The sequence below is a fragment of the Mesorhizobium sp. M0910 genome (genome assembly GCF_040319465.1).
Classification (GTDB): domain Bacteria; phylum Pseudomonadota; class Alphaproteobacteria; order Rhizobiales; family Rhizobiaceae; genus Mesorhizobium.
Window position 1 is genome coordinate 668,724 of sequence record NZ_JAMYNZ010000002.1, and the last position, 56,216, is coordinate 724,939.

The 56,216-nt window shown below is 63.4% G+C and carries 52 protein-coding genes and 2 pseudogenes (2 of these 54 cut by a window edge); 24 read left to right on the forward strand and 30 right to left on the reverse strand.

Annotated elements, in window-relative coordinates; translation table 11 throughout:
• Positions 1 to 251, forward strand: the end of a protein-coding gene (locus NKH78_RS07230; protein WP_352820173.1) for a TetR/AcrR family transcriptional regulator. 382 nt of this gene lie to the left of the window's left edge; only the last 251 of its 633 coding nucleotides appear in the window; its start codon lies beyond the left edge, outside the window; its stop codon occupies positions 249 to 251.
• Between the two features lie 131 nt (positions 252 to 382).
• Here the strand turns inward: NKH78_RS07230 and xylA are convergent, their stop codons facing one another.
• On the reverse strand, positions 383 to 1,708 hold the full coding sequence (xylA, locus tag NKH78_RS07235; protein ID WP_352820171.1) for a xylose isomerase: 1,326 nt from the start codon (positions 1,706 to 1,708) through the stop codon (positions 383 to 385).
• 110 nt (positions 1,709 to 1,818) lie between these two features.
• Here xylA and NKH78_RS07240 point away from each other — a divergent pair, with 110 nt between their 5' ends.
• Positions 1,819 to 2,181, forward strand: a complete 363-nt coding sequence (locus NKH78_RS07240; protein WP_352505928.1) for a nuclear transport factor 2 family protein — start codon at positions 1,819 to 1,821, stop codon at positions 2,179 to 2,181.
• A gap of 38 nt (positions 2,182 to 2,219) precedes the next feature.
• Here the strand turns inward: NKH78_RS07240 and xylB are convergent.
• Positions 2,220 to 3,673, reverse strand: a pseudogene (gene xylB, locus NKH78_RS07245) (xylulokinase).
• Between xylB and NKH78_RS07250 the strand changes: the two are divergent.
• Complete coding sequence (locus tag NKH78_RS07250) at positions 3,672 to 3,878, forward strand: hypothetical protein (RefSeq protein WP_352882446.1); 207 nt, start codon at positions 3,672 to 3,674, stop codon at positions 3,876 to 3,878. The pseudogene xylB and the gene NKH78_RS07250 overlap by 2 nt on opposite strands.
• On the opposite strand, the gene NKH78_RS07255 is transcribed toward NKH78_RS07250, so the two are convergent.
• On the reverse strand, positions 3,865 to 5,190 hold the full coding sequence (locus tag NKH78_RS07255; protein WP_352882449.1) for a tetratricopeptide repeat protein: 1,326 nt from the start codon (positions 5,188 to 5,190) through the stop codon (positions 3,865 to 3,867). The two genes, NKH78_RS07250 and NKH78_RS07255, sit on opposite strands and share 14 nt — an antisense overlap.
• A gap of 9 nt (positions 5,191 to 5,199) precedes the next feature.
• Entirely contained in the window at positions 5,200 to 5,823 is a 624-nt protein-coding gene (locus NKH78_RS07260; RefSeq protein ID WP_352736816.1) for a LysE family translocator, read from the reverse strand.
• A 188-nt stretch (positions 5,824 to 6,011) separates the two neighbouring features.
• On the opposite strand from NKH78_RS07260, the gene NKH78_RS07265 reads away from it, so the two are divergent.
• The 9 genes from NKH78_RS07265 to NKH78_RS07305 all read left to right on the forward strand — a co-directional run bounded on the left by NKH78_RS07265 (position 6,012) and on the right by NKH78_RS07305 (position 13,395).
• Positions 6,012 to 6,776 carry a L,D-transpeptidase gene (locus tag NKH78_RS07265; protein WP_352505924.1) on the forward strand — a complete coding sequence of 255 codons (765 nt, stop codon included), beginning with the start codon at positions 6,012 to 6,014 and terminating at the stop codon, positions 6,774 to 6,776.
• 95 nt (positions 6,777 to 6,871) lie between these two features.
• Positions 6,872 to 8,038, forward strand: coding sequence for a diphosphate--fructose-6-phosphate 1-phosphotransferase (locus NKH78_RS07270; protein WP_352777715.1), 1,167 nt, complete (start codon positions 6,872 to 6,874; stop codon positions 8,036 to 8,038).
• A gap of 16 nt (positions 8,039 to 8,054) precedes the next feature.
• The gene (locus NKH78_RS07275) at positions 8,055 to 8,780 is read left to right on the forward strand and encodes an MBL fold metallo-hydrolase (protein ID WP_352736820.1); all 726 of its coding nucleotides are present in this window, start codon (positions 8,055 to 8,057) and stop codon (positions 8,778 to 8,780) included.
• Positions 8,781 to 9,145: 365 nt separating this feature from the next.
• The gene (locus NKH78_RS07280; RefSeq protein WP_352736822.1) at positions 9,146 to 10,684 is read left to right on the forward strand and encodes a DegQ family serine endoprotease; all 1,539 of its coding nucleotides are present in this window, start codon (positions 9,146 to 9,148) and stop codon (positions 10,682 to 10,684) included.
• A 128-nt stretch (positions 10,685 to 10,812) separates the two neighbouring features.
• Positions 10,813 to 11,424, forward strand: coding sequence for a molybdopterin-dependent oxidoreductase (locus NKH78_RS07285; RefSeq protein ID WP_352480239.1), 612 nt, complete (start codon positions 10,813 to 10,815; stop codon positions 11,422 to 11,424).
• Complete coding sequence (locus NKH78_RS07290) at positions 11,421 to 12,167, forward strand: FAD-binding oxidoreductase (RefSeq protein WP_352882456.1); 747 nt, start codon at positions 11,421 to 11,423, stop codon at positions 12,165 to 12,167. Before NKH78_RS07285 ends, NKH78_RS07290 begins: the two co-directional genes overlap by 4 nt.
• 438 nt (positions 12,168 to 12,605) lie before the next feature.
• Complete coding sequence (locus NKH78_RS07295) at positions 12,606 to 12,809, forward strand: DUF680 domain-containing protein (RefSeq protein WP_352736826.1); 204 nt, start codon at positions 12,606 to 12,608, stop codon at positions 12,807 to 12,809.
• 71 nt (positions 12,810 to 12,880) lie between these two features.
• The gene (locus NKH78_RS07300; protein ID WP_352736828.1) at positions 12,881 to 13,087 is read left to right on the forward strand and encodes a DUF680 domain-containing protein; all 207 of its coding nucleotides are present in this window, start codon (positions 12,881 to 12,883) and stop codon (positions 13,085 to 13,087) included.
• A 68-nt stretch (positions 13,088 to 13,155) separates the two neighbouring features.
• Entirely contained in the window at positions 13,156 to 13,395 is a 240-nt protein-coding gene (locus NKH78_RS07305; protein WP_352736830.1) for a DUF680 domain-containing protein, read from the forward strand.
• A gap of 80 nt (positions 13,396 to 13,475) precedes the next feature.
• Here the strand turns inward: NKH78_RS07305 and NKH78_RS07310 are convergent, their stop codons facing one another.
• From NKH78_RS07310 to NKH78_RS07330, 5 genes are all read right to left on the reverse strand, one after another.
• Positions 13,476 to 14,588, reverse strand: a complete 1,113-nt coding sequence (locus NKH78_RS07310; protein WP_352736832.1) for an ABC transporter ATP-binding protein — start codon at positions 14,586 to 14,588, stop codon at positions 13,476 to 13,478.
• Between the two features lie 25 nt (positions 14,589 to 14,613).
• Complete coding sequence (bglA, locus tag NKH78_RS07315; protein WP_352736834.1) at positions 14,614 to 16,278, reverse strand: beta-galactosidase BglA; 1,665 nt, start codon at positions 16,276 to 16,278, stop codon at positions 14,614 to 14,616.
• A gap of 4 nt (positions 16,279 to 16,282) precedes the next feature.
• Positions 16,283 to 17,437: a carbohydrate ABC transporter permease gene (locus NKH78_RS07320; protein WP_352736836.1), complete on the reverse strand. Its 1,155-nt coding sequence runs from the start codon at positions 17,435 to 17,437 to the stop codon at positions 16,283 to 16,285.
• Between the two features lies 1 nt (position 17,438).
• A complete protein-coding gene (locus NKH78_RS07325) occupies positions 17,439 to 18,452 on the reverse strand; it encodes a carbohydrate ABC transporter permease (RefSeq protein WP_352505917.1) in 1,014 nt (337 codons plus the stop codon).
• 225 nt (positions 18,453 to 18,677) lie between these two features.
• Entirely contained in the window at positions 18,678 to 20,033 is a 1,356-nt protein-coding gene (locus NKH78_RS07330; protein WP_352686578.1) for an ABC transporter substrate-binding protein, read from the reverse strand.
• 353 nt (positions 20,034 to 20,386) lie between these two features.
• Between NKH78_RS07330 and NKH78_RS07335 the strand changes: the two genes are divergently transcribed.
• On the forward strand, positions 20,387 to 21,409 hold the full coding sequence (locus NKH78_RS07335) for a substrate-binding domain-containing protein (protein WP_031213013.1): 1,023 nt from the start codon (positions 20,387 to 20,389) through the stop codon (positions 21,407 to 21,409).
• 327 nt (positions 21,410 to 21,736) lie between these two features.
• Here NKH78_RS07335 and NKH78_RS07340 read toward each other — a convergent pair whose 3' ends face one another.
• From NKH78_RS07340 to puuE, 12 genes and pseudogenes are all read right to left on the reverse strand, one after another.
• Positions 21,737 to 22,405, reverse strand: coding sequence for an anti-sigma factor (locus NKH78_RS07340; protein ID WP_352686581.1), 669 nt, complete (start codon positions 22,403 to 22,405; stop codon positions 21,737 to 21,739).
• Positions 22,402 to 22,805, reverse strand: a pseudogene (locus NKH78_RS07345) (sigma-70 family RNA polymerase sigma factor). Before NKH78_RS07345 ends, NKH78_RS07340 begins: the two are co-directional and overlap by 4 nt.
• Before the next feature lie 133 nt (positions 22,806 to 22,938).
• Positions 22,939 to 23,778, reverse strand: a complete 840-nt coding sequence (locus NKH78_RS07350; protein WP_352686584.1) for an alkaline phosphatase family protein — start codon at positions 23,776 to 23,778, stop codon at positions 22,939 to 22,941.
• A gap of 93 nt (positions 23,779 to 23,871) precedes the next feature.
• Positions 23,872 to 25,557 (reverse strand): ABC transporter ATP-binding protein, encoded by a 1,686-nt coding sequence (locus NKH78_RS07355; protein ID WP_352736838.1) that lies wholly within the window; start codon positions 25,555 to 25,557, stop codon positions 23,872 to 23,874.
• Complete coding sequence (locus tag NKH78_RS07360; RefSeq protein ID WP_254816006.1) at positions 25,557 to 26,384, reverse strand: ABC transporter permease; 828 nt, start codon at positions 26,382 to 26,384, stop codon at positions 25,557 to 25,559. Before NKH78_RS07360 ends, NKH78_RS07355 begins: the two co-directional genes overlap by 1 nt.
• An 11-nt stretch (positions 26,385 to 26,395) precedes the next feature.
• Positions 26,396 to 27,355, reverse strand: a complete 960-nt coding sequence (locus tag NKH78_RS07365) for an ABC transporter permease (protein ID WP_352505913.1) — start codon at positions 27,353 to 27,355, stop codon at positions 26,396 to 26,398.
• A 16-nt stretch (positions 27,356 to 27,371) separates the two neighbouring features.
• A complete protein-coding gene (locus NKH78_RS07370) occupies positions 27,372 to 28,958 on the reverse strand; it encodes an ABC transporter substrate-binding protein (RefSeq protein WP_352882470.1) in 1,587 nt (528 codons plus the stop codon).
• Between the two features lie 155 nt (positions 28,959 to 29,113).
• On the reverse strand, positions 29,114 to 31,096 hold the full coding sequence (locus NKH78_RS07375) for a CocE/NonD family hydrolase (RefSeq protein ID WP_352686590.1): 1,983 nt from the start codon (positions 31,094 to 31,096) through the stop codon (positions 29,114 to 29,116).
• A gap of 69 nt (positions 31,097 to 31,165) precedes the next feature.
• Positions 31,166 to 31,759, reverse strand: a complete 594-nt coding sequence (locus tag NKH78_RS07380; RefSeq protein WP_352505911.1) for a nucleoside deaminase — start codon at positions 31,757 to 31,759, stop codon at positions 31,166 to 31,168.
• Positions 31,759 to 32,262 carry an ureidoglycolate lyase gene (locus NKH78_RS07385; RefSeq protein WP_352505910.1) on the reverse strand — a complete coding sequence of 168 codons (504 nt, stop codon included), beginning with the start codon at positions 32,260 to 32,262 and terminating at the stop codon, positions 31,759 to 31,761. Before NKH78_RS07385 ends, NKH78_RS07380 begins: the two co-directional genes overlap by 1 nt.
• The gene (locus tag NKH78_RS07390) at positions 32,259 to 33,107 is read right to left on the reverse strand and encodes a bifunctional allantoicase/(S)-ureidoglycine aminohydrolase (RefSeq protein ID WP_502896203.1); all 849 of its coding nucleotides are present in this window, start codon (positions 33,105 to 33,107) and stop codon (positions 32,259 to 32,261) included. Before NKH78_RS07390 ends, NKH78_RS07385 begins: the two co-directional genes overlap by 4 nt.
• A gap of 63 nt (positions 33,108 to 33,170) precedes the next feature.
• Entirely contained in the window at positions 33,171 to 34,604 is a 1,434-nt protein-coding gene (gene puuE / locus NKH78_RS07395) for an allantoinase PuuE (protein WP_352736840.1), read from the reverse strand.
• Positions 34,605 to 34,777: 173 nt separating this feature from the next.
• Here puuE and uraH point away from each other — a divergent pair, with 173 nt between their 5' ends.
• The 4 genes from uraH (at position 34,778) to xdhC (ending at position 40,029) form a co-directional block, all read left to right on the forward strand.
• Complete coding sequence (uraH, locus tag NKH78_RS07400) at positions 34,778 to 35,152, forward strand: hydroxyisourate hydrolase (protein WP_254816013.1); 375 nt, start codon at positions 34,778 to 34,780, stop codon at positions 35,150 to 35,152.
• A gap of 1 nt (position 35,153) precedes the next feature.
• Positions 35,154 to 36,635, forward strand: a complete 1,482-nt coding sequence (gene xdhA, locus NKH78_RS07405; protein WP_352736842.1) for a xanthine dehydrogenase small subunit — start codon at positions 35,154 to 35,156, stop codon at positions 36,633 to 36,635.
• Entirely contained in the window at positions 36,635 to 38,986 is a 2,352-nt protein-coding gene (gene xdhB / locus NKH78_RS07410) for a xanthine dehydrogenase molybdopterin binding subunit (protein ID WP_352736931.1), read from the forward strand. Before xdhA ends, xdhB begins: the two co-directional genes overlap by 1 nt.
• Before the next feature lie 62 nt (positions 38,987 to 39,048).
• Positions 39,049 to 40,029 carry a xanthine dehydrogenase accessory protein XdhC gene (xdhC, locus tag NKH78_RS07415; protein ID WP_352736932.1) on the forward strand — a complete coding sequence of 327 codons (981 nt, stop codon included), beginning with the start codon at positions 39,049 to 39,051 and terminating at the stop codon, positions 40,027 to 40,029.
• An 8-nt stretch (positions 40,030 to 40,037) separates the two neighbouring features.
• On the opposite strand, the gene dps is transcribed toward xdhC, so the two are convergent.
• From dps to NKH78_RS07435, 4 genes are all read right to left on the reverse strand, one after another.
• Complete coding sequence (gene dps, locus NKH78_RS07420) at positions 40,038 to 40,526, reverse strand: DNA starvation/stationary phase protection protein Dps (RefSeq protein WP_023676226.1); 489 nt, start codon at positions 40,524 to 40,526, stop codon at positions 40,038 to 40,040.
• Positions 40,527 to 40,673: 147 nt separating this feature from the next.
• Entirely contained in the window at positions 40,674 to 41,927 is a 1,254-nt protein-coding gene (locus tag NKH78_RS07425; RefSeq protein ID WP_352736844.1) for an LLM class flavin-dependent oxidoreductase, read from the reverse strand.
• Positions 41,924 to 42,937 carry an LLM class flavin-dependent oxidoreductase gene (locus tag NKH78_RS07430; protein ID WP_352736845.1) on the reverse strand — a complete coding sequence of 338 codons (1,014 nt, stop codon included), beginning with the start codon at positions 42,935 to 42,937 and terminating at the stop codon, positions 41,924 to 41,926. The genes NKH78_RS07425 and NKH78_RS07430 overlap by 4 nt, the downstream gene beginning before the upstream one ends.
• Before the next feature lie 75 nt (positions 42,938 to 43,012).
• Positions 43,013 to 43,933 (reverse strand): LysR family transcriptional regulator, encoded by a 921-nt coding sequence (locus NKH78_RS07435; RefSeq protein ID WP_352480068.1) that lies wholly within the window; start codon positions 43,931 to 43,933, stop codon positions 43,013 to 43,015.
• A 139-nt stretch (positions 43,934 to 44,072) separates the two neighbouring features.
• Between NKH78_RS07435 and NKH78_RS07440 the strand changes: the two genes are divergently transcribed.
• The 4 genes from NKH78_RS07440 to NKH78_RS07455 all read left to right on the forward strand — a co-directional run bounded on the left by NKH78_RS07440 (position 44,073) and on the right by NKH78_RS07455 (position 48,445).
• On the forward strand, positions 44,073 to 45,290 hold the full coding sequence (locus NKH78_RS07440) for a urate hydroxylase PuuD (RefSeq protein WP_352505900.1): 1,218 nt from the start codon (positions 44,073 to 44,075) through the stop codon (positions 45,288 to 45,290).
• A 1-nt stretch (position 45,291) separates the two neighbouring features.
• Complete coding sequence (gene guaD, locus NKH78_RS07445) at positions 45,292 to 46,605, forward strand: guanine deaminase (protein ID WP_352736846.1); 1,314 nt, start codon at positions 45,292 to 45,294, stop codon at positions 46,603 to 46,605.
• Between the two features lie 74 nt (positions 46,606 to 46,679).
• Entirely contained in the window at positions 46,680 to 47,183 is a 504-nt protein-coding gene (locus tag NKH78_RS07450) for a heme-degrading domain-containing protein (protein ID WP_352736848.1), read from the forward strand.
• A complete protein-coding gene (locus NKH78_RS07455; protein WP_352736850.1) occupies positions 47,180 to 48,445 on the forward strand; it encodes a glycerate kinase type-2 family protein in 1,266 nt (421 codons plus the stop codon). The genes NKH78_RS07450 and NKH78_RS07455 overlap by 4 nt, the downstream gene beginning before the upstream one ends.
• A gap of 1 nt (position 48,446) precedes the next feature.
• On the opposite strand, the gene NKH78_RS07460 is transcribed toward NKH78_RS07455, so the two are convergent.
• The 3 genes from NKH78_RS07460 to NKH78_RS07470 all read right to left on the reverse strand — a co-directional run bounded on the left by NKH78_RS07460 (position 48,447) and on the right by NKH78_RS07470 (position 52,074).
• Positions 48,447 to 49,169: a UdgX family uracil-DNA binding protein gene (locus NKH78_RS07460; protein WP_352736933.1), complete on the reverse strand. Its 723-nt coding sequence runs from the start codon at positions 49,167 to 49,169 to the stop codon at positions 48,447 to 48,449.
• An 86-nt stretch (positions 49,170 to 49,255) separates the two neighbouring features.
• On the reverse strand, positions 49,256 to 50,677 hold the full coding sequence (locus tag NKH78_RS07465) for a glutamine synthetase family protein (RefSeq protein ID WP_352736852.1): 1,422 nt from the start codon (positions 50,675 to 50,677) through the stop codon (positions 49,256 to 49,258).
• A 14-nt stretch (positions 50,678 to 50,691) separates the two neighbouring features.
• Positions 50,692 to 52,074: an aspartate aminotransferase family protein gene (locus NKH78_RS07470; protein WP_352882487.1), complete on the reverse strand. Its 1,383-nt coding sequence runs from the start codon at positions 52,072 to 52,074 to the stop codon at positions 50,692 to 50,694.
• Positions 52,075 to 52,232: 158 nt separating this feature from the next.
• On the opposite strand from NKH78_RS07470, the gene NKH78_RS07475 reads away from it, so the two are divergent.
• On the forward strand, positions 52,233 to 52,688 hold the full coding sequence (locus NKH78_RS07475; protein WP_352505894.1) for a hypothetical protein: 456 nt from the start codon (positions 52,233 to 52,235) through the stop codon (positions 52,686 to 52,688).
• A gap of 8 nt (positions 52,689 to 52,696) precedes the next feature.
• Here the strand turns inward: NKH78_RS07475 and NKH78_RS07480 are convergent, their stop codons facing one another.
• Both NKH78_RS07480 and NKH78_RS07485 read right to left on the reverse strand, forming a co-directional pair.
• Entirely contained in the window at positions 52,697 to 53,671 is a 975-nt protein-coding gene (locus tag NKH78_RS07480; protein ID WP_352882491.1) for a WD40 repeat domain-containing protein, read from the reverse strand.
• A 151-nt stretch (positions 53,672 to 53,822) separates the two neighbouring features.
• A complete protein-coding gene (locus NKH78_RS07485) occupies positions 53,823 to 54,890 on the reverse strand; it encodes a CobW family GTP-binding protein (protein ID WP_352740484.1) in 1,068 nt (355 codons plus the stop codon).
• Positions 54,891 to 55,089: 199 nt separating this feature from the next.
• Between NKH78_RS07485 and NKH78_RS07490 the strand changes: the two genes are divergently transcribed.
• Both NKH78_RS07490 and NKH78_RS07495 read left to right on the forward strand, forming a co-directional pair.
• On the forward strand, positions 55,090 to 55,812 hold the full coding sequence (locus NKH78_RS07490) for an intradiol ring-cleavage dioxygenase (RefSeq protein WP_352686615.1): 723 nt from the start codon (positions 55,090 to 55,092) through the stop codon (positions 55,810 to 55,812).
• A gap of 202 nt (positions 55,813 to 56,014) precedes the next feature.
• A protein-coding gene (locus NKH78_RS07495) for a MarR family winged helix-turn-helix transcriptional regulator (protein WP_352686618.1) crosses the window boundary here: on the forward strand, positions 56,015 to 56,216 show its beginning. It continues 281 nt past the right edge of the window; only the first 202 of its 483 coding nucleotides appear in the window; its start codon is at positions 56,015 to 56,017; its stop codon lies beyond the right edge, outside the window.

A 56,216-nucleotide genomic window follows, 5' to 3' on the forward strand; every position in this document is an offset into this window, starting at 1 on the left:
ACCGCGACGCGCCTGAGGCGCAGGCGGCAAGGGCGTCCGGAGACCGCACCATCCAGCTCTTCATGCAGAAGGCGTTGCCCAACGCCGCGCAAGCGACTCGCGAATTGGCCGGCGACCTGGTCATGACGACGCTCAGCACGGTGGGGAAGCAGTTCTCGGAGTTGCCCCGAACCCCCGCGGAGATCGAAGCCTACGCCGACGCCATGGCCGACATGTTCTGCGCCTACCTGAGAGGCCTCGATCACGGCTAAAGGCAAATGCCAGGCCCGGTCAGCAAGCAGACCAAAAGTTTCGCACGGGGCGAACCTTGTCGGTTTCAGCCCCGCGGAAAGTCGTCTTTATCCCGCGGCCGCTGAACAATGCGGCCGCGGAATGGTACGCCTCAGACGTACCGGTTGACGATGTTTTCGAGTAGTTCCTGGCGGCCGGATCTGGGCTGCGGCTCGATCTTCTCCTTGACGACGCGCTCGGCGATTTCCTCCAGCGTGCGCTTGCCGGCAAGCATCGCCTTGGCTTCGGCCGAATCCCAGCCGGCATAGCGCTCGGCGAGCGGGGCGGACAGCGCCTTGTCCTCGACCATGCGCGCTGCCGCCTTGAGGCCGCGAGCGCAGCAATCCATGCCGCCGATATGGCCGATCAGCAGATCCTGCGGATCGAGCGACTGGCGCCTGAGCTTGGCGTCGAAATTGGTGCCGCCGGTCTTGAAGCCGCCGGCCTGCAGCACCTGATAGTAGGCGAGAGCCATCTCCGGCACATTGTTGGGGAACTGGTCGGTGTCCCAGCCCGACTGGTAGTCGTTGCGGTTCATGTCGATCGAGCCGAAGATTCCCAGCGCATTGGCCAGCGCCAGTTCATGCTCGAACGAATGGCCGGCCAGGATGGCGTGGCCCTGCTCGATGTTGAGCTTGACCTCATTCTCCAGTCCGAAACGCTTGAGGAAGCCATAGACGGTGGCGACGTCGTAATCATACTGGTGCTTGGTTGGCTCCTGGGGCTTCGGCTCGATCAGGATGGTGCCTTCGAAGCCGATCCTGTGCTTGTAATCGACGACCAGATGGAGAAAACGGCCGGCCTGTTCCTGCTCGCGGGCAAGGTCGGTGTTGAGCAGCGTTTCATAGCCCTCGCGGCCGCCCCACAGCACGTAGTTCTCGCCGTTCAGACGCTTGGTGACGTCGATACAGTGTTTCACCGTCGCCGCCGAATAGGCAAAGACGTCCGGATCGGGATTGGTGGCGGCGCCCGACATGAAGCGGCGGTTGGAGAACAGGTTGGCCGTGCCCCACAACAGCTTGACGCCGGTCTGCTTCATCTTTTCCGAGAAATAATCGGCGATCTCGTCGAGCCGCGCCGCACTTTCGGAAAAGTCCCGGCCCTCCGGCCGCACGTCGGCATCGTGGAAGCAGAAATAAGGCGCGCCCAGCAACGAAAACATCTCGAAGGCGACGTCGGCCTTGAGCTTGGCCAACTCCATCGTGTCGGTGCTGCCGGCCTTCGGAAACCACGGCCGGTCAAATGTCTGGCCGCCGAACGGATCGCCGCCCGGCCAGGCAAAGGAATGCCAATAGGCGACGGCAAAGCGCAGATGGTCTTCGAGCCGCTTGCCGGCGACGATCTCGTCGGGATTGTAGAACCGGTAGGCCAGCGGATTGGTCGAATCCGGTCCCTCGTATTTGATCTGTTGGATGTCGCCGAAAAAACCGCTGCTCATGTTCTTTTCCTCTCGCATGGTTCGGCCTGATTACCTCAGGCGTAATTGGTTTCGCGCTGGCGCTGGTCGAAAAGGCTCATGTCAAAGCCACCCAACGAAGGAGACAGACCATGACCGACCTCAACACCATTGCCGAAAACTACATCGCCGCCTGGAACGAGAGCGACGCCGCACGCAGGAAAGCCTTGCTCGAGGCGACCTTCACCGAGGACGTCGGCTACCGCGATCCGATCATGCAGGGCGACGGCCATGACGGCATCGCTGCGCTGATCGAAGGCGTGCAGCAGCGCTTTGCCGGCTTCAGGTTCTCGCTGAAAGGCAAGCCGGACGGCTTCGCCGATACCATCCGTTTCTCCTGGAATCTCGGGCCGGAAGGCGTCGAGTCCGTCATCGAAGGCACCGATATCGGCGTCATCGAAAATGGCCGGCTGAAAAGCGTCACCGGCTTTCTCGACAAGGTGCCGGCACAGTGAGGCCTTCTCGGCAGGCCACGGCGAGGGTGGGAAACCGCTCACGCCGTGGCGCTCCTGATCGCCGGGTAAAGCTGGCGGTAGCGCTGATAGGCATCTGCATAGGCACCGCCGAGGGCGGCGACCGGCTCGACCGTGGCGTCCGTCGCCGGCGCCGTGCACACGGCGCGCGGATCGGCGCCGGTCGCCGCGATCAGGCCAAGCCGGGCGGCGCCAAAGGCGGCGCCGAAATCGCCGTCGGCTGGAATATCGACTGGCAGGCCAAGCGCTGTGGCGATGGCCTTCAGCCAGTAGCGCGAACGCGAGCCGCCGCCGATCGCCGTCACCCGGGTCAGCGTCGTGCCGGCTTTGGCCAGGGCTTCGAGGCTGTCGCGGAAGGCGAAGGCGACGCCTTCGAGCACGGCCTGGGTCAGCGCCGCGCGGCCGGACTCGTGGGCAAGCCCGGTAAAGGCGCCCCGAATGACGGAATCATTGTGAGGCGTCCGCTCGCCTGACAGGTACGGCAGGAAGGAGACACCGGTCGGCGCCTGCAGCGCATCGCCGAGTTCGGCGGTCAACTCGACGGCGCTTTTTCCCGCAATTGCCGACAGCCAGTTGAGTGAATCGGTTGCCGACAGGATGACGCCCATCTGGTGCCAGGTGCCGGGCAGTGCGTGGCAGAATGTGTGCACCGCACTTTCCGGATTGGGCAGATAGGACGCGTTGGCGGCAAAAAGCACGCCCGACGTTCCGAGCGAGACGAAAGCCTGACCGGCGCCGACCGTGCCCATGCCGCAGGCCGAGGCCGCGTTGTCGCCGGCGCCGCCGGCGATCGGGATGCCCGTCTGCATGCCCCATTTCGCAGCCAGTTCGCCGCGCAAGGCACCGGCCTTGGCCGTGCCTTCGACCAATGACGGCATCTGCTTTTCGTCGAGCGACGTCGCTGCGAGCAGTTCGGAGGACCAGGCGCGTTTGCCGACATCGAGCCACGACGTGCCAGCCGATCCGACATTTCCGAAATATGGTCGCCGGCAAGCCAGAGCCGCAAAAAGTCTTTCGGCAGCAGGACCTTTGCCACCTTGGCAAAAACAGCCGGTTCGTTGTTTTTCACCCAAGCGAGCTTTGGCGCGGTGAAGCCGGGAAAGACGATGTTGCCGGTCAGCTTGCGAAAGCGCGGGTCGGCATCGAGTGCAGCCGCCTCGGCGTTGCTGCGTGTGTCGTTCCACAGGATGCAGGGGCGCAGCACCTGGTCGGCGGCATCGAGCAGGGTGGCGCCATGCATATGGCCGGAAAGGCCGATGCCCTTCACCGCCGCGAGCTCCTTCGCATGCATGGACCTCAGCTCGGCGATCGCCGCTTCGCAGGCGCGGATCCAGTCGGCCGGGTTCTGCTCGGACCAGCCGGGATGCGGGCGCGACACATCGAGCGGCGCATGGCCGGAACCGACGATGCCCTGCCTTGCATCGATCAGCAGCGCCTTGACGCCCGACGTGCCGAGATCGAGGCCGAGATACATGCTTCCTCCCATATCCGTCAGGCCTGGCGGCGACGGTCTTTCTTGCTTCCCAGCCCAGTCCTGCGACACGGGCGGCGAAGATATCCCGGCAATCGTGCTGCCGGAAAAACGCTCCAGTCAACACGCGAAGATTTTTTCGACGCTCGAAAAAATCTGGCCGGGGCAGTTTTTAAGGCAAGATTTAATCTTGGTCAATTCGCCGTGAGAGCGATTGCGCGCCGTGAAAACAGTGCCGACAACGGGCTGTCCGGCCGTGCCAGCGCGCGTTCCGCCGCAAGCGCCCTCGCCAGCGCGCCATCACCGGAACGCAATGCCGCCTCGATCAGCGTCAGGTCGATGACGTCGCGTTGGGCGTGGCTGCCGCCGAAGCGATGGGCGATCGCCCGGATCGGCCGGATCAAGCGTATCGTCCCGGCGTAATTGCCCTCGCCGAATGCCTTGATGGCGAGCGTCAGGGGATGGCCGACATCCCGGGTGAAAGCGGCGTTGTCGTCTTTGCCGCGCATCGCCTCGCGCTGCGCCTCGAGCAAGCCGCTGGCCGGCGCGTCGAGGCCGGCACCGACAAACGCCATCATTGCGTGGGCGTCGTTGAAGGCATAATGGCCGGCGCTGGCCTTGGGCAACCAGTTGGCGGCGAGCGCCGCCCAGCGGCTGCCGACATCGACGCCGCCGAGATGCAGCCGCCACAGGATCGCCGAGGCATCGACCATGTTGAGCGCCAGCGTCGAGCGCTCGCCATAGATCGGCCCGTCATAAAGCGCCAGCACCTCGTCGATTTCGCCGAGATCGTAGTGGAACAGCGACAGGTGCCACCAATTGTGCACCTGCAGGAAACTTTCCCGCGTCCACGCTTCGGGATTGGCGCGCATCCACAGAATGCCGTCCTTTTGCCGGCTCTGCATCTCCATGACATGGGCCACCGCATGCTGGGCCCAGCCGTCGCGCGGCTCGAGATCGACCGCCGTGCGGCCAAGTTTTTCGGCGCGCGCATAGTCGCCCATTTCCTCCAGGCCAAAGGCCTGCATGCCGAGTATGGCGTGATAGCCCGGCATGCCGCTCTGCCAGGACGGCAGCGCGCGGCCGATGCGGTCGCGCAGCATGCGCGCATTGCCGGTGAAGAAGTCGATCTGGTGCCCGGTCTGCAGCGCCAGCGCATCGAGCGGAAACTCGATGGCGATATCCTCCAGCACGCGGGCGGCCTCATGCCAGCGTCCCTCCGCAAGGTGGCCAAGGGCGGCGACATGCGCCTGCTCGCGTGTCGTACCGGCAAGCGGCAGCGCCGCCTCGTGACATGCCTTGGCCACCGCCGTCGCCTCACGCTCGGTGGCGAGGCCAAAGAGATAACCCTTGAACACCTGCGCCATGACGAAGCCGGGATCGTCGGCGATTGCCCGGTCAATGGAGCCGACCGGATCGCCGATGAAGCACTGCAATTCGCGCACGGCCTGGCTGTAGGACGAAAACCCGGCCTTCGTCGCGCCAGACAGTGTCAGGCCGAATGCATCCCTGACCGCCATGGCGTGTCCTCAGTTGCCCGATCGCATCGCCACCGTGGCGATGCCTGCGCCGACCAGCAGCGTGCCGCCAGTGCGGTTGAAGATGCGGATCGCCTTTGGATTGCGCACGACGTTGCGCGCCCTTGCGGCGATCAGCGCATAACCGAAGGCGTTGGCGAAGGCGAGCGTCAGGAAGGTCGTCTCGAAGATCAGCATCTGTGTCCAGAAATCCGCGTGCCGGTCGAGGAACTGCGGCAGGAAGGCGACGAAGAAGGTGATGCTTTTCGGATTGAGCGCAGTAACCAGCCAGGCATGCGCCGCCATTTTCGCCGATGACACCGCATCGGTGCGCGGTTCGGCCCGGAGCGCGCCGCCGGCGCGAAACAGCTTGATGCCGAGATAGATCAGATAGCCGGCGCCGATCACCTTCAGCACCGTGAATACGGTGGCCGACGCCGCCAGCAGCGCGCCGATGCCCAGCATCGACAGTGTCATCGCGGTGAAGTCGCCGAGCGCCACGCCGACTGCCATCGGCAGCGCGGTGCGCCAGCCTTGGCCGAGTGCATAGGAAACCACCAGCAGGATGGTCGGGCCTGGAATGACCAGAAGGACTGCCGAGGCGGCGGCAAACGCGGCCCAGTTTTCGAAGGACATTTTCTTCTCCTTGAGCTTAAAGAAGAGGATAAATCCTTGGCCTCGCGCAGATGTAAAGAGGCAAGAATCGAAAAAGCGCGTCGTTAACGCCAGGCGGCTGGCCTTCACGCTTTTTCAACCATGATTGGTGAAAATGCCTGCTATCCGGCCGGACCGTGTTTCCCGCCGACAGCGTAGGGTTTGGGTAAATGCGTGAGTTGCCGCACGGTCTGTCGCTGCCGCATAATGGCGACGCAATCGAAACCGAACTACAGCTTTCCCGCCGCACGGTGCTGTCCGGCGCCGGCGCGTTGGCGCTGCTCGGCGTCACAGGCTGCAGCCAGACGCTGGATCTGCCGTCGCTCCAGCTCGACGACGTCACCACCGGCTCGATCCGGCCCGTCCGTCCGAGCATCAGCGTCGACAAGAACATCACCAGCCCCGACGTGATGTACGCTTCGCTTACCGACGGTGGCTTCAACGTGCCGGAGGTGCCCTACCTCAAGATCAAGCCGGAGTTTCGCCGCCAGATCGTCGTCGATCCGACCGGCGAGCAGCCCGGCACCATCGTCGTTCACTCGCAGGAACGGCTGCTCTATCTGGTGCAGCCCGGCGGCGAGGCGATCCGTTACGGCGTCGGTATAGGCAAGGACGGATTCCGCTGGTCCGGCCGCGCCAACATCCAGTACGGCAAGGAATGGCCGGTCTGGACCCCGCCGCCCGAGATGATCGCCCGCAGGCCGGAACTAGTGAAGTGGCAAGGCGGACAGCCGGGCGGCCTCGACAATCCGCTCGGCGCGCGTGCCCTCTACATCTATCAGAACGGCAGCGACACCGGTTATCGCATCCACGGCTCGCCCGAATGGTGGAGCATCGGCCAGGCGATGTCGTCGGGCTGCGTGCGCCTGATCAACCAGGACATCATCGACCTCTACAGCCGCGTCTCCAAGAAGAACCCGGTCGTCGTCGTCTGAACGGCGGCTTCGCCTTCAGCGATCACTCTGCCGTTGCGCGATGCCGCAAGACAGGCGAATGTGCCTGCGATTTCATCGCCCGGGAGACGTGAACAATGGCCGGAACTTTTGTCATCGCGCAGGGCGGCGGCCCGACCGCCGTCATCAACCAGACCGTGGTGGGTGCTGCGCTCGAAATCCGCAAGCGGCATCCCGGCGCCAAGGTGCTGGGATCCATCCACGGTGTGCGCGGCATTCGTGACGGCAATTACGTCGATCTTTCCGCCATCCCCGAGGACCGCCTGCGGCTGATCGCGGCGACGCCGAGCGCCGCGCTTGGTTCGACGCGCGACAAGCCGGATGCCGCCTATTGCGACCTCATCCTCAATGGCTTGAAGAAAGCCGGCGCCGACGCCTTCATCTATATCGGCGGCAACGACACCTCGGGCACGCAGCAGATCCTCACCGACGCCGCCGGCGGCAAGATCGCCTTCGTGCATGCGCCGAAAACCATCGACAACGATCTCGAGGAGAACGATCACACGCCCGGCTTCATGTCGGCGGCCGAGTTCGTCGCTGGAGCATTCCTTTCGGTCGATCTCGATTTCCGCGCTCTGCCGGGCATCTATGTCGGCATCGTCATGGGGCGGCATGCCGGTTTCCTGACGGCCGCATCCGCGGCCTGGCAGCTCGACCAGGACAGCGGCCCGCATCTCGTCTACGTGCCGGAGCGGCCGTTCTCGGCGGCCGGTTTCATCGACGACGTGCGCGCCACGCTCGACCGCCACAAGCGCTGCATCGTTGCCGTCTCCGAAGGCGTCAGCACCGCCGACGGCAAGGCGCTGGTCGAAAGCCTGGTGCCGCCCGAAAGGCTGGAGCGCGACCAGCACGGCAACGTCAAGCTGTCGGGCAGCGACCTGCCGGCAGCCTTGGAGCGCGCGCTGGCCGAAGGATTGCCGGGCAAGCGAGCGCGCGTCGATGCGCTCGGCTATATGCCGCGCGGCTATGTCGGCGCCATCAGCGCGGTGGACGCGCAGGAGGCCTTCGATGCCGGCGCCTTCGCCGTCACCGTGGCCGACGAGGGCGGCGGTTCGGTGGCGCTGCAATATGACGGCAAAAAAACCGTGCTGAAGAAGGTGCCGCTGAAGAACGTCGCCGGCAAGACGCGCCATATGCCGGATGATTTCATGCTGCCCGACGTCAACCGGCTGTCCGATGCGGGCATGGTCTATCTGAAGCGGCTGGTTCCGCGAAAGTACAAGATCGGCAAGCCGTTCGTCTGATGCCGGCCTTGATCTGATGGACAGCTGGTTCAGCAAAACCATCGTCGACGCCAAGACGACGATGCTGACCGAGCCGTTCGTGCATGATTTCGTGCGCGCCAACATCTGGCATGTGCGCGGCCGCGATGTCGACCTGCTGGTCGACACCGGCATGGGGATCTGCCCGCTGGCGCCGCAGATCGACACGCCGGCCGGCAAGCCGCTGCTCGTCGTCGCCACGCATATCCATCTCGATCATGTCGGCTCGCTGCACGAGTTTCCGTTGCGGGCTGGTCCGCGCCACAGCGCCACGCAGTTCGACAGCATGGACGAAGCGGTGACCTACGCCTACATGTTCCATGATCTCGAAGGCGCCGTCTCCAGACTGCCGGCAAACGGCTGGAAAGCGGCCGATTACAGGATTCCACCGGCGCCGCTGGACCGGACCCTGGACGAGGGCGATAGGATCGACCTCGGCGACCGGCAATTCCGCGTCCTGCACCTGCCCGGCCACTCTCCGGATTCGATCGCGCTGTTCGATGAGGCAGACGGCCTGTTCTTCGCCGGCGACGCCATCTATGACGCGACGCTGATCGACGACCTGCCGGATTCCGATCGTGCCGCCTACCGCCGCACCATGCAGCGGCTGCGCGATCTGCCGATCCGGATCGGCCATGGCGGTCATGGACCGAGCTTCGACGGCAGGCGGATGCGTGAGATCGCCTCGGCGTATCTCAGGCGAACGGACGGGACAGCGGCATAGAAGCCTTGGCGGGGCAGTGAGGGGCGGCCTGAAGCGAATTGGCTTGGGCAACTATTTTGTTCTTGCTTTGTGCCGGCAGCTATGCTAGTAACTTGGGTATGGTGCTGATTTGCCCCAACGACCCGCCGTCAGGCGGGTTTTTGTTTTCGGGTTTCGGCGCAAGCCCGGCACGGCGGTTGCCAGCCGAAAATTAAATCTTCGTAACATTATCTGGAAACCATGATCGGCGCCCTAGATGCGGGGCTGTCGATCCGGTCGGCTGCCTGACAGGCGAGACAGGCAAGGCCGACGACCGACGCGCCGATGAATTGTTCCGGTGACGGAACGTTAGGGCGCTTCACCAATCTCTCGCCCGGACAACGGCCATGTCACCAATTCAGACCCTTCGCAGACATCGCGTCGCCGCTCTGCTGGGCGCAGCGTTGATCGTCAGCCCTTTCGCCCTGCCTCTCGCTCCCAGGCTGAATGATGTCCTGGCGGCAACGGTCACCCCTCCCGTCACCGGCATGACGGCGCCGAGCGGCTCGTTCGCGCCGGTCGTGGCGGCCGATAAGCCGGCGGTGGTGACCATCACGACGGTCATGAAAGTACAACAGCCCGACACCATGAGCGACGCCTCTCCCTTTGGCGGAACCTCCCCTTTCGACGACTATTTCCGCCATTTCTTCGGTGACCAGGGATTGCCCGCTCCCAAAACACCGCCGGAACAGGCGCCGCGCACCGAGGCGCTCGGTTCAGGCTTCATCGTCGCCAGCGACGGCACCATCGTCACCAACAATCACGTTGTCGATGGCGCCCAATCGATCAAGGTGACGCTCGACGACGGCACCGAGCTTCCCGCCAAATTGATCGGCCATGACGCCAAGAACGATCTTGCCGTGCTCAAGGTCAAGGCCGGCAAGCCCTTGCCGACCGTCAGATGGGGCGATTCCGACAAGCTCATGCCGGGTGACCAGGTGCTCGCCTTCGGCAATCCTTTCGGCCTTGGCACCACGGTCACGGCCGGCATCGTCTCGGCGCGCGGCCGCGACCTGCACAGCGGGCCGTTTGACGACTTCATCCAGATCGACGCACCGATCAACCGGGGCAATTCCGGCGGCCCGCTGACGGATGTGAACGGCAATGTCGTCGGCATCAACACGGCGATCTTTTCGCCGAATGGCGGCAGTGTCGGCGTCGGCTTCGCCATCCCCTCCGACCAGGCGCAAAAGGTCGTCGCCAAGCTGATGAAGGGCGGCTCCATCCAGTATGGCTACCTGGGCGTCCAGATCCAGCCGGTGACGCCTGATATGGCGAGCGCCATCGGCCTCGATCACCCCGCGGGCGTGCTCGTCGCGCAGGTCAGCGACGGATCGCCGGCCGCCAAGGCCGGCATCGAGACCGGCGACGTCATCACCAGCTTCGCCGATCGCGACATAAAGGACCCAAGGGACCTGTCGCGCGCTGTCGCCGACGTTGCGCCCGGCACGAGGGAAACCCTCAATGTCTGGCGCAAGGGCCAAAGCCTGCAGATCTCCGTCGAGATCGGGCGCAACGAAGACGACATGGCAACGGGATCGGTGACCGGCGATCAGGGTCAGCCGTCGACGGAGCAGGGCCTCCGTGCACCGGCGCTCGGTCTCCGCCTGATGGATGTCACCCCGGATGTACGCCAGGCAATGAACCTGGCAGGCAACCAGCACGGCGCACTGGTCGAGCGCGTCGACCCGAACAAGGCGGCATCGGCTTCCGGCATCCAGCCCGGCGATATCATCGTCGCCGTCGACCAGCATCCGGTGAGAAGCGCCAGGCAGGCTAACCAGGCGATTGTGCAGGCTGCCAAATCCGGCAAGAAATCGGTGCTGCTGCTTGTCCAGCGCGGCGACGCCCAGATGTTTGTCGCCGTCCCCTTCGTCAGTGGCTGAGGCAGGCGCCGCGCTGCCAAGATCGATGGAGGGCATTGCCGGCCGAGCCAAGATTTCGGTTGCCCGCGCGCGCGTCTTCGAGAAAACTGACAAAGGTCGATTGGACCTTGCGCAAACGGATATTCTCGATGGCTACCCGAGGTTTCTCTTCCGGACGAAAGCCGCCGACGGATACGGGTGCACGTATCCCGCCGGGGCAATATCTCGAGCAAGGTTTCCCGGTCCTGTCGGCCGGCCCGACGCCGCATGTTCGCACCGAGGATTGGTCGTTCACGCTTAAGCACGGGCCGCGGCCGATCAAGAAGTGGAACTGGGCCGAGTTCAACGCGCTGCCCCTGACCAAGATGACGCGCGACATCCATTGCGTCACCGCATGGACCAAGTTCGACACGGCGTGGCAGGGCGTGCTGGTCGACGACATCCTTGCCGACGCCGGCATCGAGCCGCCCACCGCCTTCACGCTGGCGTTGGGTTTCGACGGCTATTCCACCAACGTGCCAACGAAGGATCTTACCGGCGGCAAGGCGATGGTGGCGCTGCTTTACGAGGGCAAGCCGATCACCCCCGACCATGGCGGCCCGGCGCGGCTGCTGGTTCCGCATCTCTATTTCTGGAAATCGGCCAAATGGCTGAACGGGCTGCAGTTCACCGAGCGTGACGAGCCGGGTTTCTGGGAGTTGCGAGGCTATCATATCTATGGCGACCCGTGGCGCGAGCAGCGCTACACGAACGATCCATGAGCGACGCACCGGCGGCGCAGTCGCCCTGGCAGATAGTCACCATCACCCGCATCCAAAAGCGCACGCCGCGCGTCACCAGCTTTTTCCTGCAGCCGTCGCGGCCCTTCGCCTACCGTGCCGGACAGCATGTCGATGTCAGGCTGACGGCGCCTGACGGTTATCAGGCGCGGCGCTCCTACTCCATCGCCTCGGCACCGGAGACCGGCGAGACCATCGAGCTGGCGATTGAAAAACTCGAGGACGGCGAGGTCTCGCCGTTCTTTCACGAGATCGCGGCAGTGGGCGACGAGTTCGAATTGCGCGGGCCGCTCGGCGGCCATTTCGTCTGGTCCGACGGCGATGGCGGACCGCTCCTGCTCGTCGGCGGTGGGTCGGGCGTGGTGCCGCTGATGTCGATGGTCCGTCACCGGGCGAAGCGGGGGTCTCTGGTTGCCGCCGCCCTGGTGGTTTCGGCGCGGGTCTGGGACGAGATGATCTTTCGCGACGAGCTGATCGACCTCGCCGAGCGCCGGGATGGCTTCGACCTGGTGCTGACGCTGACGCGCGAGCCGGCCCGCCGTCCGGCGGATTATGCGCGGCGGGTCGACGCCGCGATGATGGTGCAAGCCATGACCAGGCTGCCCGCGCCGCCGAAGCTGGCCTTTGTCTGCGGCTCGAACGCATTCGTGACGGCCGCCGCCGAGGCACTGATCGATGCCGGGGTGCCTGCGGCTCTCATCCGCACCGAACGCTACGGGGTCTGACCCGGTTCTGCTTGCCCGGTTGCTGCCTTTGCCGGCCGGCCTAAACGGGCCGAAACCGGCAGAACGGCGAGGCCGCGCTTGGCTGAAATGGTTAACGATTCGACAAACAACCTCGGCTGCGACTTTTATCGGTTTAAAAAATCGAACCGAACGGTTCGTTTCTGTTGACAATGCGTGCAGGACGCTGTGAACGCTGCCTCCCAAGTCACCTTGCAGCCAGACCGAGGCGATGGGCTATCTTGTTGACATTAAACGATAAAAATGTGGCGAAGGGAATCCGTGGCGCAATTTCAAGGTGTAGATTCTTGGTCCACACCAAACAACTTCGTGATTGGAAACTGGCCATTGGCTTTCCCACATCGGGGCGGTCCGAACGACGCGAACTCCTCCCAAGACACGCCGCTAGACGGACTGAGACTAAGATACTGGAGTACTAAAATGAAAAAGATCGCTCTTGCCGCCGTCGCCGTTTTGGCCATCACCGGAAGCGCCCTCGCCGGCAGCGACAATTATGGTTCCAATGGTGCGAACCAGCCTGCCGCCTCGGGCGACAGCTCGTACACGGCTTCCATTCAGAAGCCGGCTGATGCTGACAAGCAGCCTGTTCAGGGCGCCGACCGGAACCTCTTCGGCAACAACTAACAGCCGATCCCAGCATCAGGGCGGCGGGCATATCCGCCGCCCGGGATCTGAAAAAATTCAGGAGTATTGAAATGAAAAAGATCTTTCTTGCCACCGTCGCCGTTTTGGCCATCACCGGCAGCGCTTTCGCCGGCAGCGACAATTATGGTTCCAACGGAGCCAACCAGCCGGCCGTCGCGGTCGACAGCTCGTACACGGCCTCCCTCAAGAAGTCGGATCAGGCTGAAAGGCAGCCGGTCGGCCAGGGCGCCGATCGCAACCTCTTCGGCAACAACTAACAGCCGATCCCACCATCAAGGCGGGCGGGCATGCCCGCCGCTTTGATCCGAAATCCAGGAGTATCCAAATGAAAAAGATTGTTCTTACTGCCGCCGCTCTCTTGATTGCCGCCGGCGGCGCTTATGCCCAAAACGACAATGTTGGCGGGACCGACATCAATAAGCAGTCGACCGTCAATGTCGACAAGACGCAGACATATTCGGTGCGTAACAGCAACTCGCCGATCTACAAGTTGCTGAATTCGTCTGGCGATGTGCCCAAGTCCGCGCCTCAGGGCGCCGACCGCAACCTCTTCGGCAACAACTAACAGCCGAACCGGAATTAAAAACACGAGCGGCGGGCCATGCCCACCGCTCGTGTCTTTTGCGTGGCGGAAAAACGCCTGCCTCAAGCCGCCTTTGCTTCTGCTTCATGGAGCGCGAAGGAGTGTCCGTCCGCGTCGAAAATATGCAGGTCGCCGGCATCCGCCGTCAGCCGCATCGACGCCCCGCGCTTGACCTCGACATTGCCCGGCAGCTTGGTCACCAGCGGCAGGTCGGCGCGGCCGATGTCGACATAGACGAGTTGGACCTCGCCGAGCTGCTCGACATAGTCGACCGTCCCTTCGAACAAATAGTCGGCGCCGGCTGCGGTCATCAGATCCTCCGGCCGCACCCCGAAGCTCACCGCAGCGCCTTTCGCCGAGGCAGGCGTTGCGATCGGCACCGTTGCCTTGCGGCCGCCGACATGGCTGACGACCGTCGGATTGCCGGTCCTGTCGATCGTCGCCGGCAGGATGTTCATCGCCGGCGAGCCGATGAACTGGGCGACGAACAGATTGCCGGGCCGCTTGTAGAGCTCCATCGGCGTGCCGACCTGTTCGATATGGCCTTCCTTCAGCACCACGATGCGGTCGGCCAGCGTCATGGCCTCGACCTGGTCGTGGGTGACATAGATCATCGTTGTGGCCGGCATCGATTCCTTGAGCTTGGCGATCTCGATGCGAGTGGCGACGCGCAGCGCCGCATCGAGGTTGGATAGCGGCTCGTCGAACAAGAAGACCTTGGGATTGCGCACGATGGCGCGGCCGATGGCGACGCGCTGGCGCTGGCCGCCCGACATCGCCTTGGGCAGGCGGTCGAGATATTTGGTCAGCTGCAGGATCTCGGCCGCCTGGCGCACCCGCTTGTCGATCTCGGCCTTGCTTTCCTTGCCGATCTTCATCGAGAACGCCATGTTGTCGTAGACGGTCATGTGCGGATAGAGCGCATAGGACTGGAACACCATCGCGATGCCGCGCTTTGACGGCGGCACGTCGTTGACAATCTCGCCGTCGATTTTGAGCTCGCCTGAGGTGATCTCCTCCAGCCCGGCGATGCAGCGCAGCAAGGTCGACTTGCCGCAACCAGACGGACCGACGAAGACGATGAATTCGCCCGACTTTATGTCGAGGTCGACGCCGTGCAGAATGTTGAGATTGCCATATGATTTCCTCACTTGCCTTAGCGTGACATCGGCCATGGTACTCTCCAGTTCTTCCTTGAATTCAGTCGATACGCCCGAACCAGGCGCCGTAGCCGCCGAGGCGGATAGTGCCGGCGCCAGTCTGTCCCGAAAACCCGTGTCCCGGCAAGGGCTGCAGTGAGCGGCCGCCAAGATCGACCTCGGCCGGCTTTGCGCCGAGATTGAAGGCGCAGACGATCTGCTCGTTGCCTTCGCGGCGTGTGAAGGCGACGGTGTCGCCGTCGCTTTCGATGAACTCGATATCGCCCTTGGCCAGTGCCGGATGAGCACGGCGGAAAGCCAGGAAGCGCCGGTAGTGCTCGAGCAGCGAGCCGTCCTTGCCTTGCTGCACATTGACCGCTTGCGCAAGGTGCTTGGCCGGCACCGGCAGCCAGGGCTTTGCCGTCGAGAAGCCGCCATTGCGGGCAGCGCCGTCCCAAACCATTGGTGTGCGGCAGCCGTCGCGGCCCTTGAATTCCGGCCAGAAACGGATGCCGTATGGGTCCTGCAGATCCTCGAAGCTGAGTTCGGCCTCGCTGAGCCCGAGCTCCTCGCCCTGATAGATGCAGACCGAGCCGCGCAACGACATCAGCAACGCCGAGATGACCTTGAGGTACGCGGTCGGGTCCGGCTCGCCGGCTGCCCAGCGCGAGGCAGGGCGCATCACGTCATGGTTGGAGAAGGCCCAGCACGACCAGCCGTCGCTGGCCACCTTGCCGAAGGTTTCCAGCACCGAGCGCACCTTTGCCGCGCTGATCTTCTCCGGCGCCAGGAAGTCGAAGGAGTAACACATATGGACGCGCTTGCCGCCGGCCGTATAGGCCGCCACGACTTCCAGCCCACGCTGCGAATCGCCGACCTCGCCAACCGCGGCCGTCGCCGGATATTCGTCGAGCAAGGCGCGGAAGCGTTCGAGGAAGCCGAGGTTTTCAGGCCGGCTCTTGTCGTAGAGATGGTCCTGGTAGTTGTAGGGGTTGACGGCCGGCGCCGTCTGGTCGTTGCGCTGCTCGGGCGGCAGCGGCGGATTGTCTTCCAGGCCCTGGCTGTGGAAGTAGAAATTGATGGTATCGAGGCGGAAGCCGTCGACGCCGCGCTCCAGCCAGAAGCGGGTGACGTCGAGCAGCGCATCCTGGACCGCGCGGCTGTGGAAATTGAGGTCGGGCTGCTCGGCCAGGAAATTATGCAGGTAATATTGCTGGCGGCTGGTGTCCCACTGCCAGGCCGAGCCGCCGAAGATCGAGAGCCAGTTGTTGGGCGGCGTGCCGTCCGGCTTGGCGTCCGCCCAGACATACCAGTCGGCTTTTGGATTGCTGCGGCTGGAGCGGCTCTCCTTGAACCAGGGATGGACGTCGGCGGTGTGCGAGAGCACCTCGTCGATCATCACCTTGAGGCCAAGCCGGTGCGCCTCGGCGGTCAGCGCGTCGAAGTCCGCCAGCGTGCCGAACATCGGATCGACATCGCAATAGTCCGACACGTCGTAGCCAAAGTCCTTCATCGGCGATTTGAAGAACGGCGAGATCCAGATGGCGTCGACGCCGAGCGAGGCGATATAGGGCAGCCGGTCGATAATGCCCCTGAGGTCGCCGATGCCGTCGCCGTTCGAATCCTGGTAGCTGCGCGGGTAGATCTGGTAGATCACGGCACCTCGCCACCAGTCGCGATCGATAGCGAGATCGGGCTTCGGGGTGGCCTTCAAAGCGGATTGCATGATCTCAACCTCCTTTCACCGAGCCGGCAAGCAGCCCGCGGACGAAATAGCGCTGCAGCGAGAAGAACACGATCAGCGGCACGATGATGGTAACGAAGGCCGATGTCGTCAGGATCTCCCAGTCGCCGCCGCGCGAGCCGAGCAACGCATTGAGCTTGGCGGTCAGCACGATCTGGTCGCCCTCGGTACCAAGGAAAACCATCGCTACCAGCAGATCGTTCCACACCCAGAGAAACTGGAAGATGGCGAACGAGGCCAGCACCGGGAACGACAAGGGCAGCACGATCTTGACGAAGATCTCGAAATCGCTGGCCCCGTCGATGCGCGCCGACTCCATGATCTCGCGTGGCAGGCCGGCGATATAGCTCCTCAACAGATAGATGGCGAAAGGCAGGCCGAAGCCGGTATGCGCCAGCCAGATGCCGAGATAGGTCTTCGATGGCACGCCGAAGAAGCTGCCGACGCCGTTGTAGAGCTTCAACAGCGGGATCAGCGACATCTGCAGCGGCACGACCAGGAGGCCGATGATGACGGCGATGAGCAGGGCCCGGCCAGGAAAGCGCATCCAGGCCAGCGCGTAAGCGGCGAACGCGGCGATCAGGATTGGAATGACAGTCGCCGGAATGGTGACGGTCAGCGAGTTCATGAAGGAGCGGCCGATGCCTTCCGAAAACAGCACCGTGTCGTAATTGTCGGTGGTGAATTTCGGCGGCGCCGAGGAGGCGTAATAGACGCGCTGGCCGCGTTCGCCTTCGAAAGCCTTCGGCGAGGTCATGACGAAACTGCCGTTGGCATTGAGCTGCAGGGTCACGCCCTCGCCGAGATCGGCTGTCGTGCCGGCGGGATATTGCGTCGGCGCTGCCGACTTGACGCCGAAGGCGCTGATATTGCGGGCCGGGCCGTCGCCGAAGATGTTGCCTTGCAGGACGAACTTGCCGTCCTTCTCGACCTGCGCCGACGCGGGCGGCAGCCGTCCGGCTTCCGTCTGGCTGGAACTGGTGAACGAGTTCCACCAGCCCGAAGCGATGATCTGGTCCTTGTCGCGCAGCGACGAGACCAGAATGCCGAGCGTCGGGATCGTCCAGATCGCAACGAAGATGAAGACGGCGATATGGACGCCGAAACGGCTGACAAAGGACTTTCCGGTCGCCACGGCCATCTCAATGTCCCTCCGTCTCTTTGTTCGCCTGGCGGATGTTCCAGACCATGATCGGAATGACCGCTATCATGATGATGATGGCGATGGTGGCGCCGCGGCCGAAATCGCCGCCGCCGCGGAACATCCAGTCGAACATCAGATTGGCCAGCACCTGGCTGTTCCACTGGCCGTTGGTCATGGTCAGCACGATGTCGAAAACCTTCAGCACCAGGATGGTGATGGTGGTCCAGACGACGGCGATGGTGCCCCAGATCTGCGGCACCATGATCTTCCAGAAGATCTGGAAGGGGTTGGCGCCGTCGATCACGGCGGCTTCCAGCGTCTCTTCCGGAATGCCGCGCAAGGCCGACGACAGGATGACCATGGCAAAGCCGGTCTGGATCCAGATCAGGATGACCATCAGGAAGAAGTTGTTCCAGAACGGCAGCGATATCCAGACCTGCGGCTGGCCGCCGAAATACTGGATGATGGCGTTGAGCAGGCCGATCTGTGTCTGGCCCTCGCCGCGATACTCGTAGATGAATTTCCAGATGACGCTGGCGCCGACGAAGGAGATGGCGAGCGGCAGGAAGATCAGGCTCTTGGCGATGGTGCCCCACCAGATCTTGTCGGTGAGCACGGCGATGATCAGGCCGAGGAAGGTGCAGGCGGCTGGCACCACCGCCAGCCACATGATGTTGTTGAGGATCGAATTGCGGAACTCACGGTCGCCGAACGCCCATTGATAGTTGGCCAGGCCGACGAAATGGGCGCCGCCGCGATCGAGGAACGACAGCCTCAGCGTCTCCACCACCGGGTAGATCAGGTAGATAGTGAGGATGATCATCGCCGGGCCGACGAACAGCCAGGGCCGGATCACCCCCTGCCAGCGCAGATTGTCGATCGCCGCCTTGCCGGAAACGCCGCGTGCCGGAAAGATCGTGTCGAGTGCCTTGTTGGCACCCCAGAAATAGGCGACGCAGCCGCCCACGCCGATGATGATGACGAATATCGCCGAAAAAATCTGAGCCGCCATGGGTCCCTCCCCCTGCGCACGGATCCGCCAGTCGAGAATGGCTTTGGCGACGGGATCATGCGCCGATTCAGTTGTCTGGAGCGCGACCAGCCGAAAAGCAGGTCACTGGGCGCGCGTCATGCCGGAATGCGTCGTGCTCACGACAATCGACGCGACGCCAGGCACCGAAGAAGGTCCGGGCCGTTTGAGGCCCGGACCGCATCACATGGGACTCGAGCCGGCCGCTTACTTGATCGCGTCCCAGCTTTTCTGGATGTCGGTGGCGACGTCCTGGGCGGACTTGCCACCGACCAGGTCGATCATGCCGGTCCAGAACGCGCCGGCGCCGATCTTGCCCGGCATCAGGTCGGACCCATCGAAGCGGAAGGTCGAGGCGTTGGCCAGGATCTCGCCCTGCTTCTTCAGCGCGTCGCTGGCATAGGCGTCCTTGTTGACCGACTTGAACGGCGTCACGAAGCCGCCCTGTGCCATCCAGATCTCATGAGCGAGCGGCAGCTTCAGGAATTCGATGAACGCGCGGGCACTCTTGCTATCTTTGGTGATCATGGCCAGCGTGCCGGCGCCGAGCACCGGAGTGCCGAGCTCGGGCTTGGAGGCGTAGGGCGGGTAATAGAAGAAGTCGGCATCCTCGCCGATCTTGGTGCCTTGCGGGAAGAAGGTCGGGATGAACGATGCCTGGTGGTGCAGATAGCATTTCGGCGGCACCGAGAAGAGGCCCTTCGGGCTGTCGCGGAAATCGGTCGCCGCAACCGCCTTGGCGCCGCCCTCGACCATCTTGTCGTCGGTCGCGATCTTGCCGAAAATGTCGATGGCGTTGACCACGGCCGGATCGTTGAACGGAATTTCGTTCTTTACCCATTTGTCGTAGATCTCGGGCGTCTGGGTGCGCAGCATGATGTCTTCGACCCAGTCGGTCGCCGGCCAGCCGGTGGCGCCGCCCGAACCAAGCCCGATGCACCATGGCGTGCCGCCGTCGGCGATGATCTTCTTTTCGAGCTCGGCAAGCTCTTCCTGCGTCTTCGGCACCTTGTAGCCGGCTTCCTCGAAATTGTCCGGCGAGTACCAGACCAGCGATTTCACGTCGGCCTTATAAGGAAAGGCGAAGAAGCCGGGCTTGCCGTCCTTGTCCTTGAAGGTGCCGAGGTCGACCCAGGATTGGCCCGCGCCGTAATTGTCCTTGACCCAGTTGGCCGTGTCGTCGCCGAGCGGCGTCAATAGGCCTTTCGATGCCAGATCCTGGATCAGGCCCGGCTGCGGCAGCACGGCGATGTTGGGCGGGCTGCCAGCCTGCGTGTCGATGACGATCTGCTGCTCGTAATTCTCCGACGAGGAATACTTGATCTCGGCGCCGGTGGCTTCGGAGAAGTAATCGAGAACGGTGCGGATAAGCCCTTCGTCCTCGCCGCGCCACGGCCCGAAGATCGTCAGTGTCTCGCCCTTGAGGTCGACCTTCTTGAGCTCTTCGTAGTTGGCCCAGTTGAAACGGGGATCTTCGCCCGGCTTGAACTTCAGTTCGGCTTGCGCGGGCATGGCCAGGGCGAGCGTGGCAAACGCAGCGCCCAGCAGAAGCATTTTTTTCATCGGTATTCCCTCCCAGTGGTGACAAACACCGAACGAAACCTCCATTCCGTCCGCCGGCGCCGCAGGACTGTGACTCAGTCGGAAAGGAACTGCAACCTTTCGTGGAGTCTTCCAAAGCGCTTTGGTCATTTTTGATCTCGCCACTGAATTGATCGCGAGTCAAGAGGAAGCCAGGCTAATCGATTTAATTTCTCCGGCCGGGTGCCGGCAAAAGTGCGCTGCAGCACAGTTTTCTGGCGGTGCAGCAGCAAATTCGGCTTCAAACCGGTCCGAACCGTGCGTATGGTCACTGCGCTCGGCAACGCGGCCAGATCGTTTCAGATTAAAAGCGCTTTGAGGTTTGGAGGCCTCCGGTGAACCTCAAGCAGCTCTCCCACATGCTAGCGCTTTCGCAGACCACGGTGAGCCGCGCATTGAACGGCTACCCGGAAGTCAACGAGGAAACGCGCCGGCGGGTGGTCGATGCCGCCAAGCGTCATGGCTATCGCCCCAATCCGAGCGCCCGCCGGCTGGCGACCGGCAAGACCGGCATGATCGGCTATGTGCTGCCGACGGGAACGACCGTTGATATCGACCCGCATTTCGTCGAGTTCCTGTCCGGCCTCGGCGACTATGCGCGTTCGCACGAGCTCGACCTGGTGCTGTCACCGGCCGATGCCGACGACCAGGAGACGACCTACCGCCGCATTGTTGCCAACCGGCAGGTCGACGCGGTCTATATCTCCTCGCCGAGGCCGGCCGACCGCCGGGTGGCGCTGGTCAATACGCTCGGCATTCCCTTCATCGTCCACGGCCGCAGCGAAGGCTTCGATTTCGACTATCCCTTCACCGACATCGACAATGAAGGCGCCTTCCACGAGGCGGCGCGGCTTCTCGTCCAGCTCGGTCACAGGCGTCTGGCGCTTATCAATGGCGACGATCGCGAGACCTTCGCCATACATCGCGAGCGCGGCGTGCGGCGCGCGCTTGCGGCAAGCGGCCTGGTGCTTCGTGATCAGCATGTCTGTTCCCTGACAATGACCGAGGAGAACGGTTATCGCGCCGCCAGGCGTCTGCTGGAACAAAGCGACGCGCCGACGGCGATCGCCTGCTCCAGCCTGATCATGGCGCTCGGCGTGGTGCGCGCGGTGCGCGATCTCGGCCTGACCATTCCGGGCGACCTGTCGCTGATCGCCCATGACGACGTCTTTCCCTGGCTGAAGCCGGAAAATTTTTCGGTGCCGCTGTCGACGACGCGTTCATCGATCCGCCTGGCCGGCGCACGCATCGCCGAACGGCTGGCGGCGCGGATTTCCGGCTTGGAGGAGGGCGCTCGCGGCGAGGTCTGGCCGGTCGACCTGGTGGTCAGGGGATCGGTCGCCGGCGCACCGGCCTAGGGATCAAAACTCAATTACCCTGAGCGACCGAGTTCGAGCCCATATCGGTCATTTGAGGTAACCGGCCGATTGAGTTTTGCCCCCAATATCTGATGCCCAACATTATGCAGCGGCTTCGGGAGAACGGCATGACGCCGACCGGGCGGCCATCCGGAATGCCGAAGCGCACCAGCGTGTTGCCGAGCAGCCGCCTTGGCGCAGTCGGCGTCGGCAGCACGTCCCCGGTTCAGGCAGTCGATCTCCGCCTGGGTGAGGTTAGGATCGTTGGTTTGTGCGACGGCAGACGTGGCGAAGATTGTAATCGTCGCCGTCAATCGAACGACCGCCTTAGCCGCCATCAGCCGGTTTCCTTCCCTCCAGGGCAGCTTCGGTGAAAGGCTGGGCGGCAATAAGGCCAAGCAGTTTCTGATAGTCGGCGGCGGTTTTGGCCGGAACGCCGAGCCGGAAAACGCCGTCGGCGGTGGGCCCGCCGGCGATCGTCAACTGGTTCTTGTCGAGAAAAGCGACGATGTCGGACAGCTTCGCATCCGGTTTGAACTTCACAAGGGCAAACGGCATTTTGGCCAGATCGTCGTCCGATCCGGCAATCTCGAAATCGCCATCTCTGTTGCCGGTCTGCACAAAGGATTGCGTGACGACCAGGGCCAGCAGCACCGCGGCCGCGGCCCAGGCAATGCCGGCGGGCGCCGCCATGAAGCGGCTCCAGGCCTGCGCCAGCCAGGACGATGCCGCCGGCCCGCGGGCGGGGCCGGCCTCGGCATCGAGCGCCTTGGCAAAGCGGCTGAGCGCATCGGCAGGCGGGCGGATTGCCTCGTTTGCGGCAGCGGTGCCGGAGAATTCGGCCTCGGCCTCGCCTAGTGCGGCCATCGCCGCCGGATCGCTTGCCAGCCATTCCTCGATGGCTTCGAGCTCGGTGCCCTCCAGCGAGCCGTTCAGATAAAACGGCAGCAGCATTTCCATTTCGTCGCGGCGCGACATCTTTTCAGCGGCGCTCATGGCCACCCCCTGTCGTAACCGGCGGCCTTGAGGGCTTCGCCGAGTTTCTTGCGGGCGAAGAACATCCTGGTCTTGACCTGGCGACCGGGATGCCGAGTACCTCGCCGATCTCGCTCACCGATTGCCCGTGATAATAGGCAAGGTCGATCACCGTACGGTGCTCTTCCGGTATGGCATCGATGAAGCGTCGCAAGGCAGCGGCCTTGTCTTCTTTCATCGTCACGATTTCCGGCGTGTCGGCACCGTCGGCGATATCGTCGGCCATCAGTTCCGATCCCGTCTGGCGTGCGGCGAAGCGGTAGACGCGCGCGTGGTGGCGCATGAACAGGAGCCGCACGGCGGCACGGTCGCCCTTCGCGACGCGCTCGACGAGCGCGCGATCGGTCTCCGCGGCAGTCATCGCCGGTCGAGCCGCCTGGCTCCTGCCTGCTCTGTCGCTGATCGGCCCAAAAAGGTTCACCGCATCCGCCGGTATATTTGCGGAGGCTAACTGAAGAGCGGGAGCGTCGCCAGAGGGAGAAGAGGGCGCGCGCTCAACTCAGGAACGGCTTTGCCTTCATGGTGACCGGCACCGGCACGCCGAGGCGCGCAAGCACTGTCGGCGCGAGCTGCAGCTGATCGAGCAGCGTATTGGCCTCCGGGCCCTCGCCCGATCCGAAGTAATAAAGTGCGAAATCCTGCATCTCTTCGTCGTGGCCACCGTGATGGCCGCGATCGGTCTGGCCATGATCGGCTGTGACGATCACCTCGTAGCCGGCCTCCCGCCAGCGCGGCAGGAAGCCGGCGAGCATGGCGTCTATTGCATAGACGGCATGATCCATCTCGCGGCAGTCATGGCCGAACCGGTGGCCCATCGAGTCCAGCGTGCAGCTGTGCAGGATGCCGTAGTCGATGCCGTAGCGCCTGGTCAGCAGGGTCAACGTCGCGAACAGGTCGACGTCGCTCGGCGTCATCTGGTTGCTGGCGTTGTAGCCGGTCATGGTGTGGAACCGGCCATGGCTGATCGGCCTGCCCGGCTGGTCGAACTCTATGTCCTCAACCAGGTCGAACGGATAGGCTCGGAAGAATTCGGACCAGTAGGAATGGGTGACCGCACCCGTCTTGCCGCCGGCCCTACTGACTTCGGAAAAAATGTCCGGCTGTTCGACGCGAAACCGGTTCTCGTTGGACAGGATGCCGTGCACTTGAGGCGGCACGCCGGTGTGGATCGAGGCATAGCAGGATGCCGAGGTCGACGGCAGCACGGAGCGCATCTTCCACACGCGCGCGTCGCCGGATTGCACCCAGCCTTCGAGATTGCCCATCAGCCGTCGCCAGTTCCGGTAAGGCACGCCGTCTAGGATGATGAGCAGAAGTTTTGTGTTGAGCGCCAAGGGCGCCTCCATGCGGCTTGATCGGAAAAGTCAGGGCGGGCCTGCCGTTCAATCCACGCCCGGACAGGATCGTCGGGCACAAGGGGCAGCCGGCTAGTTCCCCGCGCTGGCCATGCGCCGTCCCTTGATCGCTTTCTCTAACCAGCCAATCTCCATTTCGGGCACCGACGACAGCAAAAGGTCTGTGTAGGCGTCGAACGGCGGCGTCAGAACCTTGCTCTTGGGGCCGTAGCGCACCACCTCGCCGCGATACATCACCGCGATCGAATCGGCGATCGACTTCACTGTTGCGAGATCATGAGTGATGAACAGATAAGCGACGTTTTCCTCTTTCTGCAGCTCGAGCAACAGCTCCAGTATGCCGTGGGCCACCAACGGGTCGAGCGCCGATGTCACCTCGTCGCAGATGATGAGCTTCGGCTTGGCGGCGAGCGAACGAGCGATGCAGACGCGCTGCTTCTGGCCGCCCGAAAGCTCGGCCGGATAGCGGTCGACATAGCCTTTACCCATTTCGATCTTGTCGAGCAGTTCGGCGACCCGTTTGTCGCGCTCGCGCCCGCGCATCCCAAAATAGAATTCCAGCGGCCGGCCGATGATGGTGCCGACCGTCTGGCGCGGATTCATCGCGACATCGGCCATCTGATAGATCATCTGCAACTGGCGCAGATCCTCCTTCGGCCGGTCGGCAAGCCGGTTGGCGAGCGGCCGTCCGTCGAAGGTGACGGTGCCTTGTTCGGGCGGCAGGAGGCCGGTGATGGCGCGCGCCAGCGTCGATTTGCCGGAGCCGGACTCGCCGACCACCGCCAGCGTCTGGCCCGGGAAAATATCGACCGAGACGTTCTTCAGCACCTTGATGTGGCTGCGGCCATAGGCGGCGGTGATGTTCTTGACCGACAGGAACGGGCTCGGGCCGGGCTTCTGCTCCTGATGTTCGATCTCATGCACCGAAACCAGCGCGTTGGTGTATTCCTGGCGCGGCTCCTTGATGATCTGGCGCGTGCCGCCCCATTCGACCAGCCGGCCGTGGCGCAGCACCATGATCTCGTCCGAGACCTGGGCGACGACGGCAAGGTCATGGGTGATGTAGAGTGCCGCCACATGCGTGTCGCGGATGGCATCCTTGATCGCCGCTAACACGTCGATCTGCGTCGTCACGTCGAGCGCCGTGGTCGGCTCGTCGAAGACGATCAGGTCGGGTTCCGAGCACAGCGCCATTGCCGTCATCACGCGCTGCAGCTGACCGCCCGACACCTGGTGGGGGAAGCGCTCGCCGATGCTTTCGGGGTTCGGCAGGCTGAGCTTCTTGAACAGCGCCACGGCGCGCTTTTCGGCTTCGGCCCGCGTCGCCGTACCGTGCAGGAGTGCTGCCTCGACCACCTGGTCCATCAGCCTGTGCGCCGGATTGAAGGCCGCTGCCGCCGATTGCGCGACATAGCAGACCTCGCGGCCGCGCAATTTGCGGAACCCTTCGTTGCCGCCCTTCAGGATGTCGCGGCCATTGAGGATGACCTCGCCGCCGGTGATGCGCACGCCGCCGCGGCCGTAACCCATCGACGACAGGCCGATGGTCGATTTGCCGGCGCCGGACTCGCCGATCAATCCGAGCACCTTGCCCTTTTCGAGCGTCAGCGAGACATCGTGCACCAGCACGATGTTCTTCGGCGCCTCGCCCGGCGGATATACCGTGGCCTCGATGCGCAGATTGCGGATGTCGAGCAGCACGCCGGACTTCGGTTGCCCGGGCTTCGGTTGCCCGGGCTTCGGTTGCTTGTCGGCCATTACCCGCGTCCTCCCTTCAGGCTTGTCGTGCGGTTGAGCACCCAGTCGGCGACGAGATTGACGGAAATTGCCAGCGCTGCGATCGCCGCCGCCGGAATGAGGGCGGCGCCTATGCCGAAGACGATGCCATCCTTGTTTTCCTTGACCATGCCGCCCCAATCGGCGTCCGGCGGCTGCACGCCAAGACCGAGGAAGGACAGCGTCGACAGGAACAGCACGGCATAGATGAAGCGCAGGCCGAGTTCCGAAACCAGCGGCGACAGCGCGTTGGGCAGGATTTCGCGAAAGATGATCCAGCCGCTGCCTTCGCCGCGCAATTTGGCCGCCTCGACGTAATCCATGACGTTGATGTCAACGGCGACCGCCCTCGACAGGCGGTAGACGCGGGTCGAGTCGAGAACGCCCATGACCAGGATCAGCGTCACCAGATTGGATGGCAGCACCGACAGCACGACAAGGGCCATGATCAGCGTCGGGATCGACATTAGGAGATCGACGAGACGCGACAGCAGCGTGTCGAACCAGCCACCGAAAACCGCTGCCGAGAAGCCGAGGATGGCGCCGAGCGAGAACGACAGCGCCGTCGCCAGCACCGCGATGAACAGAGTGATGCGGGCGCCATAGATCATGCGCGACAACAGATCGCGGCCGAGATTGTCGGTGCCCAGCCAATGCGCCGCCGACATTGGCTCCCAAGGGACGTCGCTGACGATCTCGGCATTGCCGTGCGGCGCGATCCACGGCGCAAAGATCGCCGCCAACACAAACAGCGCCGTCAACACCAGTCCGACCAGCGCCGGGATGGGAATGCGTTTGATGACGAGCATACCCGACCCCCTCATTTCGGATGTCTGAGGCGCGGATTGGCGACGATTGCCGCAATGTCCGCGATGATGTTCAGGCTGATGTAGACGGCGGCGAAGATCAGCCCGACCGCCTGCACCACAGGCACGTCACGCTTGGTGACGTGGTCGACCAAGTATTGCCCCATACCCGGATAGACGAAGATCACTTCGACGACGACGACGCCGACGATCAGATAGGCAAGGTTGAGCATGACGACGTTGATGATCGGCGCAATCGCATTGGGGAAGGCATGCCTGCGGATAACCGCGAAGGCCGAAAGCCCCTTGAGCTCCGCCGTCTCGACATAGGCCGACTGCATGACGTTGAGGATCGCAGCGCGCGTCATGCGCATCATATGGGCGAGCACCACCAGGGTCAGCGCCGCCGCCGGCAGTGCTATGGCCTGGATGCGTTCGCCGAACGGCATCCCCTCATAGACGGTGGAAATGGCGGGAAACCATTGATGTTGCACTGCGAAGAAAAAGACGAGCACATAGCCGACGAAGAATTCCGGGAAGGACGTCGAGGCCAGCGCCAGTCCCGAGATCAGCTTGTCGACCCAGCCATTGCGGTAACGCACCGCGATCAGCCCGAGGATGATCGCCAGCGGCACCGCGACGATCGCCGCCCAGAAGGCGAGGAACAGCGTGTTCCACAGCCTTCCCTTGATCGAGGTTGCGATATCCTGACCGCTCGACATAGCCGTGCCGAGATCACCGGTCAGGATGCCGCCGAGCCAGCGAAAATAACGGATGTAGGCGGGATCATTGAGGCCGAGCTGCTCGCGCAGATTGGCGAGCGACTCCGGTGTTGCCGACTGCCCGAGAATGGCTTGCGCGACGTCGCCGGGCAGGATCTGGGTGCCGGCGAAGATCAGGACCGAAACGGCCAATAGAAGGATGATGCCCAGCGCAATGCGCTGGGCCACCAGTTTCACGATGGGTGAGGACATATCCGCAAGGCCGGGCTCAGGCTTCGAGCCAGCACTTCGCCAGAGCATATCCGTTCATCAACTCCTGATGCGGATCATCCACCCAGCCGGCAACCTTGGCGCCCGTCGCGTCGATGAACTGATTGAACATCGGCAGAATCAGGCCGCCCTCGTCGCGCACCATCACAGCCATGTCGTGGTACATTGCCTTGCGCTTGGCCTCGTCAAGCTCGGCGCGAGCCGCCAGCACCATCTTGTCGAAATCCGGACGCTTGAACCGTGTGTCGTTCCAGTCGGCCGTCGACAGATAGGCGGTAGAGTACATCTGGTCCTGCGTCGACCGGCCACCCCAGTAGGAGGCGCAGAACGGCTGCTTGTTCCAGACTTCCGACCAGTAGCCGTCGCCCGGTTCGCGCTTGATCTCCAGCTTGATGCCGGCCTTGGCCGCGCTTTGCTGGAACAGCTGTGCGGCATCGACGGCACCGGGGAAGGCGACATCCGACGTCCGGAGCAGGACGGCACCGTCATGGCCCGACTTCTTGTAGTGGAACTTGGCCTTGTCGGGATCGTATTTGCGCTGCTCGATCTCGGTGAATAGCGGGTACGATGCATTGATCGGGAAGTCGTTGCCGAGCGAGCCATAGCCACGCAGCACCTTGTTCAGCATTTCCTCGCGGTCGATCGCCAGCTTCAACGCCATGCGCAAGTCGTTGTTGTCGAACGGCGCGGTGTCGCAGTGCATGATGAAAACGTAGTGGCCCGGTCCCGAATGGTTGCGGATGGTGACGCCGGGCACACGCTTGATCAGATCGACGATCTTCGGCTCGACGCGGTTGATCATGTGGACCTGGCCGCCCTGCAGCGCCGCCGTACGCGCCGTGGCGTCGTTGATGTCGATGATCTCGATCTGGTCGGCATGGCCCATCTTGTCGCCCTGCCAGTAATTGGCGAAGCGCTCGCCGCCATGGCGCACGCCGGGCTCGTTGGTGGTGACCTTGTAAGGACCCGCCGAGATACCGGCATCGGCCTTATCCTTGCCGCCGTTCGGCTGGATGATCAGGTGATAGTCGCTAAGCAGATAGGGAAGATCGGCATTCGGCTCCTTCAGCGTCAGCACCACTTCCTTGCCGCTGGCCTTTATGCTCTCGATGCCTTTCATATAACCGAGCGCGCCGGACTTCGACTTCTCGTCCGAATGGCGTTCGAGGGTGGCGGCCACGTCCTCTGCGGTCACCTTCTTGCCGTTGTGGAACTCGACGCCATCGCGGATCTTCAGCGTCCAGGTCTTGGCGTCGTCCGACGAGCCGATCTCCTCGGCAATGCGGTTCTCGAGCTTGCCTTCAGGAGACAGTTCGACGATCAGTTCGCCCCACATCTTGCCGAAGGCGAACGGCACCTGCGTCATGAACAGCGCCGGATCGAGACTGTTGGTGGACTCGCCACCGACCAGGCCGGCCTTCAGCGTGCCGCCCTTGACCGGACCCGCCGCGCGGGAAGCGCTGGATAGCAGCGAATTGGCGAAGGTTGCGGTGACGCCAAGCGCAGCTGCCCGGCCGAGAAAATCGCGACGGCTCAGCTTGCCGGACGCAACGCGCCGGCTCAGATATTCCAGTTCGTTCGACATGTTAAGTTCCTCACTCTGTTGGTCCGACCTTATGGTCGTTTTTTCTCATTTCGATCGGGAGAATAATGACCGTAAGGGAAAGCGGTAAGCAAGACCGAATGCGACATGCCGTGGCGTAAATCGTGCGTCGCAATTGGACCAATCGCTATAAGCGCTCAAAGCAGTACGCGCGGGATTTTCTCCTTGAAGTTGCGCTCGAAGACCAGTTTCTCGCCTTCATAGGCTTCAATTCTGGCGCTAACCATGAAGCTTTGCGCGTCGGAGCGCATTTCGGCGAACGTTTCGGTGCGCATCGACCATTCATTTCGCGACAGCGTCTGGGTCCAATGCGTCTTGCCCGACGCTGACAGCGGATTGTCGGGATGGATCGCCCATGTCTCTCTGGCGATGCTCCCGTGGGTGAGGCCATGCTCCAGGTCGCGCACTTCGCCGAAATCGTCGACGATGGAAAGCGTGATCAGTCCGGTCTTTTCGTCGCGATCGACATGACGTTCGGAATTGGCGGGCCGAAGTGTCTCCGTTGCCCAGGGCGTCGCGCCTTCGGGGGCGGGGAAGGTGACCTCATCGCCCGTCGCCGGCGGGCGCAGCGGCAGCATCAATGTCGCGGCCGACAATTCGAGCCGGACCGGCTCCGGCGACGGCCAGATCATCGGCCAATAGCTGTTGGAGATGGCAACGCGCAAGCGGTGGCCGGCCGGCGCCCGATAGGCGCATTGGTCGAGCACCACCCGGGCGCTGACGGTTTCGCCGGGCACCAGCGCTTCGGGAAATTCGTGCGAGTTGCGATGCGTAAGGTTAAGCACGCCGTACGAGATCAGCTCCGACGCTCCGTCCGGGTGGACGTCGCACAGCCGAACCGCGATGTTCGCCTGGCGCCGGTCCGACGAGACTCTGACCAAAACTTCGGGAGCACCGACAATGTCGATCGCTTCGGTCAGCACCGGCTGGTCGAAACACACCGACAGCGCGTCGTCGGGGCGCTGGTCACCCGGCAGTTCCGGGCCGAAGGTGAAGGGGAAATATTCGCCGCCGGCAAGGCCGCAGTTTTGCGGCGACGCGACGATAGCGTGATTGCCTTCAGCGATAAGCTCAACCTCTTGCGTCCGGATGTTGGGTGACGGCCATTCCGATTCAGCGACCCAGCGGCCCGGCCGCGCGGGATGCCAGCGCGCCGGACGCACGCTGTCCATGAGATAGGCGCGGTAGGCGGGGTCGGCCTCGACGCCGGTGTCGATGTCCTTGAGCCAGCGGTCCCACCAGCGCAAGGCCTCCTGCAGGAAGCCGATGCGCGGTTCGGGCGCGGCGTAATGCGGGTATTTGTGGATCCACGGGCCGACGATGCCCTTGACCGGTGCCTCGATATTGGCGGCGAGATGGGAAATCGTATTGCGATAGCCGTCATGCCAGCCGCCGATCGACAGCACCGCGGCATGGATGGCGGAATAGTCCTCGCAGATCGAGCCGCGCTTCCAATAGGCATCGCGATATTGGTGCTTCAGCCACAGCGGTGCCAGAAAGGGCTGGTTCTCCAGCCTGGTCAGCCACAGGTCGCGCCATCTGTTGTCGCCGGCCAGCAACGGATCCGGCGGCCTTGACGAATAGGACAGCATGGTCGAGGCCCAGCCGAAATTCTCGATCAGCAGGCAGCCGCCCTTGTAGTGGATGTCGTCGGCATAGCGGTCGACCGTCGAACAGAGACTGATGACCGCCTTCAGCGCTGGCGGCTGCTTAGACGCCACCTGCAGGCAGTTGAAGCCGCCCCACGAAATGCCCATCATGCCGACATTGCCGTTGCACCAGGGCTGGTCCGCCGCCCAGGCGATGACGTCGCAAGCGTCCTGCAATTCCTGCTCGGAATATTCGTCGTCCATCAGCCCTTCGGAATCGCCATTGCCGCGCATGTCGACGCGGATCGAGGCGTAGCCATGGCCGGCAAAATAGGGATGCGTCAGCTGATCACGATAGATCGTGCCGTCGCGCTTGCGATAGGGCAGGTGTTCGAGGATTGCCGGCACCGGATCGTCGGCGGCATCGGCCGGCATCCACACCCGCGCCGACAGCCGGCAGCCGTCCGGCATGATGATCCCCATGTCGGGAAATTCAACGACCTTGCGCGGGAATTCAGTGACGGTTTTCATGCGGCCACATGATGGAGCCGCTGCCGATGCGTCGTGGGCCAGCCAACGAATTCGGCTGGTCAATCCGCGTCAACTCAGCGGAATGTCGTTGTCGGCCTTGCTAGCCTGGTAGGCGCCGGACAGTTCGTCGTAGCGTGCGGAGATTTTGCCGATCCGCGTCTCCAGTCGCAGGCGTTCGGTCTCAGGCAGCGATCGCACCAATTTGCGGATCGAAAAGCTCCTCCAGTAGGCATTCTCGGCATTGTAGCCGCCGGGATCGAGGGTGAAGACCTCCTTCAGGATCTTCAGATCGTGCGGGATGTCGAAGCTGTCGCGCGAATCCTCATGGCTGAAAAGATAGTAGAAATTGTCGAAGCCGGTCCAGGTGATCGCCGACAGGCAGAGCGAGCAGGGTTCGTGCGTGGCAAGAAAGATCGCGTTCTTGGTATCGACGCGTTCGGCCTTAGGCATTTCGTAGAAGCGCTTCAGGCAGTGCATCTCGCCGTGCCAGAGCGGATTTTCGATCTCGTTGTTGGTTTCGGCAAGCACCAGCGAACGGTCGTCCTTGCGCAGGATCGCCGCGCCGAACAGTTTGTTGCCGTGCGCGACGCCTTCGACGGTCTTCGGCACGATGTCGTGCTCGATGACATCGAGCAGGCGATCGATCAGCGAACTGTCGGTCATCACCGGCTCCCGTCGGGAAGATGGATTTCGTAAGGATGCGAGAAATGACACTCTTCGAGATTGGAGCCGTCGCCGCCGCGGTCGACGACCACAAAATCCTGGACGTCGCCGATCGGCGTCAGCACGCCGTGCCACAGATTGCGCGGGTAGTTGACGCCTTGCCCGGGCGCGGTGATGAAGGCGTGCGGCTCGCCAGGTCCTTCCTCGCCATCATGGCAGACGACGACCAGGAACGGCCGTGGTGACAGCGGGATGAAGGCCTGGCTGCCGAACGGATGGCGCTCCACCATTGTCAGCTTCAACGGCAGTTCATAGGGCGTGCCACGCACCATGGAGATCAGCACGCGCGCATTCGGCCCTCGTGCTTCCGCGGTGGCGAGGTCGTGGTAGCGCTCGGCCTTGCCGCCATTGATCGGATAATGGTTGTCGCTGCCCATATCGATGACGTCGCCGAATTCGGCGAAGGTCTCGCGGGTCAGCGGCCGGGCGACGATTCGGGTCATGGCGCGCGCCTCGCGACGCCGGCGCCGCCAAGCTTGGCATGCCGGTTGACGTCCTTGTAAAGCAGGTAGCGGAATTTTCCGGGGCCGCCGGCATAGCAGGCCTGCGGGCAGAAGGCGCGCAGCCACATATAGTCGCCGGCCTCGACCTCGACCCAGTCCTGGTTGAGGCGGTAGACCGCCTTGCCTTCCAGCACGTAGAGCCCGTGCTCCATCACATGAGTCTCGGCGAAGGGAATGACCGCACCAGGCTCGAGCGTGACGATGGTGACATGCATGTCGTGGCGCATGTCGGCCGGATCGACGAAGCGCGTCGTCGCCCATCGGCCTTCGGTACCCGGCATCGGCGTCGGCGCGATGTCCTGTTCGTTGGCGAAGAACGCTTGCGGCTGGTCGATGCCGTCGACTGCGTCATAAGTCTTGCGGATCCAGTGGAAGCGGACGGCGGCACCGCTTTCATTGCGCACCGTCCATCCGCTCGCCGGCGGCAGGAAGGCAAAGCCGCCCGGCCTTAAGCTATGTTTCTTGCCGGCAAGCGAAACGCATAGCTCGCCTTCGACCACGAACAGCGCACCTTCGGCGGCGGCGTCAAGCTCAGGGCGGTCGCTGCCGCCGCCGGGCGCGAGCTCGACGATGTATTGCGAAAACGTCTCGGCAAAACCCGACAGCGGCCGAGACAGCACCCAGATCCGTGTCCCATCCCAGAACGGCAAAGCGCTGGTGACGATGTCCTGCATCACGCCTTTGGGGATCACGGCATAGGCCTGTGTGAACACAGCGCGGCCGGTCAGCAATTCACTCTGGCCGGGATGTCCGCCTTGCGGCGCATAATAGGTTCGCTCGGCCATTTTCATCATATCCATAAATTCAAGCCTGTTGCGGAAGCCAGGGCCTATCGCGGCAGCCAAGGCCTATTGCGGAAGCATGTCCTTGAGACGAAGCAGCGCGATGCGCTCGACCTGTCTGCAGGCGGTTTCGAATTCGACGTCGTGGCTGTTGCCGATACGCGCTTCGAACTCGGCCAGGATCTCCGCCTTGGTCCTGCCTTTCACCGCGATGATGAAGGGGAAACCGAAACTGGTGACGTAGGCGGCATTGAGTTTTGCGAACAGCTCGCGCTCCTTCTCGGTCAGCGCGTCGAGCCCTGCCGAAGCTTGCTCCTTGGCCGATTCGTCCGTCAACCTTCTGGCCTGCGCCAGTTTTCCGGCAAGATCGGGGTGGGCATTGAGCACGGAAAGCCGCTCGGCCTCGCTTGCTGCGCGAAACACGCGGCAGAGCGCATTGTGCAGGCCGCCGGCACTGTCATGGGCCGGGCCGAGCTCCAGCCCATAAGCGCGCTCGGCAACCCACGGCGAATGCTCGAACACGCCGCCGAATGTGTGGACGAAGGCCTCGAATGCCATTTTCGACGGGCGCAGCGCCGGCAACCGGAACGGATGCGTCTCCTGCCAATGTTTTGCAATGTCGATGCGCCGTGCCAGCCAGACCTTGTCGTGCGATTTGACGTAGTCGATGAAGCGCTTCAGTGCCGCGACCCGGCCCGGCCGCCCAACCAGGCGGCAGTGCAGGCCGATATTCATCATGCGCCGCCGCCCTGCCTTGCCCTCGGCATAGAGCGTATCGAAACTATCCCTGAGATAGGCAAAGAACTGGTCGCCCGAATTGAAGCCCTGCGGCGTGGCAAAGCGCATGTCGTTGGCGTCGAGCGTGTAGGGGATGATCAGCTGCGGCTTCGCCGACCCGTCCGGTGTCACATGCTCGAACCAGTAGGGCAGTTCGTCGTCATATGTGTCCGACACATAGTCGAAGCCGCCCTCTTCCGCCGCCAGCCGCACCGTGTTGATCGAGGTGCGGCCGGTGTACCAGCCGGTCGGCCGCGCCCCTGTGACCTGATAATGCAGCCGGATCGCCGCCTCCATGTCGCGGCGCTCGTCTTCCGGGGTATGGTCGCGGTAGTCGATCCATTTCAGCCCGTGCGAAGCGATCTCCCAGCCGGCCTCCTGCATCGCCGCAACCTGGTCGGGCGAACGCGCCAGGGCCGTGGCCACGCCATAGCAGGTGATCGGCAACTGTGCCTCGCTGAACAGGCGCAGTAATCGCCAGAAGCCGGCTCGGGCGCCGTATTCGTAGATCGATTCCATGTTCCAGTGGCGCTGGCCGGGCCAGGGCGCGGCGCCGACGATCTCGGACAGGAAGGCTTCCGAAGCCTTGTCGCCGTGCAGGACGCAATTCTCGCCGCCCTCTTCGTAATTGACGACGAACTGCACCGCGACATGCGCCCCGCCGGGCCATTTCGGATCCGGCGGATTGGCTCCGTAGCCGCGCATGTCTCGTTCGTAACGCATTCTTGCTCCTGCCGGAAATTGTGATCAGGATAGTCGAAAGGAGTGCCTGCGCATTCCCCCGAAATTTTTGAAAGTGTTTTTGTCGCGCTCCGCTCGACCGGGACTTATGCATCGCCTTTAATTGGCGCACAATTCATGAATAGTGTTCGACCGTTCAGGGAATGGAGCAGCCAGTGGCGGAAACGTCGAAAGCCGAAGGCGGGCGCCTGACGACCCATGTCCTCGACACAGCGGCCGGCAAACCGGCGGCCGGTCTGTCGATCGAGCTCTATCATCTTGACGGGCAGGCCCGGACGCATCTGAAAACCGTTGTCACCAATGATGACGGCCGCTGCGATGCTCCACTGCTTGCCGGCGCGGAATTCCGCACCGGCGAATACGAACTGGTCTTTGCGGCCGGCGATTATCTGCGCGGGCAAGGGACAAAACTGGCGGAACCGGCCTTCCTCGACCATGTGCCGATCCGCTTCGGTATGGCCGAGCCGATGCACTATCATGTCCCGCTGCTTCTGTCGCCGTACGGCTATTCGACCTACCGGGGAAGCTGAGATGGCCGGGATCAAGACACGCAACGAAATCCGCTTCATCCTCAATGGCGAGGACGTCGCGCTCGGCGCGGTTGCACCCGACCAGACCCTGCTCGACTGGCTGCGGCTCGACCGCTCGCTGAGCGGCACCAAGGAAGGCTGCGCCGAGGGCGACTGCGGCGCCTGCACGGTGCTGGTCGGCAGGCTCTCGGCCGGCAGACTGGTCTATGAAAGCGTCAATGCCTGCATCCGCTTCCTTGGCTCGCTGGACGGCACGCATGTCGTGACCGTCGAGCATCTGCGCGGCGGCGCAGGAAAGCTGCACCCCGTGCAGCAGGCGATGGTCGATTTCCACGGCTCGCAGTGCGGCTTCTGCACGCCGGGATTCGTCATGTCGCTTTATGCGCTGTGGATGCGGTCGCCGGAGCCGTCGGACGCGGCAATAGAAAAGGCGCTGCAGGGCAATCTCTGCCGCTGCACCGGCTACGAGGCGATCATGCGCGCCGCACGCGCCATCTCAAGCTACGGCAAGGCGGCAAAGGATCCGCTGGCGGCGGAGCGCAAGGCAGTTACGGCCAAGCTCGAAGCGATGAAGGACGGTTCGCGCATCGAGATCGGCTCCGCCAACAAGCGGCTGATCGTGCCGGCCAATGCTGACGATCTGGCCAGCGTGCTGGTCAAGGAGCCGGGCGCCACTATCGTCGCGGGTTCGACCGATGTCGGCCTTTGGGTTACCAAGCACATGCGCGATATTGCGCCGGCGATTTTCATCGGCAATCTCGATGGTCTGTGCGGGATTTCCGAGGACAAGGGCGTCATCTCGATCGGCGCCGGTGTCACCTATAGCGAGGCCTTCTCGACGCTGGCGAAACGCATCCCGGCGCTGGGCCCGCTGTTCGATCGCATCGGCGGCGATCAGGTGCGCAACATGGGCACCATCGGCGGCAATATCGCCAACGGTTCGCCGATCGGCGACACGCCGCCGCCGCTGATCGCACTCGGTGCCCGCCTGACGCTGCGCCGCGGCGACAAGCGGCGGACGATCCCGCTGGAGGATTTCTTCATCGCTTATGGCCAACAGGACCGGCAGCCCGGCGAATTCGTCGAGGCCGTGCATGTCCCGGTGCCGGCCGGCGAGACGAAATTTGCCGTCTACAAGATCACCAAGCGCCGCGACGAAGACATCACAGCAGCGCTGGGCGCGTTTTTCCTGAAGCTCGCCGAGGATGGCACGGTGGCGGATGTGCGCATCGCCTATGGCGGCATGGCGGCAACGCCGAAGCGCGCCTTTGGCGTCGAAAAGGCATTGCTGGGCAGGCCCTGGACGGAAGCGACGGTCGAGGCGGCGATGGCCGCGTACGCCGGCGATTTCACCCCGCTTACCGACATGCGGGCAAGCGCCGAATACCGGGCGCTGGCGGCACGCAACCTGCTGCTGCGCTTCTTTGCCGAAACCACCGGCACCCGGGCGCCGATCCAGGTATCACGGCACGAGGCGGCATGATGAACAAGCACGCCACGCCAAACCTGAAGGCGCAAAAAATCGCCGGCGGCGTCGCCACTGACCAGCGCCATGATTCCGCGCACAAGCATGTCAGTGGCACGGCCGTTTACATCGACGACATGCCGGAACCGGCCGGCACGCTGCACGGCTGCCTTGGGCTTTCGACGGCGACGCATGCCACCATCACCAGCATGGATCTTTCGGCGGTACGCGCCGCACCCGGCGTCGTCGATGTGCTGACCGCGAGCGACGTGCCAGGCGAGAACGACATTTCGCCGACCGGCCGTCACGACGAGCCGGTGCTGGCCGACGGCAAGGTGCAATTTTTCGGTCAGCCGATCTTCTGCGTCATCGCTGAAACCCGCGAGCAAGCGCGCCGCGCGACAAGGCTGGCCAAGGTCGAATACGAGGAATTGCCGTTCGTCGCCGATATCGGCGAGCTCGATCCCGGGAAAGACAAGCTGGTCACGCCGCCGCTGACGCTAAAGCGCGGTGATGCAGCGGCTGCGATCTATGCGGCGCCGCGTCGGCTGAAGGGAAAAATGCGCATAGGCGGCCAGGAGCATTTCTATCTCGAAGGCCATATCGCCTTGGCCATCCCCGGCGAGGACCACGACGTCACCATCTATTCCTCGACCCAGCACCCGAGCGAAATCCAGCACATGGTCAGCCATGCGCTCGGTGTGCCGAGCCACGCGGTGACGGTGGAAATCCGCCGGATGGGCGGCGCTTTCGGCGGCAAGGAAACGCAAGGCAATCAGTTTGCGGCATTGGCCGCTATTGCCGCGAAGAAACATCATCGGGCCGTAAAAATCCGGCCCGACCGCGACGACGACATGATCGCCACCGGCAAACGCCACGATTTCCTCGTCGACTACGAGGTCGGCTTCGACGATGAGGGCAATATTCTGGGCGTAGATTTCATGTTCGCGGCGCGCTGCGGCTTCTCGGCCGACCTCTCCGGCCCGGTCACCGACCGCGCGCTGTTCCATTGCGACAACACCTATTTCTGGCCGGCGGTGCACGCGCAGTCGGCGCCGCTCTACACCAATACGGTATCGAACACCGCCTTTCGCGGCTTCGGCGGCCCGCAAGGCATGGTCGGCGCCGAGCGCGTCATCGACGAAGTCGCGTTTGCCGTCGGCAAGGACCCGCTCGAAATCCGCAAGAAGAATTTCTACGGCACCTCAGACCGCAACATCACGCCCTACCACCAGACGGTCGAGGACAACATCATCCACCGCATAGTCGCCGAGCTGGAGGCGAGTTCCAATTATGCGAGGCGCCGCCGCACCATCGATGCTTTCAATGCCAACAGCCGCTTCATCAAGCGCGGACTGGCGCTGACGCCGGTCAAGTTCGGCATCTCGTTCACCGCCACCCATTATAACCAGGCCGGCGCGCTGGTGCATGTCTATACCGACGGTTCGGTGCATCTGAATCACGGCGGCACCGAGATGGGGCAGGGCCTCTATGTCAAGGTGGCGCAGGTTGTGGCGGAAGAGTTCCAGATCGACCTCGATCAGGTCAAGATCACCGCGACGACAACCGGCAAGGTGCCGAATACCTCGGCCACCGCCGCGTCCTCCGGCTCCGATCTCAACGGCATGGCGGCGCAGAATGCCGCCCGCCAGATCAAGGACCGGTTGACCAATTTTGCCGTCGAGAAATACCAGGTGCCGCGCGACCAGGTGCTGTTCCTGCCCAACCGCGTGCGCATCGGCAACCAGGAGATCGCCTTCGCCGATCTCGTCAGGCAGGCCTATATGGCGCGCATCCAGCTTTCAGCGGCGGGTTTCTACAAGACGCCGAAAATCCATTGGGACCGCGACAAGGGCGAGGGCCGTCCCTTCTACTATTTCGCCTATGGCGCCGCGTGCTCGGAAGTCTCTGTCGACACGCTGACCGGCGAATATATCGTCGAGCGTACCGATATCCTGCACGAAACCGGCCGCTCGCTGAACCGCGCCATCGACCTCGGCCAGATCGAGGGCGGCTTCATCCAGGGCATGGGCTGGCTGACAACGGAGGAACTGTGGTGGGACGACAAGGGGCGGCTGCGCACCCATGCGCCATCGACCTACAAGATCCCGCTCGCGTCGGACCGGCCGAAGATTTTTAATGTGACTTTGGCCGACTGGGCGCAAGCAGGCGAACCGACGGTGTACCGCTCCAAGGCGGTCGGCGAGCCGCCCTTTCCGCTCGCAATGTCGGTGCTGCATGCGCTGTCGGACGCAGTGGCGAGCGTTGCCGGCCACAAGATCTGCCCACGCCTCGACCCGCCGGCCACGCCGGAGCGTGTGCTGATGGCGATCGAACGGCTGAAGCGGGAAGCCAAGACCGGCACTTGAATCCCGGAAACGTGCAATTCAGGCCGAAAAACTCTATATTTCCCGATAGGGAACACGAAATGATGAACGCGAAAGTGCAGAGCCTGAAAGCCTTTCTTGCCGGCGCCGGCCGGGTCGCCTTCGTTGAGGTGGCGGGGACAAAAGGTTCGACGCCGCGCGAGACGGGTGCCTTCATGCTCGTCTCAGGATCGGCCACTTTCGGCACGATCGGCGGCGGCCTGCTCGAATACATGGCGATCGACAAAGCGCGGCAGATGCTTTTCTCCCCCCTTGAGGAGGAGATGGCCGCGGAGCGGCCAGAGGGGGTCGTCTCAGAAGGCACCGCCGGTGCGTCGAGCACTGCCGCAGCGACCCCACCCGGCGGCTTCGCCGCCACCCTCCCCTCAAGGGGGAGGGATACCCTCGACATCGCGCTCGGCCCGGAGATCGGGCAGTGCTGCGGCGGCAGGGTCGAGCTGCTGATCCAGCTGGTCGACCCGGCGCTTGAAGCCAAGCTGGTTGCGGCGGCGGAAGCCGAGGAAGCGCAGCTACCGCATGTCTACATCCTCGGCGGCGGCCATGTCGGCCAAGCGCTGGCCTCGGCGATGGCCTTGCTGCCGGTGCATATCGTCGTTGTCGAGACGCGAGCCGAGGCGCTCAAAGGCATGCCGGAAGCAGTCGAAACCAAGCTGACGCCGATGCCTGAGGCGATGGTGCGCGAAGCCCCGGCTGGATCGGCCTTCGTTGTCCTCACCCATGACCATGCGCTGGACTTCCTGATCGTTGCCGAGGCTCTGAAACGCCGGGATGCCGCCTATGTCGGCATGATCGGCTCCAGAACCAAGAAGGCGACGTTCCGGAACTGGTTCCTGAAATCGGCGGACGGAAGCGAGGCGGAATTTGCCCGCCTCGTCTCGCCGATCGGCGGCGATGCCGTTAAGGACAAGCGCCCGCAGGTGATCGCCGCACTCGCCGTAGCCGAGATTATGACGGCGTTGGCCGGCCATGCGGCGGCACCGTCCGCTCAGTCCAAAACCCCTCGCCGCAAGGCGATGGCCGGCTGACGTTTTGGCTATTCCTTCTCCTGCGTGTGCGCCTCAAGGAACCACAGCAATTTGTCGAGCGAGCGTGAATAGGCGGTGAAGATGTCGGCGGTGTCGGCATCGCCCGCGCCAGCCGCCTCGTCGATCGCCGCGCGTGCCCGCTTGGCGGTTGCGGCATAGCGGTCGATCAGCGCCGCCAGATGATCCCGGGTCTTGTGGATGTCGGTCGGATAGGCCTCGAGCATAGTCGCCTTCGACACCTCTTGCGATGTGCCGAGCGCCGTCCCGCCGAGTTGTACGGCGCGCTCGGCAATGGTGTCGACATGGCCGTCGATCTCCTCGCGGAACGTGTCGAGCATCTCGTGAATGGCGATGAATTGCGGTCCCTTGACGTTCCAGTGCGCCTGCTTGGTGATCAAGGCCAGATCGATGGCGTCGGCAAGGCGGGCATTGAGAAGATCGATACACTCTTTCTTGGCATTGGATTGCAGGTCGTTGCGGGTGGCGATGGCATCCATGATCGGCTCCTGTGGCGGTTGCGTCCGCTTGGTTTAAAAAAGGGCGAAGTTTGTGGAAGGTCAATCGAACATGCGCGCAGACGCCCTCATCGCCGCGCGGCACAGCATCCCAAAACGGCGATCTCCGACTTTCGTTCCGCTCGTCGTTTACGCCGGCCTTTTCAAGCCCAGATGGTCGCGCAGCGTGCTGCCTTCATAATCCGTTCGGAACAGCCCGCGCCGCTGCAGCTCCGGCACGACTAGTGTGGCAAAGGCATCGAGTTGGCCGGGAAAATAGGATGGCATGACGTTGAAACCGTCCGCCGCGCCGCCCTCGAAGCGTGCTTCGAGCTCGTCGGCGATCTGGGCGGGCGTTCCGACGACGCGCCAATGGCCGCGCGCGCCGGCGAAATGACGGGCAAGCTGGCGAATGGACAGCTTGTCGCGGCGTGATTGCTCGATGACGAGCGCCTGCCGGCTCTGCATGCCTTCGCTGGCCGGCAGCTCGGGCAGCGGTCCGTCGATGGGATAGCGCGCGAGATCGGATATGCTGAGATAGCTGGAAAGCAGCGCGACACCGACATCGTCCGGTATCAGCTCCTGCAGTTCATCATGTTTTGCCCGGGCTTCCGCTTCGCTTGCCGCGACGACCGGCGCGACGCCGGGCATGATCTTGACGTCCTCCGGCTCGCGCCCATGGGCCGCCAGCCGTCCCTTGAGGTCGTCGTAGAAGGCCTTTGCCTCCTCGAATGTTTGCGCCGCAGTGAACACCACATCGGCGGTCCGGGCGGCGAGATCGCGGCCCTCATCCGACGCTCCCGCCTGGACCATAACCGGTGCACCTTGTGGCGAGCGCGGCAGATCGAGCGGGTCACGCGCCGAAAAACTTCTGCCTTCGTGTCCACCCTGGCCTTGCCAAAGGCCAGCAACCACGGCAGCGAATTCGCGCGCGCGTTCGTAGCGGTTCGCATGTGGGCGCAGTCCGGTCGAGCCGAAATTGGCGGCCTCGATCTGGCTGGCCGAAGTGACAAGGTTCCAGCCGGCTCGGCCGCCGCTCAGATGGTCGAGCGACAGGAAGGTTCGCGCAAGCCCGTAAGGCTCGTTATAGCTTGTCGACGCCGTTGAGACGAGGCCGATGCGCTCCCTCTGCACCGCGAGCGCCGCAAGCAGGCTGATCGGCTCGAAGCCGATCGAGCGCGACGTTTGGCTGGCGATGTTGACATTGGCCTCGCGCACGCCGGCGGCGTCCTCGCAGAAGATCATGTCGAACTTTGCCGCTTCCGCCGTCCGCGCCAGCTGGATGTAATGATCGACGTCGATGCCGGCCGTGACATGCGCCTGCGGATGGCGCCAGGCGGCGATGTGGTGGCCTGTCGCCCACAGGAAGGCGCCGAGCTTCATCTGGCCCCGACCGGCGCTCATTGCCGATCCTCCCCTGCAAGCCCGAGATGGGCGCGCAGTGTCGTCGTGCTGTACCCGGACCGGACAAGGCCGCGGCGGCGAAGCTCCGGCAGCACGAGACCGACGAAATCGTCGAGCGCCGATGTGAACGGCATGGCGACGTTGAAACCGTCGCAGGCTTTCGAGCGAAAGCACTCTTCGAGCCTGTCCGCAAAAAGGTCCGGCGCGGCGGTTATTTCGGCGCTGCCGGTAACGTTCATCAGCACTTTCAGCGCCTCCGGCCTGCGCCCCAAAGTAAGCGCACGGCGCTTCAGATCGCCCGACTTGGCCGGCTCGATCGATGGCTCATCCAGCAGGACGACATCGGCGGTGCGGGCGGCGATATCCATGGCGGGCTCGGACAGGCCGGACATGACCAGCACCGGCGTGTCCTGCGGCGACCGCGCCACGTTGAGCGGCCCGCGCACGGAAAAATATTCGCCCTTGTGGTCGAGAAGGTGCATCTTCTCGGGATCGAAGAAGCGGCCGGCAACTTTGTCGAACAGCAGCGCGTCTGCGTCCCAGCCTTTCCATAAACCTTGCACGATGCCGATGAATTCCTCTGCGCGCAGGCGGAGATCGTCGCCGAAAAACCCTTCCGGCCGGCTGAAATTGGCCGCCTCGCGCGGGTCGGGCGTCATGCTCGCGTTCCAGCCGGCGCGACCATGGCTGATAATATCGAGCGAGGCGAAACGACGCGCGAGATTGTAGGGCTGGTGGGCGACCGTCGACGCTGCCGCGACGAGGCCGATCCTGCTTGTCACCGTAGCCAGCGCTGCCAGCAAGGTCGTCGCTTCGAAGCGCATTTGCCGGTTCGGCCCACTTGCAACCGGCGCGGAATCGCCGAGCAACACCATGTCCAGGCCGGCCGCTTCGGCTTCTTGCACGAACCGCGCCAGCAGACTGAAGTCCGGGCCGGCGCCGGGCGGATGGGAAGGGGCGGCTTCCGGAGACAGTGAAACGGCGAGACACATTGTGGCGCCGTCGGCCATCGCTTTTCCCTGTTGAGCGAGATTCCTTGGGAATTATCTCGTCGGCTGGACGGAAAGCAACCGGCCAGCCGGCGATCATTTGCCGGCCAGAATATCCCGGATCAGCCGCTGGCAGCGCTCGGCCATGAAATCGAGCAGCAGCCGCACCTTCGGATCCTGCAGCTTTTTGTGTGGGTAGACGGCGGCAAACTGCACCGGCGTCGGCGGCGTGTTGCTCAGGATCACCTTCAGCCGCTGGTCGCGGATAAACGGCTCGACCTCGAAGCGCGGCTTGTTGATGATGCCGCGGCCGGACAGCGCCCAGCCGGTCAGCACGTCGCCATCATCGGTATCGTAAGGGCCGTGCACCTCGAACTTTTGCGGGCCGTTCGGCGTCTGCAGAGTCCAGACATATTCACGCGCGCCGGAATAGCGCAGCATCAGGCAATCGTGTTTCTTGCCGATCAATTCCTGCGGCTCGCTCGGCTCGCCGCGCACTTCCAGATATTGCGGGGCCGCTACCAGCACGCGCTCGCATTCCATAATGCCGCGCATCCTGAGGCTGGAATCCTCGATGATGCCCAGCCGGAAGGCAACGTCGATGCCTTCCTTCATGATATCGACATTGTGATCGGAAAGCCGGAGTCGTACCTCGATATCGGGGTACCTGTCGTGGAAATCCGGGATGCCGGATGCTACCAGCCGCCGCCCGAGGCCGAGCGGCGCTGTCACCTTTATGGTGCCGCGCGGCTGGCCGGATAATGCGCTGACCGCCGCTTCCGCCTCGGTGACCGCCTCCAGCACCTGCTTGGCGCCGGAGTAGAACACCGTGCCGTGCTCGGTCGGCATCAACTGCCGCGTCGTACGGTTGAACAGCCTGACGCCCAGGTGCTTCTCGAGCTCCTTGATCCGGTTGGAAGCGACCGCCGGCGAAATGCGCATGTCGCGCCCAGCCGCCGACAAATTGCCGAGCTCGACGACACGGACGAAAACGGCGATGTTATCGAGATAGGCCATGCGGCTTTCGTGGCTCTCATGTGGCTGCGTAGGATCAGCCTAGTATTTTCCAATTTTTTTTGAAAGTCATCGCGCGTCTCGGCCCTTTTCGTTTGCGCTCCAACCCGTAAAGTCAGCCGATCGGCAGGGACGATTTTTCATGATGGATTTCGCGATATTCTGGGATTGGCTGAGTTTCGCCGTGCGCTGGCTGCACGTCGTCACCGGTATCGCCTGGATTGGATCGTCCTTTTATTTCGTCGCGCTCGACCTCGGGCTGCGCCAGCGTCCGGGCATGCCTGCCGGAGCCTTCGGCGAGGAATGGCAGGTGCATGGCGGCGGCTTCTACCACGTGCAGAAATACCTGGTGGCGCCGGCCGAAATGCCCGAGCACCTGACCTGGTTCAAATGGGAATCCTACGCCACCTGGCTGTCGGGCTTCGCCATGCTGTGCATCGTCTACTATGCCGGGGCGGACCTGTTCCTGATCGATCCGAATGTGCTTGCCATGTCGGTGCCTGCAGGCATCTTGCTGTCGCTGGCGACGATCGGCGTCGGCTGGGTGGTTTACGATCTCTTGTGCCGTTCGCCGCTTGGCAACAGCGACACCGGCCTGATGCTGGTGCTCTACGGCGTGCTGGTGTTCATCGCCTGGGGCCTGACCCACCTGTTCACCGGCCGCGCCGCTTTCCTGCATCTCGGCGCCATCACCGCGACGATCATGTCGGCCAACGTTTTCATGGTCATCATCCCCAACCAGAAGATCGTCGTCGCCGACCTGATCGCCGGCCGTAAGCCCGATCCGAAATACGGCAAGATCGCCAAACAGCGCTCGCTGCACAACAACTACCTGACGCTGCCGGTTTTGTTCCTGATGCTGTCGAACCATTATCCGCTGGCGTTCGGCACAGAGTTCAACTGGGTCATTGCCTCGCTGGTGTTCATCATCGGCGTGCTGATCCGGCACTATTTCAACACCAGGCATGCGCGCAAAGGCAATCCGACCTGGACCTGGCTGGCCGCCGCCGTCCTGTTCGTCGTCATCATCTGGCTGTCGACGGCACCGAAGCTGCTGACCGGCGAGGTCAAAACGTCCTCGGCGGCACAGGTCTACGTCGCCTCGGCGCATTTTCCCGCCGTGCGTGATACGGTGCTTGGCCGCTGTTCGATGTGCCATGCGGCGGAGCCGTCCTACGAGGGCATTTACCACGCGCCTAAGGGCGTGATGCTCGATACCGATGCCGGCATCGCCGAGCACGCCGGCGAGATCTACCTGCAGGCCGGACGCAGCCACGCCATGCCGCCCGCCAACGTCACCCAGATCACCGACAAGGAACGGGCACTGCTGGTAGCCTGGTTCGAAGGCGCGGGGAAATAGCATGACCAGCACGCTCCTGCGCGGCCGCACGCTGTCGTTTTTGCGTTGGCCAGAAACTATCGACGACCATTCCGCCTGGCGCTACGAGCAAGATGGCGGCCTGCTGATGCGCGACGGAAGGATCGTTGCCGCTGGCGCCTATGCCGAAGTCGAGAAAAAGGCGGGCGAGGGAACAAAAAAGATCGACCATAGGCCACATCTGCTGCTGCCCGGGTTCATCGATGCGCACGCGCATTTTCCGCAGATGCAGGTCATCGCTTCCTTCGGCGCCGAGCTGCTCGACTGGCTGAACACCTACACCTTTCCGGAAGAGACCAAATTCCAGAACGCCCAGCATGGCCGCCGTATCGCCAGGCTGTTCCTGGATGAAGTGTTGCGCCACGGCACGACGACTGTCGCCGCCTATTGCTCGGTGCACAAGGAATCTGCCGAAGCGTTCTTTGCCGAGTCGCATGACCGCAACATGCTCAACATCGCCGGCAAGGTGATGATGGACCGCAACGCGCCGGAAGGCGTGCTCGACACGCCGCAATCGGGTTATGACGACAGCAAGGCGTTGATCGAGGAGTGGCACGGCAAGGGGCGCCAGCACTATGCCATCACCCCGCGCTTCGCCATCACCTCGTCGCCCGAGCAATTGGAGATGGCGGGCGCGCTCTGCCGCGAATATCCTGATCTGCACATGCAGACGCATTTGTCGGAAAACCACGCCGAGATCGCCTTCACGCAGCAGCTTCATCCGCAGGCGCGCGACTATACCGATGTCTATGAGCATTACGGGCTGCTCCGCCGAAGAAGCCTGTTCGGCCATTGCATCCATCTCTCGGAACGCGAGGCGGACGCACTTTCCGATAGCGGCTCGGTGGCGGTGTTCTGCCCGACCTCCAACCTGTTTCTCGGCTCGGGCCTTTTCGATTATCAGCGCTATCGCCGCCGCGAGAAGCCGCTTCGCATCGCCGCCGCCACCGATGTCGGCGGTGGCACCAACTATTCGATGCTGCGCACCATGGACGAGGGCTACAAGGTGATCGCGCTGAACGGCGAGAAGCTCAATCCGTTCCAGTCGTTCTGGCAATTGACCCGCGGCAATGCCGAGGCGCTGTCGCTTGCGGAAAAGATCGGCACCCTCGAGGAAGGCAGCGACGCAGATATCGTCGTGCTCGACGCCCGCGCCACGCCGGCGATGCGGCTGCGGGTGGAGACGGCGGACACGCTCGCCGAGGAATTGTTTCTGCTGCAGACGCTCGGCGACGACCGCGCCGTGCGCGAGGTCTATGTCGCCGGCCGCGCGGCCAAGACGGACATGGCGGTTTAGCTGTCGCATGCGACCGGCTTGACCGTGCGGCAGCCATCCGGCAAAGCGTGCGGCGAAGTTGACAGGGGAACGACATGGCCGTTGCGGACGACATCGCTCTGATCAAGAAACAGGAAGCCACGCTTGTCTTTTCGGGCTTCGATGAAGCCGTCGCTTTCGAGATCGGCTCGGCGATCCGCGACCGGGCTCTCAAGGAAAACCTGCCGATCATCGTCGATATCAGAACCTTCGACCGGCCGCTGTTCTATGCGGCAATGCCCGGCTCGAACGCTTCCAATCCGGATTGGGCGCGGCGCAAGATCAACGTGGTGCGGCGGTTCCTGAAAAGCACCTACCGCATGGTGCTGGAGCAGCAGCGCCCCGACCGCAGCTTCAAGCCAGGCGAGGGATTGGATACTGCCGACTACGTGCTGGCCGGCGGCGGCTTTCCCATCTCTGTCAAGGGCGCCGGCGTCATTGGCGTGATCGCCGTCTCCGGCCTGCCGGAGCGTGAGGACCATGGCGTGGTCGTCGATGCGCTGTGTGAGCATCTCCGCATCGACGCGCGCGAGCTGGCATTGCCGGCGGAAGCAAAATGACAGAGGTAGACCCCAAATCCTTTCTCATTTCGATCTTCAACGCCGCCGTTGCCGCCGCCGATCCCCAGAGGACGATCAAGGATCATCTGCCGGCAAGGCCGAAGGGCCGCACGATCGTCATCGGTGCAGGAAAAGGCTCGGCGCAGATGGCGGCGGCTTTCGAGAAGGTGTGGGACGGGCCGATCGAAGGGCTGGTCGTCACCCGCTACGGCTATGGCGCGGCCTGCCGGCGCATCGAGATCATCGAGGCGGCGCATCCGGTGCCGGATGCCGCGGGGCTCGCAGCTTCCCGGCGGCTGCTCGAAAAAGTCCAGGGACTGACTGCGGACGACCTCGTCGTGGCGCTCATTTCGGGCGGCGGCTCGGCGCTGCTGCCGTCACCTGCCGAAGGCCTGACGCTGGCCGACGAGATCGCCGTCAGCGAGGCGCTGCTCGCCTCCGGCGCGCCGATCGCCGCGATGAACACCATCCGCAAACATCTTTCCACGATCAAGGGCGGCAGGCTGGCGGCCGCCGCATATCCGGCCAAGGTGGTCTCGCTGGTTGTTTCTGACATTCCGGGCGACGATCCGGCTCTGGTCGCTTCTGGTCCGACCGTACCGGATATAGGCAGTCGTAAGGACGCATTGGCGTCGATCGCTGCCTATGGCATGAACCTGCCGGCTTCGGTCATGGCGCATATCAATTCGCCGGCGGCCGATGCGCCACGACCGGACGACCCGCGTTTTATCCGCAACGAGGTGCATCTGATCGCTTCCGCCGGCGTCTCGCTGGAAGCCGCAGCGGCCGAAGCGAAGCGCCAAGGCATTCAGGCGGTCATTCTCTCCGATTCCATCGAAGGCGAGGCGCGTGAGGTCGGCGGCGTCCACGCCGCGATCGCGCGCGAAGTGGCAACGCGCAACCGGCCGTTTGCAAAACCGGTTCTGATCCTGTCCGGCGGCGAGACGACGGTGACCCTGCGTGCAAAAGGCAAAGGCGGCCGCAACTCGGAATTCCTGCTCGCCTTCGCCATTGGCATCAGCGGCATAGTCGGCGTGCACGCACTGGCCGCCGACACTGACGGCATAGACGGTTCGGAAGACAATGCCGGCGCCTTCGCCGACGGCTCGACGGTGTCGCGGATGCGTAAGGCGGGCGTCGATGCCAAGGCCATGCTTGCCGGCAACAATGCCTGGACGGCATTCAATGCCGTAGATGACCTTTTCGTATCCGGTCCGACCGGCACAAACGTCAACGATTTCCGGGCGATATTGATCAAATAGCTCAGGCGGCCATCAGCTTTTTCACCGCTCTCATATCCTGCAGGAACCGGTCGCGTTCTGCCTGCTTATCCGCCGGCTCGCGAATGCGCAGGATGAAGGACGGGTGGATGGTGACGAAGACACGCAAGCCATCGTCGCGCTCCACCACCGCCCCGCGCATCTTCATGATCGGCACCACCTTGCCGAGCAGCGCCTGCGCCGCCGTCGCGCCGAGCGCTACCGCCAGATTGGGCTTGATCAGATCGATCTCCTTGTCGAGCCACCAGCGGCATGCCTGCACCTCGCCGGCGTTGGGCTTCGAGTGGATGCGCCGCTTGCCGCGCGGCTCGAACTTGAAATGCTTGACCGCGTTGGTGACGTAGACTTTCAGCCGATCGACGCCCGCATCGTCCAGGATCGCGTCGAACACCTTGCCGGCCGGACCGACGAAAGGCTTGCCCGCCAGATCCTCCTGATCGCCCGGCTGTTCGCCGACGAAGATCACCTTGGCTTTATCAGGGCCTTCACCGAACACGGTCTGCGTGGCGTCGTGCCATAGCGGACAGCGGCGGCAGATCTTGGCCGTTTCGCGCAGTTCAGGAATCGTTCTGGCGTCGATTTCTGTCGTTTCCGGAGACTTGCTTGCAGGCAAGCTTCTTGCCTGCACCTTGGCATGGTGCGGCGTCGGGGTTGTCTGCATCCTGGCGATCATGACTAAGGCGGCCTTGTTCGCTCCTGCAATCAGATACGCAATGAGAAAAGCCCGCCGAAGGTTCCGCTGAAATTATTCCGCATGCGCCTTCGACGGCGGATGGCCGACGATGTGATGCCCTACACCTCGTGCAGATAGAGGTGATAATCCAGTTCGCTGACCGTGCGCGCCACGCGCAGATATTCCGATTGCTTGATTGCCACGAACGTCCGGTGCAGGTCTTCGCCCAATGCGCCCTTGAGGAAGCTCGACGCCCTTGCGGCCTCGATCGCGGCACGCCAGTCGACCGGCATCGTCGTGCGCGTGACGGCGGATTCGTAGCCATTGCCCGTGGTTTCGGGACCGGGGTCGAGGCCTTCGTCAAGGCCTTTGACGATGCCTGCCAGCACCGTTGCTGCCACCAGGTAAGGATTCGCGTCGACGCCCGACGGCCGGTGCTCGATGCGCCGATTTTTTGCGTCGCCGGCCGGCACACGCAGTGCCACCGAACGGTTGTTGACGCCCCAGGTCGGCGCCACCGGCGCATAGGATTGCGAGACGAAGCGCCGCCACGAGTTGGCATGCGGCGCGAAGACCAGCATCGATTCCGCCATCGTCTGGATCAGTCCGCCGAGGCCGCGCAGCAGCGGCAGCGACCAGCTTTCACCGCCGGTTTCGGCAAAGACATTCTTGCCGGCATCGTCCAGCAGCGAGACATGAAAATGCATGCCCGAGCCGGCATATTTCTCGATCGGCTTGGCCATGAAGCAAGCGGTGACACCATGACGGCGCGCCTGCGCCCGCACCAGACGCTTGAGCATGACGAGATCGTCAGCCGCCCGCATCACATCCTTGCGGTAGTTGAGCGTCAATTCGTACTGGCCCGGCGCATATTCGGAAATGACCGTCTCGGCCGGGATGCCTTGCACCTTGGCTGCAGCATAGATGTCGGAAAACAGCGGCTCCATGCCGTGCAGATGATCGACGGAATAGACCTCCGTCTTGGCCGAGCGGCGTCCGTCGAGCACCGCGTGCGCCGGCTGCACCTTGCCTTCGGCATCGCGCTCGTTGGCGAGCAGGAAGAATTCGAGTTCGAAGGCGCCGGCCGGATGCAGGCCCTTGGCCGCAAGCATATCTACCTGGCGGGCGAGCGCCAACCGCGGGTCGGACGACATTGGCTGGCCGTCGAGATGGTACATCGCCATCAGCACCTGGCCGCGCGGCGGCTGCGTGCCGAACAGCGGCACCAGCGTGCCAGGGATCGGCCATGCCCGGAGATCGCCGTCGCCAGTCGTCCAGATCAGCCCGGTCTCGTGCACATCCTCGCCGGTGATATCGAGGCCGAGGATCGAGATCGGCATGTGCCGGCCGTTCTCGAAGATGCTCATCAGTTCGTGCCGGCGCACGATCTTGCCGCGCCCGACACCGTTGGCGTCGGTCAGCACGATATCGAAGGCTTCGATCTCGGGATGGGCCTCGAGAAAGGCTCGCGCCTCTGCGGGCGTGGAACCCGAAGGTGACGTCACGATGGAACTCAAATCTGGCTTGCGTGCTTCTCTCATGTCGCAAGCTTGTCTCACGCCGTGAGCCTGGCCGCAACCGCCGCGAAGGCGGTGATCAGCCGGTTCACCTGGGCCGCACTCGTGGCCGGGGAGATCAGCATCATGTTGTGGAAGGGCGCGATCAACACGCCGCGATTGACCAGCGCGACATGGATCGCCGCTTCGAGTTCGGGCGCATGGGCTGCTTCCGCTTGGCCGCCATTCCTCAGCGGGCCGGGCGCGCAGATGAACTCGACGCGGGCGCCGACACGTGAGACATGCCAGGGCAGCCGGTAGCGGTCGATGACGGCGGTCAGTCCGGCGTCGAGCCGCCGCGCCAGATGATCCATATGGCCGTAGGCCTCGTCGGTCATCACCTCTTCCAATGTGGCGCGCATCGCCGCGAATTGCAGCGGATTGCCCGACAGTGTCGTCCCCATGCCTGAATAGCCCGGTTCCTTCACCCTGTTATAGGCGGCATAGCGGGTCGCGACGTCCTCGCTCATCCCCCACACACTGGCCGGCACGCCGCCGGCGATCGGCTTGCCGAGCACGAACAGATCAGGCTCCAGCCCGAATTTTCTCGTATAGCCGCCGGGACCGGTCGAGATGGTATGCGTCTCGTCGGTTAGCAGCAGCGTGCCGGTCGCACGAGTAAGACGCCGCAACCCATCATGAAAGCCGGCTTCGGGCAGCACCATGCAGGAGTTGGTCAGCACCGGCTCGGTGATGACGCAGGCGACATCGTTGCCCCGGAGTGCCGCGTCGAGCGCCGGCAGATCGTTGAACTCGACGACATCGGCTGCCCGCGTCAGGTCGCGGAACTCGCCGGCCAATCCCGGCCGGTTGACCGGTCTGCCGTCGACCAGCCGCACCATAGTCTCATCGACCGAGCCGTGATAGCAGCCGTTGAAGACCAGGATCTTCTCGCGGCCGGTGACGGCGCGGGCAATCCGCAGCGCAAAGCGGTTGGCGTCGGTCGCCGTCGTTGCGATCTGCCAGAAAGGCAGGCCGAAGCGCTGTTGCAGCAGCGGTCCGATGGCCAGTGCGTCTTCGCTGGGCAGCATATAGGTCAGGCCGCGTCCGGCCTGCCGGCGGATGGCGCGGGCGACCGGCGGCGGCGAATGGCCGAACATCGAGCCGGTGTCGCCAAGACAGAAATCGTCCAGTCGGTTGCCGTCGATGTCGGTGATCGTGGCGCCCCTGGCGCTGTCGACCAGAATCGGGAAAGGCGTCGGCCAGTCGTTCATCCAGTGCATCGGCACGCCGCCGAAGAAGCCGGGCAAGCCATTGCCGATTATGGCCATCGATTTCGGCCGCGCCTGGCGGAAGACTTCTGCCTCGGTCTCGTACAACTCGGCGATCCGGGCCGGGCCGATGCCGCCGATGGAAGTCCTTGCATGGTCGATGACGTTCATGGCGGCCCCTCTCAGTCGCAGTTTAGACAATCGGCATCCGCCACCGCAATTGGCCGGGCGGCTGCCCTGTGTTGGGTCAGCGGTCATTTAAATGGAAACAGGCGCTTGACCGCGAGCCGCCTTCGGGCGCCAATGGTACTTCGGCCGGAGGGGACAAGATGGTGCGGGCGATCGTCTGCGCAGCAACGCTGCTGTCGTCGGTTGGTGCGGCTCTGGGGTCGGGCGGCATCTGGTGTTCCGCCGAGGATGCAGCCGTCAAATTTCAGGTCGGTGCCGGGGTCACCAGAGGCATGGGCGGGCCGACCTTCAATTTTAGCGGCGAGCTCGAAATTCTGGGCAGGCCGGCTGCCGACAGTCTGCGCAAGACGGTGTTCGGGGATCAGAACCTCACGCAATATTGGCTCGACAACAAGGAACTGCGGCTGCTCGTCTACCACGAACGGCAGGTCGAGAACGCCTACGGCTATGTCGAACTGGCGATCCTGACCAAGGCCAGCGACGAAGGCGTCTATGACGGCCGCTATTTGCTCTCAATCTATGATGTTACGGCTGATGCCGAAAAGGACGGCAAACCGGATGAATTGACCGGCAAAGTATCTTGCGGAGCCGAGTAAGTAACAGGCTACGCCGAAATATCGATGACGCCGCAGTCACCCGCGGCGCTGCCAAAGGCGACGCGGCGCTCTTGCCTGTCCCACATCATCGAGGTGACGGCGCCCTTGCCCGGCCGGCGCAACAGCACTTCCCTGGCGTCCGCGAAGCGCACCGCCATCACCATGCCGTCATCATAGCCGACAGCAACGACGTCCTGGCTCGGGTGACAGGCGACGGAGGTGACCATCGCATTGCCGCGCGTGCCGAGTTCCAGCGGCGCCTTGCCCATTGGCCCGTCCTTGCCCGAAAACGGCCAGACGATCGCCGCCGGCGCGCCGGAACTCGCCAGCCATTTGCCCTTGGCGCTCCACGACAGGCTTTTGACCTTGCCGGGGTAGCCGGACATCCGCATGTGCTTGCCGTCGGCGAGCTTCCAGCCATGCAGCGCGTTTTCCTGCATGGTGGTGACGACGAAGCCGCCGTCCGGCGAGAAGGTGATGCCGGTGTGGGCACCGGCCCATTCGAGTTCGACCGGCTTGCCGTCGGCGGCCGGGAAATGCAGCGTCGCGCCATTGTAGCGGGCAACGCCGACGCGCATGCCCTTGGGCGAGAAGGCCAGCCCCTCGACCGAGCGCGGATGCGAGAATTCCCTGGTTTTGCCGTCGGCAAAGCGCACATAGACAATCTTGCCCGAAGCATAGGCAACAGCGCCTTGCGGCCCGGCGGCGACGCTGGTGATCCATTTTTTGCCTGCGGTCGCCAATTCCGCGGTATTGCCGCCAGCGGTCACGCCAAAGATCCTGCCGTCCTCACCACCGGTGATCAGCCGGTCGTTCGCCGCATCATGGAAGGCGGCGAGCATCCCGTCATTGGCCTGCACCGTCTTGTGGCCGTGGTCGAGCCGATGGATTGTGCCGTCAGCCAGCGCAAAGTGCGGCACGTCGCCGAGGAACACGGCGGCGAGGCAGTGGCCTTCGAGATCGAGCGGGGCGACTGTGGGCATGAGAGATAGTTCCGTCCGAGGTTTCTGCTACCTCACCCTTAAGGGGTTGAGCTGCCCGTCTCAACCCGTGCTTCGGATCGTCGTGAGTAGAGAGCGCCAGCGTTGCGGCTGCCCCTCCTCCCACAAGGGGGAAAGGAAGAAGGCAGCTAAATCAAGCGGCCTGGCAGGCCTCGAAGCTTGTCTTCAGCCGCTCGGCATCGAGTTCGCGTCCGATGAACACCAGCCGGCTCTCGTGTTTCTCGCCGTCCTTCCAGGCGCGCTGGTGGTCGCCCTCGATGATCATGTGCACGCCCTGGATGACATAGCGCTCGTCATCGCCTTTCAGCGCGATGATCCCTTTCAGCCGCAGGATGTTCGGGCCTTCCATCTGGGTGACCTTCTCGATCCACGGGAAGAACTTTTTCGGGTCCATCTCGCCACCGCGCAGCGACACCGACTGCATGGTCACGTCATGGATGTCGGAAGGGTGCGCATGATGATGGCCGTCATGATCGTGGTGATCATGGCCGTCGTGATCATGGTGGTGGTGGTCATGATCATGATCATGATGGTCGTGATCGTCATGAGCCTCGAGGAAGTGCGGATCGTTCTCCAGCGCTCGGGACAGGTCGAACGCACCGCGATCCAGCACCTCGGACAGCGCCACGCTGGCGCGCGTGGTGCGATGGATGCGTGCCGCCGGGTTGATGGCGCGGATCGTTGCCTCAACCTTGCTCAGCTCTTCGGGGGTGACGAGATCGGTCTTGTTGAGCACGACGACGTCGGCAAAGGCGATCTGGTCCTCGGCCTCGCGGGAATCCTTGAGGCGCAGCGGCAAGTGCTTGGCGTCGACCAGCGCCACCACCGCATCGAGCCTGGTCTTGGAACGCACATCGTCGTCCATGAAGAAGGTTTGCGCTACCGGCACGGGATCGGCGAGGCCTGTGGTCTCGACGACGATGGCGTCGAAGCGGCCGGGTCTGCGCATCAGGCCTTCGACGACGCGGATCAGGTCGCCGCGCACGGTGCAGCAGATGCAGCCGTTGTTCATCTCGTAGATTTCCTCGTCGGATTCCACGATTAGCTCGTTGTCGATGCCGATCTCGCCGAATTCATTGACGATGACCGCGTAGCGCTTGCCATGGTTTTCCGAAAGGATGCGGTTGAGCAGTGTCGTCTTGCCGGCGCCAAGATAGCCGGTGAGGACGGTTACGGGGATCTGCGTCTGTGCGTCGCTCATATTGTGCCTCGAATAGGGATTGTCGGCTCCATATAGGATGTGTGCTCGGCTTTTGCACGAGCCAAACCGGTGGACCAAAGAGAGGCTGGTATTGCCGAACTTTCCTCACATTGCCGAACTTTCATTGGCGCGGGTTGGCGGTGGGCTTAGACAGGCAAAGGGTCATTCACGAGGGCTGTTCGAATTGAAGAGACGCCAGATGTCCGACAAGTCCTTGCCACTAAGCCGTCGGCAGGCGCTCCGTCTCGTTGCGGTTACCGCTGGCGGCATATTCCTGCCCGCCGGTGCAAGGGCCGGGAAGGTTTCGCCCTATGCCGGGCTTGCTTTGTTCGAAGCAGGTGCCGGCGTCTGCGCCATCACGCCCGAGGTCGCTGAAGGGCCGTTCTATTTCGACCCGAAGCTCGAACGCGCCGATATCACCGAGGGCAAGAAGGGCATCGCCCTCAATGTGCGGCTGCAAATCGTCGACGCCGCCTGCCGGCCGCTTCCCGGCGCACGCGTCGACATCTGGCATTGCGACGCCCAGGGCGCCTATTCTGGTTATCCCGGACAGGGCGACGGGCAGGATATCGACACGTCCGGCCAGAGTTTTCTGCGGGGCTGGCAGAGAACCGATGAAAGCGGCATCGCTTCTTTCGCCACCATCTATCCCGGCTGGTATCGCGGCCGCACCACCCACATCCATTTCAAGATTTTCCCTGACGACCGCTCGGTAATGACCGGCCAGATGTTCTTCCCCGACAGCCTCAGCGAGCAGATATTCGCCACCGTCGCGCCCTATAAAGATCGCCCGGGCAAACGCGATACATCGAACGCGCGGGACGGCATTGCGCGGCAGGCCGGGCTGCTGTCGCAGGCAGCGCTGCGGGAAATGGCGGACGCCTTTCAGGCCTTGATGGTGGTCGCGGTGAAGGCCGGTTGAGAACGCCTCGTCATGTCCCATCCAGCCCTTCCAGAAAGTCGTTTGTCATCTAACTGAAATAAACATCTGGCATTAGCCACGGCGAACACCGCGATGCTTGCCGGCAAAGCTATTTTCCGAGCCGGAATGTTTTCGATGGTCATTGCCAACCGGCGGCCTGCTTCTATGCTGTCCGCTCCGGTTCGGCCGAGGAGGGATGAGCATGGCCAAGGCGGACAAGACTGCAACAATGAGCCGGCTGCATTCGGCGGCGCGGCTGGCGCGCACGGCGCTCGCCGCCCGGCTTCTGGCGCATGGTTTCTATGCCGGCCAGGACCAGATCATGCTGGCGCTCGACCGCGAGGACGGGCAGACGCCCGGCAACCTTGCCGGCCGCCTCGGCGTGCGTCCGCCGACCATCACCA

Excerpts from the sequence above, each read along its gene's own strand:
- NKH78_RS07280 (WP_352736822.1), top strand. The coding sequence starts at position 9,146 with ATGTCACCAATTCAGACCCTTCGCAGACATCGCGTCGCCGCTCTGCTG.
- NKH78_RS07355 (WP_352736838.1), bottom strand. The coding sequence starts at position 25,557 with ATGGCCGACAAGCAACCGAAGCCCGGGCAACCGAAGCCCGGGCAACCG.
- NKH78_RS07285 (WP_352480239.1), top strand. The coding sequence starts at position 10,813 with ATGGCTACCCGAGGTTTCTCTTCCGGACGAAAGCCGCCGACGGATACG.
- NKH78_RS07440 (WP_352505900.1), top strand. The coding sequence starts at position 44,073 with ATGATGGATTTCGCGATATTCTGGGATTGGCTGAGTTTCGCCGTGCGC.
- NKH78_RS07380 (WP_352505911.1), bottom strand. The coding sequence starts at position 31,759 with ATGACCGACAGTTCGCTGATCGATCGCCTGCTCGATGTCATCGAGCAC.
- NKH78_RS07340 (WP_352686581.1), bottom strand. The coding sequence starts at position 22,405 with ATGAGCGCCGCTGAAAAGATGTCGCGCCGCGACGAAATGGAAATGCTG.
- NKH78_RS07430 (WP_352736845.1), bottom strand. The coding sequence starts at position 42,937 with ATGGCCGACGGCGCCACAATGTGTCTCGCCGTTTCACTGTCTCCGGAA.
- guaD (WP_352736846.1), top strand. The coding sequence starts at position 45,292 with ATGACCAGCACGCTCCTGCGCGGCCGCACGCTGTCGTTTTTGCGTTGG.
- dps (WP_023676226.1), bottom strand. The coding sequence starts at position 40,526 with ATGGATGCCATCGCCACCCGCAACGACCTGCAATCCAATGCCAAGAAA.
- xdhC (WP_352736932.1), top strand. The coding sequence starts at position 39,049 with ATGAACGCGAAAGTGCAGAGCCTGAAAGCCTTTCTTGCCGGCGCCGGC.
- NKH78_RS07265 (WP_352505924.1), top strand. The coding sequence starts at position 6,012 with ATGCGTGAGTTGCCGCACGGTCTGTCGCTGCCGCATAATGGCGACGCA.
- NKH78_RS07260 (WP_352736816.1), bottom strand. The coding sequence starts at position 5,823 with ATGTCCTTCGAAAACTGGGCCGCGTTTGCCGCCGCCTCGGCAGTCCTT.
- NKH78_RS07450 (WP_352736848.1), top strand. The coding sequence starts at position 46,680 with ATGGCCGTTGCGGACGACATCGCTCTGATCAAGAAACAGGAAGCCACG.
- NKH78_RS07300 (WP_352736828.1), top strand. The coding sequence starts at position 12,881 with ATGAAAAAGATCTTTCTTGCCACCGTCGCCGTTTTGGCCATCACCGGC.
- NKH78_RS07255 (WP_352882449.1), bottom strand. The coding sequence starts at position 5,190 with ATGGCGGTCAGGGATGCATTCGGCCTGACACTGTCTGGCGCGACGAAG.
- NKH78_RS07270 (WP_352777715.1), top strand. The coding sequence starts at position 6,872 with ATGGCCGGAACTTTTGTCATCGCGCAGGGCGGCGGCCCGACCGCCGTC.
- NKH78_RS07365 (WP_352505913.1), bottom strand. The coding sequence starts at position 27,355 with ATGTCCTCACCCATCGTGAAACTGGTGGCCCAGCGCATTGCGCTGGGC.
- xdhA (WP_352736842.1), top strand. The coding sequence starts at position 35,154 with ATGGCCGGGATCAAGACACGCAACGAAATCCGCTTCATCCTCAATGGC.
- NKH78_RS07455 (WP_352736850.1), top strand. The coding sequence starts at position 47,180 with ATGACAGAGGTAGACCCCAAATCCTTTCTCATTTCGATCTTCAACGCC.
- NKH78_RS07360 (WP_254816006.1), bottom strand. The coding sequence starts at position 26,384 with ATGCTCGTCATCAAACGCATTCCCATCCCGGCGCTGGTCGGACTGGTG.
- NKH78_RS07240 (WP_352505928.1), top strand. The coding sequence starts at position 1,819 with ATGACCGACCTCAACACCATTGCCGAAAACTACATCGCCGCCTGGAAC.
- NKH78_RS07375 (WP_352686590.1), bottom strand. The coding sequence starts at position 31,096 with ATGAAAACCGTCACTGAATTCCCGCGCAAGGTCGTTGAATTTCCCGAC.
- xylA (WP_352820171.1), bottom strand. The coding sequence starts at position 1,708 with ATGAGCAGCGGTTTTTTCGGCGACATCCAACAGATCAAATACGAGGGA.
- NKH78_RS07320 (WP_352736836.1), bottom strand. The coding sequence starts at position 17,437 with ATGGCCGTGGCGACCGGAAAGTCCTTTGTCAGCCGTTTCGGCGTCCAT.
- NKH78_RS07275 (WP_352736820.1), top strand. The coding sequence starts at position 8,055 with ATGGACAGCTGGTTCAGCAAAACCATCGTCGACGCCAAGACGACGATG.
- puuE (WP_352736840.1), bottom strand. The coding sequence starts at position 34,604 with ATGCGTTACGAACGAGACATGCGCGGCTACGGAGCCAATCCGCCGGAT.
- NKH78_RS07390 (WP_502896203.1), bottom strand. The coding sequence starts at position 33,107 with ATGGCCGAGCGAACCTATTATGCGCCGCAAGGCGGACATCCCGGCCAG.
- xdhB (WP_352736931.1), top strand. The coding sequence starts at position 36,635 with ATGAACAAGCACGCCACGCCAAACCTGAAGGCGCAAAAAATCGCCGGC.
- NKH78_RS07290 (WP_352882456.1), top strand. The coding sequence starts at position 11,421 with ATGAGCGACGCACCGGCGGCGCAGTCGCCCTGGCAGATAGTCACCATC.
- NKH78_RS07490 (WP_352686615.1), top strand. The coding sequence starts at position 55,090 with ATGTCCGACAAGTCCTTGCCACTAAGCCGTCGGCAGGCGCTCCGTCTC.
- bglA (WP_352736834.1), bottom strand. The coding sequence starts at position 16,278 with ATGCAATCCGCTTTGAAGGCCACCCCGAAGCCCGATCTCGCTATCGAT.
- NKH78_RS07485 (WP_352740484.1), bottom strand. The coding sequence starts at position 54,890 with ATGAGCGACGCACAGACGCAGATCCCCGTAACCGTCCTCACCGGCTAT.
- NKH78_RS07250 (WP_352882446.1), top strand. The coding sequence starts at position 3,672 with ATGCTTCCTCCCATATCCGTCAGGCCTGGCGGCGACGGTCTTTCTTGC.
- NKH78_RS07325 (WP_352505917.1), bottom strand. The coding sequence starts at position 18,452 with ATGGCGGCTCAGATTTTTTCGGCGATATTCGTCATCATCATCGGCGTG.
- NKH78_RS07470 (WP_352882487.1), bottom strand. The coding sequence starts at position 52,074 with ATGAACGTCATCGACCATGCAAGGACTTCCATCGGCGGCATCGGCCCG.
- NKH78_RS07330 (WP_352686578.1), bottom strand. The coding sequence starts at position 20,033 with ATGAAAAAAATGCTTCTGCTGGGCGCTGCGTTTGCCACGCTCGCCCTG.
- NKH78_RS07475 (WP_352505894.1), top strand. The coding sequence starts at position 52,233 with ATGGTGCGGGCGATCGTCTGCGCAGCAACGCTGCTGTCGTCGGTTGGT.
- NKH78_RS07385 (WP_352505910.1), bottom strand. The coding sequence starts at position 32,262 with ATGACCCGAATCGTCGCCCGGCCGCTGACCCGCGAGACCTTCGCCGAA.
- NKH78_RS07480 (WP_352882491.1), bottom strand. The coding sequence starts at position 53,671 with ATGCCCACAGTCGCCCCGCTCGATCTCGAAGGCCACTGCCTCGCCGCC.
- NKH78_RS07305 (WP_352736830.1), top strand. The coding sequence starts at position 13,156 with ATGAAAAAGATTGTTCTTACTGCCGCCGCTCTCTTGATTGCCGCCGGC.
- NKH78_RS07310 (WP_352736832.1), bottom strand. The coding sequence starts at position 14,588 with ATGGCCGATGTCACGCTAAGGCAAGTGAGGAAATCATATGGCAATCTC.
- NKH78_RS07370 (WP_352882470.1), bottom strand. The coding sequence starts at position 28,958 with ATGTCGAACGAACTGGAATATCTGAGCCGGCGCGTTGCGTCCGGCAAG.
- NKH78_RS07435 (WP_352480068.1), bottom strand. The coding sequence starts at position 43,933 with ATGGCCTATCTCGATAACATCGCCGTTTTCGTCCGTGTCGTCGAGCTC.
- NKH78_RS07295 (WP_352736826.1), top strand. The coding sequence starts at position 12,606 with ATGAAAAAGATCGCTCTTGCCGCCGTCGCCGTTTTGGCCATCACCGGA.
- NKH78_RS07425 (WP_352736844.1), bottom strand. The coding sequence starts at position 41,927 with ATGAGCGCCGGTCGGGGCCAGATGAAGCTCGGCGCCTTCCTGTGGGCG.
- NKH78_RS07465 (WP_352736852.1), bottom strand. The coding sequence starts at position 50,677 with ATGAGAGAAGCACGCAAGCCAGATTTGAGTTCCATCGTGACGTCACCT.